Below are 56,276 nucleotides of genomic sequence, written 5' to 3' on the forward strand. Positions count from 1 at the left end.
AGACCACCGACAAAGCCGTCCTTGACCTGCAGGGCTTGCAGTACCTTCGGAGAAAACGTACCGAGCGCAAAGTACGGGATGACCTGGCACGTGTAAAAGACGCAGCCGACCAGGGTGTTCTTTCTCCAGCGGGCCGAGAACAACTCCGACCACGCACTGCGATGTCGCGGGGGTGTGGAGGTCGGTGCAGGCAGAATGGTTTCGGATCCGAATTTTGCACGGATGATTGCCAGTGCCTCGTTCTTCCTGCCGCGTTTCATCAGCCACATCGGCGACTCGGGCACGCCAAGGCGAAACGGCAGGATCAGCAGTGCCGGCAGGCCACTGGCGGCCAGCATGATCCGCCATGCGTCGGGGCCGATATCACGAATGGCAAAGCCTGCGAGGTAGGCACACACGTAACCCGCCGCCCAGGCCGCAGCGAGAACACTCAGCAAACGGCCACGATAGCGGCGAGGAGCAAACTCAGTGACGAGCGATTTGCTCACGACATAGTCAGCGCCGAGAATGAGCCCCAGCAGTATGCGCAACACCAGCAGTTGGGTTGGCGACGTCACGAAATATTGCGCCGCGGAGATCACCGCAAAGAGCAACATGTCGAAGGCGAAGATGGTGCGCCGGCCATAGCGGTCTGCCACGGGACCGGCAAACATGCTGCCGAAAAAAAGGCCGGCAAGTGACGCCGCCCCGAGCGCCCCCATCCAGACCGCATTGAGGTGCAGTGCGCCGGCAGCCATGCTCACGGCGATTCCGATAATTCCCAGCACGAAACCGTCGCTGAACTGTCCGCCTGTACCGCTGAACGCCACGCGCAAGTGGAAACCGCTCAGCGGAACATCCTCCATCAATATCTGCCTGCTCATATTCGTCTCCTGAACTCTGGTTATCGGCGAGGCACCTGCATGCGCCTTCGGAAACCAGTGTAGGGAGTCAGATTCAAGAAAACAGCATATCCAGTGGCAGTATCAATAACTCTAATAGTACGTCACACGATGCCTGAAGTAGAGCAACGCAAAGTACGCCAAACAGGTTGGATCGCGAACTGGCGACTGCTCCTGCGCAGGCGTGCTCGTCGAACGGTTCGCGAGAAATTTCGGTGGATCGGCAATGCCCTTCTTTCAGAACGGCACGCGGCGCGACGGCACTTTGTCAGCACCGTCGCGCCCGAACAAATCGTCGATCCACCGCGGCCGGCGGCAACGATTCAGAACTCGTGAAGCATCGCCTGAATAGTCGACGGATCTTTGGTTACCGTAAGCGCGAGCATCAGGAGAATACGGGCCTTCTGGGGATTTAAATCGTCACCGAGAAGACCCACGTAAGCTGGATCTTCCGTTATGAATCCACCTCCTGTACGAGAGGAGCGCACCACAATCACCCCCCTGGAAATCGCTTTCTTGATTGAGGGAAGGGTAAGAAGCGATTCGCTGCCCGCTCCAACGCCCGCGACGACAATGCCCTTTGCGCCGTGCGCAACTGCGGCGTCATACATGAATCCGCCGTCGTTCTGGTAGCCGTAGACAATATCGACTTCCGGCAATGAATCGAGTTTCGACACGTCAAATGGTGTCGCTGTGGTGTGGTGCTTCAACACGGACGTCTCGAAGTGAGGCAACTCGTCCACCAGGGTGCCCAGGTAGCCTGCGTCGTTTCCCTTGAAGGTATCCAGCGTGGTGCCATTGGTCTTCGTGGTGAAGCGTGCCGAGCCGATACGGTCATTCAGCGCGATCATCACGCCGCGGCCACGCGCCTGCGGCGAGGCGGCAACCGTGACGGCTTGCAGGAGGTTGCTCGGACCATCGGCGCCGATGGCCGTTGACGGTCGCATCGAACCCGTTACCACCACGGGTTTGTCGCTCTTGACGACAAGATCGAGAAAATACGCAGTTTCTTCGAGCGTATCAGTACCGTGGGTGACCACGATACCTGCGATATCGGGTTGAGCCAGAAGCTGATTCACGCGCCTGGCCAGTTTCAGAAGGACATCGTTCGTGATGTTCTCACTTCCGACATTCGAAATCTGTTCACCTGATACCTGTGCAATCTTGCCCAGTGACGGTACCGATTTGAGAAGGGCATCAGCCGTCAGTACGCCAGGCTTATAGCCCGTCGTTTGCGTCTCGCTCCCCGCGGTACCTGCGATCGTGCCCCCGGTTGCCAGTACCGCAACGTGAGGCAGCTCCGCGGGAGATGTGGATTGCGCCACAGCCGGCGCCGCTGCAAACAGGCAGAGCGCAAGACCGGAAAAAAGCCGATGCAAGTAGTTGCTCATATGAGCGTGGTTGTCTCTCACGGGATGTCTCCAGATTGGAAGAGTGAAACGCAGGATAGCCGTCTAGATGGGCGTATCGCTGAAGACGAGTGTAGTGACACATTCAGAAAATCAAATCAGGCTAATGGAATCATTAGACAAACTGATAGTATGGTGTACGGAAGATGAAGGTGCGTATTCGTGGCGGCTGAGAAGAGCCCAACCAACCTCGCGGTAGCGTCGTTCTATTGCGCTCTCACAAGCTGGAGAGGCAGTGGAGATTCACGAACCAGTTCTTATCGATCGGGAAGAATTTGCGCCTGATACCGCCCGTGTCCATCCCGTTCGCAAAGATGACTACGTCTGGCTTGAGGTGATCGAGCTGCACATCCAGCAGCTGTTTTGAAAGCCGCTTGATCAGTGGAAAGTATTCCGACTTGCTGGGAGACTTTCCACAAGAATCGAAGCAGAGCAGATTGGAGTAGATAAGTCCTTCGGCCGAGGGCTGCCAGCGCTTCGTCCACGATCCCGACCACGCCGCCCGACGATACGAGAATGTGGCCCTTCGATACATACTCATCGATAGTCAGCGTTGGCTGTCTCCTGCGTCCAGCATCTACGAGACAAGCGTACGTGCCTTCGCCAAGAATCTGCTGACGCAATCCCCGACTGCCAAAGACTGCCCCCGACACCGCGAGGTCCATCTCCTGGTTCGCCAACGCGTCTCCGACAATCTGGCTGTGCGTCTGCCGAAAGATGAGCCGCAGGCCGGGTGCACTCGTTGACAGGACGTCGATGAGCCGACGCCCGATGGCAATCTCGAAATCGTCCGAGAGTCCGATGGACACCGAGCGACCATGAAAGGTCATGGCGTTCGGTGAGGCGATCGCAAGACTCTGCCGGCAACGGTCAAGCGCCTCACTGACGATGGGTTTCAACTCCCTGGCCCGGGAAGTTGGAGCCAGTCCGCGTCCAGTGCGGACAAACAACGCGTCGGAGAAGACTTCTCGAAGCCGACGCAATGCGGCGCTGACCGCAGACTGGGTCATATCGAGACGGATAGCCGCCCGACTGGCGCCGCCTTCTTCGAAGAGCGCCTCAAAAACCTTGAAAAGATTCAGGTCGACGGAGCCGATATCAATCTGGTTCATATCAGAAAGTCTCGATATGTGTTTTCGAGATTTTATCGCTCAGCAAAGATACAAGGGTCAACTTCCGTTGGAGAACCTCGACATGCCCAAAACCAAAGTCGCCGCTCTGCAGATTGGCTCGTCTGCTGCTGGCAAGGCCCAGACACTTGAGCACATCCTTTCGTTCGAAGAGAAGATTCGTGCTTCCGGTGCGAAACTCATCGTCATGCCTGAAGCAGTGCTCGGTGGTTATCCGAAGGGTGAGATATTCGGCACCCGTCTCGGCTATCGCCTGCCCGAAGGCCGCGAAGCCTTCGCGCGTTACTACGGCAACGCAATTGACGTTCCGGGTGACGAAACGCAGGTGCTCGCCGAGATGTCCACGCGTTGTGACGCTTCTCTCGTCATTGGCGTCATCGAGCGCGACGGCAACACGCTTTACTGCACAGCGTTGTTCTTCAATCCCGGCGAAGGCCTGGTTGCAAAGCATCGCAAGCTGATGCCCACTGGCACCGAGCGGCTCATCTGGGGCCAAGGAGACGGTTCGACGCTTCCAACCGTCAGGACGGGCGCTGGCGTCGCTGGCGCGGCAATCTGCTGGGAGAATCACATGCCGTTGCTGCGGACTGCAATGTACGCGAAGGGCGTTCAGGTCTGGTGCGCGCCGACGGTCGATGAGCGCGACATCTGGCAATGCTCCATGCGGCACATCGCACACGAAGGGAGATGTTTCGTCATCAGCGCCTGTCAGGTCCAGCCTTCTCCCGCACAGCTCGGCCTGGACGTTCCTGGCTGGGACGAGAACCGGCCGCTCATCAATGGCGGCAGTCTTATCGTTGGACCGCTGGGAGAGATACTTGCAGGACCGCTGCACGGTGAGGCGGGCCTCGTCGTTGCAGAGATCGACACTGACGAACTTATCCGTGCCAGGTACGACTTCGACGTCGTTGGACATTACTCGCGCCCCGACGTGTTCTCGCTGTCAGTCGATGAGCGGCGCAAGCGCACGGTAGCTTTCATTGCTGATCGGACCGATGAATTGGGCTGCGAATGGAACCATCCGGCGCAGGCCTCAAAAACGCTCCGTTTCGGACCCACGTCCCCGTTATGACAATGATCGCGGATTGTCTGGGCGATCACCACACAGGCTTGTCGCAGACCGCAGGGCGACAGCCTTCCACCAACCCGTTCACCGCTGTAGGGCGGCGGCCTGAGCATGCACTCCCCGTAGCTCCCTACCTTCTCCGCACGAAGAGCTGTAAGCTTTTGGCTATGAAGGCACCGCTGCTCACTACCCTCGCACTGGCCTCCGGCAATACCGCCGCGTGGATACTCGGGCTGCGCGTCGACGCAGCAACGCACTGGCTTCCGGGATGGTATCGCATCGACCACTGGGGTGATTCGACGCTCGTGGTGCTCGCGACCTTTTCCCTCTACCTCATGAGCCGCGCACCGCTGCGCGAATACCTCGTCCACTGCTTCGCGCTCTTCATGCTTTGGGAGCTACCGACCTGCCTGGATTTCGTTGCCGATTCCATGGGTCCGCCGGTGCCAGAACAGGTGTACACGAGCTTCGCGCCGTGGCTCGGGTGCGCCATGCTGGGAGTGACGGCGGCATCGGTATTGATCGCAGCTCACCGCGTCGCCCCGGCCCGCCGACGCGCTCTGCGCTCGAGATAGCGATGCCACACTCGCCGACACGGAACGCAGCTCGAAGCAGGAGCACAAATCAGAAGCGACTCTGAAAGCAAGCGCCACAAGGCGCGGCGCATCAATCGCGGGAGGCGTACCCTTCTGGCAGTCAGGCAGCGCATGAGTAACCAGAAAGCCGGGCATGGTGAAAACGATTGCGCCTGCAACAGAGTCGTTGGGCCGAAACGATGGTCGACGCATGACAGTAAATGGCAGCGGCCACGACGTGGGCGTCGTCGGGGTCTGGCACGTCGACCGCTCGCATCAACTGCTCATAGCCCCCAACCTTCGCATCCCGGACGTGCCTGTCCATCAGGTCACGCGAACGATAGACCAACGCAGGACCAGATCGGGACGATCCTTGATCGGGTTACGCGTTCATTCATCGTGTATGGCGTCCGTCCAGCGCGCACGAAGCAGGTCGGTAAGTGCGAGATGCACCATCAGATTGCGCAACCCTGCCGGATATGGTGGGGGCTAAAACAGGAAAAGATCCATGTCCTGAACGCCGCAATACGGCCATCTGCAGTCTTTGGATCTCTCGGTTGAGCCGCCAGTCAAACGTCCGTTCGAGCCTGCAAACGGCCGTTCGCTCTCTTAGCGCGCGCCTCCTGCCCACCGTACCAGTTGTTGCGGCGGTCGACGACCATCTTGGTTGCGTTCGACGATCCGGGTGGCCCCTCTTGGCTCTCTTGATATAAGTCAAAAGCGCCAGTCTCGCGCACGGCAGGATATGCGTGGGTAGTCTTTCGGGAAAGATGTGCCGAATAGACACTTTGTCCGGTGACACGATGACGGCCTTGTTGGCCGTAGAGTGCGCAATGTCTCTCAGAATCCCCATCCTTACGCTGTTGCTCATGATGCTGGCGTCTTCGCTTCATGCCGCGAGTGAGGAGGTGCGCCCGGAGACGGCTGTCCTGCTTGAGTCGGCGCTGGAAACGGCCCCGGTCGAGATCGACGGTCAGCTCCTGTTCAGGGTTCGAGGGGTTTCGTCTTTTCCCGCCCAGCAGCGCGCCGACGCCATCAGAGAAAGAATCGAGAAGGTCGCGGCCGAGCCCTCATACCCGAGCGAAAGGTTAAGCGCTGAAGTTGTGGGGAACGTCACGATGATCATGGCCGGGCAAGCTACGCTGATGATCGTGAGCGAAGCGGATGCGCAGTTGGAACACACGAGCCGCGACCATCTTGCCGCATTGCATCTGTCGCGAATCCGCCAGGCCATCGACGAGTACCGGCGGTCGCGTACAAGTGACGCTCTGGTGAAGGCGGGGTTATATGGCGGCGGAGCCACAGTCATTCTGGCGCTGGGGATCGCAGTTCTGCTCGTCCTCAACCGGTGGTTGGACAAAGTGCTCTCCCGACTTCTGAAGAATCGTGTCCACGCAGTCGGTATCCAGTCGTTTCAGATCCTGCGTTCGGAAACTATCTTAAAGGCGTTTCATGGGCTGATGCTTTTGATCGGGGTCGCAACCATCGTTGTATCTGCGTATGCATATCTGCATTACGTGCTTGCGCTCTTTCCCTGGACTCGCTCCATCTCCAACGACCTGTTCGACCTCGCCGCTGGCGCGTTCGAACATATGGGGAAATCCGTCGGCGCGAGCATCCCGGACATTCTCGTTTTACTGATCATCTACTACGTGTGCCGGTTCGTGCTTCGCTTGACCCGGCACTTTTTCGACGCGGTGGAGCAGAAGCGCGTTACGTTCACTCAATTTGAGCCGGAATGGGCCCTACCCACGTACCGGCTCGTCCGCGTCCTGATTTTTGCCTTCGCGCTCATCGTCGCTTACCCATATATTCCCGGCTCTGAATCTGCCGCTTTCAAGGGAATTTCGATCTTCATCGGCCTGGTGTTCTCCCTCGGGTCTTCGGCCGCGATTTCCAATCTGATTGCCGGCTACCTGATGACTTATCGAAGGGTCTTCAAGGTCGGCGACCGCGTAAAGGTGGGCGACGTCACCGGTGACGTGATCGCCATCCGCTTACAAGTGACCCATCTGCGGACGATCAAGAACGAGGAGGTCACGATTCCCAATTCGCAGATACTGAATGGCAACGTAACAAACTTCAGCTCCATGGCTGTGACCCCAGGACTGATCCTCCATACCACGGTCGGAATAGGATATGAGACGCCCTGGCGGCAGGTGGAGGCCATGCTTCGCATGGCGGCAAAACGAACCATGGGGATTGTCGGAGATCCGCAGCCTTTCATCCTGCTGACCGCACTAGGCGACTTCGCCATCACTTACGAGCTGAACGGATATATCCATGACCCGCATGCGATTGCCCAAATTCATGCGGAACTGCATCGACATATCCTTGATGTCTTCAACGAGTATGGAGTCCAGATCATGACGCCCGCGTACGAGAGTGATCCGTCCGAACCGAAAGTTGTGCGACAGGAGCAGTGGTATTCGGCGCCGGCATCGTCCGGTCAACGGACAGAAGCGGAGACCGCAAACGACGGTGCATCGCCACCGGCTCTGGCCGACCAGCAGCCCGCCGGCTGGCGAGCCAGGTGACCCCTCGCAGCAGATAACCGAGAGCCGCATACGGCACAGCGAGCGCAATTGGAACTACAAGCCTGAGCCGCGCCGGGAATCGTCGAGGCCGGTTGGGTTAAGTTAATCCATGCTATGCCTGTTGCATCGCGCGGCCACCCGGAGATGTTCGTCGCGCTCTTTCGTCAGGCGCTTGCCGGCCATGACGCGTCTTTCGACTGAACCATCACTCGAACATTCAGGCGTCTGCTCGGCCTGATTAACAGTTCTTCTATTGGCGACGATGGAAGTCGCATCATCGGCCGCTATCACCGTTACCACTTCGCCGACTGCGTTCCCGCTCCAGCGAGCGGTTCGGGATGACGCGAACCGGCGCTTCGGCCAGTTTGAGATATACGCCATTACCGCGTTGCGCCGGGTGCCTCTCCGTTCGAACAGCGAGCGTCATGGGCAGCCGGCCTGTTCGCGCCCTACAATTATCTCCATGTCCGCCGGATGCACCTGACCAGGCTCGAAAGCGCACTCACGAACGCTGCCGCAAGACCGCCACGCGTGTACGAATCGGACAATCACTCCGTGCACTCGGTCCGCATTCACTGCGCGTTAAGGGGCGTTCATGAGCTATCCATCTTCTGGTCCTGCATCCGGGCAGCCAGCCAGTATTTCAGCCTGGAGCCTGATCAGACCGTACTGGGTCTCCGAGGAACGCAGAACCGCTTGGGGCCTGCTGATCACGATCATCGCCATGGACCTGGTTCTGGTCGGCATCAACGCCCGGTTGAATACGTGGAACCGCGACTTCTACAACGCCCTGGAAGGCAGGAACGTGCGCGAATTCCCACAGTTGATGCTGCTTTTTAGCGCGCTCGCGTTCTCGTTCGTCGCGATCTCCGTCTATAACCGCTATCTGCGCCAGATGCTTGGATTTCGGTGGCGCCAGTGGCTGACCTCGCGCTATCTGCAGGAATGGCTGGGCGGCAGCACCTTCTACCGTATCGAGCGCGACAGCCTCACCGACAATCCTGATCAGCGGATCGCCGTCGATCTCGATTCATTCGCCACCACCACACTTTCGCTCACACTCGACCTGCTCTCGACGCTCGAGACACTCGTCTGGTTCTCGACCGTCCTATGGAGCACGGCGGGTGCGCTGACAGTCGTGATGGGTGGCACGCCCGTCCAGATTCCTGGCTACATGCTGCTGGCAGCCATCATCTATGCGATCGCCGGCTCACTTATGACAAACAAGGTCGGCCACCCGCTGGTGTCGATCAACTACCAGTTGCAGCGCGTCGAGGCGGATTTCCGGTTCGGCCTGATCCGTCTGCGCGAGAACGCCGAGCAGATTGCTTTCTACGATGGTATGCGGGCCGAGGCGTTGACCGCCCAGGACCTGTTCGGCCGGATTCGTGACAACTGGTGGCGCGTGATGAAGTACACGCGGCGCTACAGTTTCGTGCTCAACTTCTACGGCCAGATCGCCGACATTTTTCCGATCGCCGTGGCATCACCACGTTATTTCGCTGGTTTGTTCAGTTTCGGTACTCTGATGCAAATCGCTGACGCATTCGGTTCGGTTAGCGAATCGCTTTCGTGGTTCATCAACAATTACGACACGCTGGTCCAATGGCGCGCAACGGTCAACCGTCTGCACGAGTTCAAGCGCGTCATGCAGCTACCTCATCTGAAGGAATCCGTGTCGCCCGCAACCGAGCATGGCGGCATCAACCTCCACTACGTCGACGAGAACCAGTTCACCACGCGCAAGCTCACGCTTGCTCTGCCCAACGGCGAGACGCTCGCGAACGTGCGCGACCTTGCCATCATGCCTGGTTCGCGCTGGCTCGTGCGCGGGCCGTCCGGCTCGGGCAAAAGCACGCTGTTGCGTGCGCTCGCAGGCCTCTGGCCGTTCGGAAGCGGCTCGATCAACGCACCTGTCAACGCGCGCATGATGTTCATCCCGCAGCAGAGCTACGTGCCGGTTGGCACCTTGAAGACTGTGCTTGCCTACCCCGCAGCGACCGCCAGTTTCAGCGACGAGGAATGTTGCGCGGCGCTGCGTCTGTGCCGGCTTGCAGACTACGTTGACCGATTGCACGAATCCAACCATTGGTGGCGCATTCTTTCTCCCGGCGAGCAGCAGCTGCTGGCGGCCGCACGCGTGCTGATGCACAAGCCTGACTACGTGTTCCTCGACGAAGCAACGAGTGCGCTCGACAGTGAGAACGAAGCGCATCTGTATCACCTGCTGACCGAACGACTGCCGAATGGGGCGATTGTCAGTGTCACGCACCGCAAGTCGCTCGCGAAGTTCCACCGGCAGACACTTGATATCGCGCGTGCGCGCGAGCAGACAGTGACCTATACGCGGCCGCCGTCGCCGTGACTATTTGTCCGCAGAAGTGGTGCTGCAAACTTTGGTGGACCGCTCCAGGCCGGCGAAAGCGTTCATCCCTCTAGCGCCTACAATTTGTGAAAGAACTCGCCCGCACGCCAGCGCCAGCGCCAGCGCCAGCGCCAGCGCCAGCGCCAGCGCCATCAAAGCAAAGGACACACCATGAGAAAGCTACATCCGCCAGCAATACATTCAATACTTGCGGCTTCAGTGCTTCTGCTCGCCGGTTGTGTCTACAGCGGCATGCCGCCGCCCTATACCGGCCCGCACCTTAGTCCAACGGAGTGCCGCGACCTTGCATCGCTGAAGAGCAACGCGCCGCCGACCATGGCGCAACACCAAAGCGAACTCTCCGCCCTGAGAAAAGCGGGCTACGACCCGTCACCGTGGTTTGACGACCCGTACTATCCCGATGATCTACAAGCGGCGCAGCGCCTGGTAGATTATTGGTTCCAGACAGAGTGCCCGCACATTCAACCCGGCTGAGAACCGCATTGAAAAGGGGTACCATGAGAACGTTATCGAACGCAAGGCGCATCCGTGCCTGACCAGGTAACGTCTCCCAAGCCAGGAGTCCCGCCATGATTCTGTATCACAGCACCCCAGATTCCCCGGTTGTCGAAATATCCGTCGAAGGCAAAATCACCGACCACGAATTGCGCGAAGCCATCGAGCGCATGCGTGGCGATATCGAACTGAACGGCAAGACCCGCGTGCTCGAACGCATCGAGCATTTCAGCGGCATCGAGCCGAAGGCGCTATGGACCGACATGACGCTCGGCGTGCCCCTCGCCCGCAAGATCACGCGCGCCGCCGTAGTGGCCGACGCCGGCTGGATTCATGCATCGATGCATTTGGCGCGGTTCTTTATGAAGGCTGAAATCAAGGCCTTCCACGTCAACGAACTGGAACAGGCGCGAGCCTGGATCAACGCCTGATACGGCGGTGGTCAGAACACCGCCATGTGAGTAGTTTCACGCATCGGCCTCGTAATGCAGACCGTATTCGCCCCTGGTTCGTTTTATTCGCGCGAAACCGGGCTCCCCTAAATGCATGCCAGCGATCAAAATCCCGTCCGAGCTGACACGCTCCAGAATCCGTGATCGGGTGGTGGCCGCGAGTGACGGGTCTTGATCGAATGCGATCGATACGTCTGGCCGTTTAATCTGGATGTGAGGGAAGTGAACAATATCTCCCCAAACAAGCACGCCCTGATCGCGTGATTCAAGGAGATATCCGGTGTGGCCGTCCGTGTGTCCCGGCAGCGGCACCGCTCTTATACCGGGAAGCACTTCCCCCTCATCGATAGTCCGGAGCTTGTCCCTGTAGCACTCGAACACCTGGCGCGCGATCAGGAAGTTTCCGCGTGCCCGTTCGCTGGCGCGAGCCAGATTCCCATCGTCCTGCCAAAACTTCATCTCCTGCCGATTCACCACTAGCTCCGCATTCGGAAAAGCCACCTCTCCGGCCTCATTCATCAGTCCTCCGACATGGTCGGGGTGGGCATGCGTGAGCAGGACGGTGTCGATCGTGGTGGGTTCAATGCCAGCAAGCGATAAATTGCGCTTGAGGTGGCCGCCCCACTGCTTGATGCCTCCCGCTCCACCGTCGATGAGCATGGTGCGGTCCGCTCCGCGCACGACGTAGCAGTTGATATGCACAGCAGTCGGCTCCTCCTGCCCTGCTTCACGCTGCATTCTGGAAGCCTCAACCGTATCGATATTCGAAAGAAAGTCGAGGCCGGCGTTGAGGTAGCCATCGCTGATTGCAGTAATCGTGAGATCGCCGACTCGTTGAGCCGGAAAGGCAAGAGTGGACACCATTTTTCTTCAGACCTGTTAATTGCGGGCGTGAATGCTCGACGCGGCATAACCAAAACAACGGATGCGCGCCATCAGCCCCGTGCGGCGAACGATGGCGTTCTCCAGTGCCTCCATGAACGGGTTCATGACGGCGGACGTACGAGCCGGAGCAAGGCGGTATTGGACTTCTACGAAGACGGGATGCCCATGTCCGTGCCGAACCTCCACATAGACGACGTGCACGTTTTTGAGGTCTGCTTCAAGCACATCCGTACAAAGCTCGACGCAGTCGCCGGAAAGTTCTGCAAGACGCTCATCGGACGGCATGTGCCCCGCATGAATGTAGAAAGTAACGTTTGGCATTGCAGACTTATTTGCTAGTACCGGTCGAAATGGTGCGAGTGTTTGTCAGTTGCTCCGTCATTGGCGAGTAAAAATAAAGGCCTTCAAGGCGAGCAACTCGCTGTGCGTTTCGCCGAGGCAATGTCGCGAGCCAGCGGCGTTCCGGAAACTTCTCCAGCGCCACCGCTTGCATGGCCAACGGTTCGAGGCCCATCTGGATCAGCGGTTCGGGGCCGCTCGCACAGAGCACGAGAAGTTCGTCGGCATTGACTGCCGGCGCAAGACCAATATCGCTGTAGAGATTCCGGTGCCAGTCGGTAATGTGCTGCTGCCATCGTGCGAAATTGCCGCCGCCGTTCTGGCGATATTCGTCTCCCGTCAGGACATCGAGACCGTCAATCGTGTGGACGGCAAGGTAGACGGGGCAACCGTCGGTTATCGCCCTGAAGCGCTGCGACGTATGAAAGCCGGTCACCGAGATGAGGGCGGGCAGCTTTTCGAGGCTATAAAAGTCGTTCCATTCGGCCTCGCTGTTCGGGTCGGCGAAGCTGCATTCCACGGTATAGATCATCGGTTGGTGCTTCGTGGCGCAGGGGTGTGCGCCCGCGAAGTCATCTTCATTGCGGTAATGTAATGGTAATCTCGCATCTACCGCACTCATAACGAAATGAAGTCACCTTTCAGTGATATTTACTCAAGCTGGCGTCGAGTGCATTCAAATGGCGAGATTCAAACGGCGAGATTCAAATGCGACGCAAGATTCCAAGCAATTCCGCGCTCCTGGCGTTCGAGGCTGCGGCCCGGCACGCAAGCTTCGCGCGTGCTGCCGAGGAGTTGGCGCTGACCGAAGGCGCCGTGAGTCGGCAGATCGGCCGGCTGGAGGCGTTTTTGGGTGTTGCCCTATTCGAGCGAGTTGGAAATCGGGTTCGGCTTGCAGCCAACGGCACGCGATACGCAGTGCAGGTTCGCGAGATTCTCGAACGGCTGGAACGCGACAGCCTGTATCTGATGGGGCAGCCCGTTGAAGGCGCGAGCATCGATATCGCCGCTATTCCGACCTTTGCCACCCGTTGGCTTATCCCCCGGCTCAAACGCTTTCAGGCTCAGCATCCGAACATCACCGTGCATATTGCCGAGCGCATGGAGCCGTTCATTCTTGCGGGTAGCGGTTTCGACGCGGCCATCCATTTCGAGCACCCGGCGTGGGCCGGGATGCATCGATATCGGCTGCTGGAAGAGGTGCTGGTGCCGGTCTGCAGTCCGACGCTGCTCGAAGATGCTGGTGCGAATGCATCGCTGGATGATCTGCCGCGTCTACACCGGCGACAGAATCCGGACGCGTGGCAGCTTTATGCCCAGGAGACCGGCATCACGCTGACCAACTCGGCGGTTGGCGCACGCTACGACCTCCATTCCATGCTGATAGAGGCGGCGCTAGCCGGCTTGGGCGTTGCGCTGGTGCCGCGTCTTTACGTCGGGACGGAGCTTGAACAAGGCCGGTTGGTCGCGCCCTGGCCCGACGGTAAAGGGGTTGTCAAAAACTTCTGCCTCGTTCTTCCTGAATCCATCGAATCGAGTGCGGGGCCGCTGCGCGCATTTGCGAACTGGATGCTAGACGAAGCCCGAGGCGCGGCGCCTTGAAACAACATCAATTGCCGATCAAAAACTGATCCGGCAATGTAATTTCGAGCAGTTGGAGATCATCCGAATAGTGCTCGAATGCATACCGCGCATTGCCGGGGATCGCGACACTTGCATCCGATGCGAGCGTATAACGGTCGCCGTCCACGACAACGTCGAGCCTGCCCGACAACACATAGAAAAAGCATAGTTCGGTGTTGTGCGTCTGCGTCCGGCTCCTCGCCTCACCGGCAGGCCGTACGACACGAACCCCGGCAACGCCTTCGGTAGCCGCGCCGATACCCGTATCCGCCGCCTCAAAGCCGGCAATGCGCCACGGCGCCCACTTTGCCGTGGCCGCCACGTGACGCACGAAACGCTGGCCGTTGAAATCCCGTACGGGGTGCGTCGCCGGTGTCGGCAGCACCATTTCATGGTCGACGACTGTGATGTGCTCGGCCGGGCTGCTGAGTTCGACGACTTCCGCCCCAGCCGAGCTTGCCAGCACGCGATGCCGAATGGTCGGCGGCTGCAGCACGCAATCTCCCGCGTGCATTTCAAATGGCTCGCCCTGCCCTTCGTAGACAACGCGCACCCAGCCCTTCCTGCAAAAAATCGTCTGGAATCGAACCTTGTGAAAGTGCGTGTAGTCGGGAACAGGTCCCCCGTCGAGAATACGAATATGCGATGCGATAAACGCGCCACCGTGCCTTGCCGGCAGCAGATCGCGATAGCGAAGTCCGGCCCGCCCGACATTCCAATGCGCCCCTTCATTCAGATGCGACACCGCGAGTTCCTGAATTGTCTCTGGCTGACGAAGTGGCGGATCGCTTGCTTCAAGGCGAATGCGCACCCCGTTCGGCGCAAGCAGTTCTCGCGTGCCGGACGATAGTTGGTCAGGATCGTCACACAGCACTCGCAACTCTTTGACACCATTGGCGAGGCCTACGCCAAGCCGAATTGACAGGCCATGCCCGGAGAGCATCGCGGTTGAAGGGTTATCGGCGGGAAAGATGGCGTCGATTCGCAGCCCAAGCGTGCTCTTGAGAAATTCAAGCGTTGGATTCAACTCGTCGCATGCCATCAGTACCTGGCAACGGTGAATGCCGGAAATGGGCTGCTGGGTGGCTAAAAGATCGTCAGTTTTGTTCATGACAACGCTCCGGGAAATGGAAATCAGCGCGTGAAATACTGCTTGACCGCATTAACGAACACGTCAATGTCCGCGCGTGAAACGTCCAGATGCGTGACGAAACGGGAACCATATAACACCTGGGTAAGAATGCCGCGTTCCCAGAGCCACGCTTCGAGCGGTGCGCAATGCGGCTGCGGGAACTGTGCGAAAACCATATTGGTGGCCTGCGACAAAACCTTTACCTGATCGATCTGCGCGAGCCCTTCGGCAAGCCTGGCCGCGTTGTCGTGGTCATCGGCGAGGCGTTCGAAGTGGTGTTCGAGCGCGTAAAGACATGCGGCCGCGAGCACGCCCGACTGCCGCATGCCGCCGCCCAGCATCTTGCGCCAGCGGCGCGCCGCCTCGATCACCGCCCTGCTGCCGACCAGCACCGAACCCACAGGCGCGCCGAGCCCCTTCGAAAAACACATCGACACCGAATCGAACGGGGCGCACAGCGCCTCGAGCGACAGTTTCGAAGCGACCGCCGCATTGCAGACACGCGCCCCATCGAGATGCGTCGACAATCCGCGCTCGCGCGCGAGTTGCGTGGCCTCGGCGACATAACCCGCGGGCAGCACCTTTCCCCCGGTGGTGTTTTCGAGTGCGAGCAAGCGCGTACGCGCGTAATGGATATCGACCGGCTTGATGGCGGCGGCGATCTTGTCGAGCGGCAGCGAGCCATCGGCTGCGTTTTCGATGGGCTGCGGCTGGATACTCCCCAGCACGGCCGCTCCGCCACCCTCGTCCCGGTACGCGTGCGCCGTCTGGCCGACGATGTATTCGTCGCCGCGCCCGCAATGCGCCATCAGCGCGGCCAGATTGCTCTGCGTGCCGGTCGGAAGGAACAGCCCCGCTTCCTTGCCCGTGCGCTCGGCGACAGTCGCCTGCAAACGCAGCACAGTCGGGTCGTCGCCCCAGACATCGTCGCCTACTTGCGCGGCTGCCATGGCGGTCAGCATGCCCCTGCTCGGGCGGGTCACGGTATCACTGCGCAGATCGATCATGGGTCGTCTCCCGGATCAAGCGCTGGCGCCGTTGGCGACCACCGACTGCGCGAGCCGTTTGCGGTAGACGAAGTACACGATGGAAACTGCGATCAGCCACGGCACGCCAACGATCCACGAGATGTTCCAGAACTCGGTATCCAGTCCCATCGTGATAAGAATCGCGCTCAACAAGGCAATGCCGGTGATTTGCGCGATCGGGAACAGCGGCATGCGAACCGGCAGCTTGCGGCCTTTCCATGCCCGGCGAAAGCGCAGGTGCGTAGCCAGAATCACGATCCACACGAAGATGCCGCCGAACAAGGCAATACCGAACAGATAGTTGTACGCGAGCGGGCTGAAGAACGACACCGCGGCGGCGGCCAGCACGCCGGCGCCCGAAATCAGCGTGGCGACGAGCGGCGTGCCGTTCGCGGTCAGCGCGCCGATCCAGCGTGGCGCATAACCGCCGCGAGCGAGCGAGAACAACGTGCGCGAGGACAGGTAGATGTTGGTGTTCATGCTCGAGAGCGCCGCCGTGATCACCACGAAGTTCATCAGCCCCGCGGCGTGAGCAATGCCTGCGTGCGCGAAGAGCTTCACGAACGGGCTTTGCTGCACCACCTTCGCACCGGCTTCCGTCCACGGGAGGTAAGCCACCATAATGCCGAGCGCGAGAATATAGAAGAGCGTGAGGCGCAACACCATCGAGCGCAACGCATGCGGAATGGCGCGCGTCGGATCTTTCGCTTCACCCGAGGTCACGGCCACGATTTCCACGCCGTAGAACGAGAAGATCGCCATGAGCACGCCCATCCAGACGCCGCTGAAGCCATGCGGCATGAATCCGCCCGGCAAACCGGTCAGATTGTGCAAGCCCACGCCCGGCGACCCCGTACCGATGCCGAACACATTCGCGAGGCCGACCACGATGAAGCCGAGAATCGCCACCACCTTGATCAGCGCGAACCAGTACTCGAACGAACCGAAGTTGCTCACCGAGCGGCAGTTCACGTAGATCAGCGCAATGCCGAACGCGATGGACCACATCCACACGGGAATGCCCGGAAACCAGAAGCCCATATAAAGGCCCACTGCAATGGCCTCGCCGCCGACGGCAACCACTTCGATGACCCAGTACGTGTAGCGCACGACAAACCCGGCCCAGCGGCTCAGGTACATCTCGGCGTAGGTGCCGAACGAGCCCGCGGTCGGATGCGCAACGGCCATCTCCGCGAGGCTGAACACCATGATCACGGCGATCAGCGCGGCAATCGCGTAGCTGATCAGCACGCCAGGGCCCGCGTAGCCGATTGCAATGCCGCTGCCCATGAAGAGGCCCGTGCCAATGGCCCCGCCAATGCCGATCATCGAAATTTGCCGCTGCGTCAGGGCTTTGTGCAAGCCCTTTTCACGCGCGGTAATGTTTGTCTCTTCCATGTCGTTATTTCCTTGTCGAATGTATTTCGCAGGCAGATCAGGCTTCCGGGAGCAACGCCGACAATGTGTCGATCACCGCATGCGTCGTTAGCATGCCCGGCGACATGCGCACGGTGCTGCCGCGCGTATCCACAAGCACGCCGTGCTTCGCCAGCTTCGTCTCCAGTTCGTGCGGATCGACGTGAGCGGGCAGATCGGCCATCACGCTGCCGCCGCGCTGCGCATCGACGCGTGGCGATCGCACGGCATAACCTTTGGCGTCGGCCAGCGCAATCAATCGATGCGACAGCGCAAGGTTGTGCTCACGCATGCCAATCGCGTCGGGCGAGAGCCGCCACGCGAGGCCAGGCCCCGACGCGACAAACGGCAGAAACGATGGCGTGCCGCCATCGAAACGCCGTGCATCGGGCGCCAGCGAAAAGCGCGAGAGATCCCAGTTGAAGGGATCGGGCTGGCTGAACCAGCCTTGCACGAGCGGCGCCATATCGCTGTCGATCAGCTTCGGATCGAGGTACGCGAGCCCGGTGCCCGGTGCGCCGCACAGCCATTTGAGCGTGGTCGTCGCGACAAAATCGACGGCCGGTTGCATGACATCGAAATCGAGAATGCCCGCGCCCTGCGTGATGTCGACCGCAATCAGGCTGCCCTGCGCGCGACCGTGGGCGGCCAGGCGCTTGACGTCCGCACGCTTCGAAGCCGTAGACGTGACCCAGGTGATGACCGCCAGCGCCACATCTTCCTGCCAATGGGCGATGAATTCGTCGTCGGTCATGTAGGCCGCGTCTGGCGCGAGCGGCACCGTATCGAGCGTGAAGCCAAGCACGGGCTCGAGCCCGCGCAGCATGTAGTGCAGGCTCGGGAAGCAATCCGCGGCGATCAGCACGCGGCGTCCAGCCAGACGTTTGCGACCGAGCGCGCCGACGAAGCGCGCAAACGCATCGGTGACGTTCTCCGACGCAAAAACGGCGTGGGCCGGCGCATTGACCAGCGTGGCCCATTGATCGAGCACCTGCCGCCGGGCGGCAAGACCGTAGTCCCAGCGCTGCAGGTCCGGGCGGCACCAGCTCGATGCAAACGTGTCGAGCGCGGCGCGCACCGCGTCCTCCTGGCCGGGAAACATGCCGACCGAGTGATACAGCAGCCACCCAGAGCGATCGGTATCGGCGGGATGATTCATGGATTGGGTTCCTTTCAGTGTGACCAGCGGCGTGATGTGCTGCGCGCGTCAGAACAGATGGCGGATGCCCACCGCGACGCCAGTCTGGTTGTTCTTGCCCGGCAGCTCCGTGTACGCGCCGCCCGAGACGTGGTTGTAGTCGACCGTGCCGTACACCTGCGTGGCCTTCGACAGCGAATACTCGGCCAGCAGCACGCCGGCATAACGCTCGCCGTTGTTGGCGGCGTAGCCGTTGAGGTTGTGCATGTCGTCATAGTAGAACGCGCCCGTGAGCGCCAGCGCCGTTGTGGCCTGATATGTCACGCCCGTATAGAACGTCATGTCGCGACGCTGATTGGCCGACGGCGAGCCGGTGACAACGGTGCGGCTCGGGTCGTTGAGCGCCTCGTCGACCGTGCCCGTGCCGTCCTGCCCGCCCAGGTACCCGGCGAACAGCGTCGCCGGACCGGCGGCATACTTCACGCCCAGACCCCACATGCGCTGAATGTTGTTGCTGAGATCGCGCGTTTCCTGATACGTGCCGCCAAAGCTCGCCGGGCCGAGGTCATATGAGGCACGCACGCTCCACGACGAATTCCTGCTCAGGCTGCCGGGCTGCTGGCCAAACCCATAGGTTGCGCCGAGATGGAGGCCGCCGAACTGCCCAGCGTAGGTGGCGGCGCTGTCGATGCGGCCTACCGTCATGAAGAACGGCCATGAGTTCGCCGTATAGTTGCCGACGGTCAGCGGGTCGAAGTCGCCGAAGAAGTTGAAGGCCTCCGTTCCCTGGCGGCCGAGCGTGAGGGTGCCGTACTGGCTCTCCAGACCCACGTAAGCGTAGCGGCCAAAGAGACGCCCGCCCTGATTGAGCTTGCCGGTCTGCGGATCGAAGCCGCTTTCGAGTCGGAACACCGCTTTCAAGCCTCCGCCCAGGTCCTCGTCCCCTTTCAAGCCCCAGCGGCTATTCGTGATCGCGCCGTTAGTCAGTTGTACCTGGTTGTCGTTTGCCGCATTCGAATTGTTGGTGAAGCGAATGCTCTGATCGACAATGCCGTACAGGGTGACCGAGCTTTGCGCGAAAGCGCTGCCCGTCAATCCGATTCCCAGCATGGCTACCGCGGCGTGAAGTTTGCGTTGCATGATTTTGCTTTGTCTCCTCATGGGATGAATAATGGCTCTCCGGTTAGCCTCCGGAGTGGGCACTTCAAAATCCAGGCCGAACAGTCCGCGCAGGGCTGCTCAGGGTCGCTCAGGGTCGCTCAGGGTCGTTTGTGCAACAGTGTTTCGAGCCGGTCCATCGCTTCGATCAGGCTGGCGTCGCTGCGCGCGTAGCACAGGCGAATCTGATGCGCCGATTCCTCGCCGAACGCGATGCCTGGCGCGAGTCCCACGCCTGCCTCGTGCACGGCGCGTTTGCAGAATTCGAGCGTGTCGGTAACGCCGTCGATACTGAACATCAGATAGAACGATGCGTTGGCGGGAACCACATGCAGACGGTCGATCGCGCGCAGCCGATCGAGCGCGATTTGCCGGCCGCCGCGGCAGCGCGCCACGAACGCTTCGACCTCCGCCTCGCCTTCATTGAGGGCCGCTGCCGCGCCTGCCTGCAGGAATGCCTGGCCGCCGCTGGTGTTGAACTGGACGAGTTTCTCGAACGTGCCGAGCATCGAACGCGGATATACGAGCCAGCCCATTCGCCAGCCGGTCATGAGCCACGCCTTGGAAAAGCTGTTGATCACGAAGACCGGGTCATCCGGCGAGGCGATCTCCAGCAGCGAAGGCGCGTAGGGACGGTCGTAAACGATGCGCTGGTACACCTCGTCGGCGAGTATCGCGATGCCGCGCGAACGCGCGAATTCGAGCAATTGCCGCTGCTGCGCGGTTTCCATCGTCCAGCCAGTCGGATTGCCTGGCGAGGCGTAGTAAATGGCCTTCGTGCGCGCGTCGCAAGCGTCGAAGAGTTGCTGCAGGTCGAGATGCCATCCGTCCTCGCCGTAACCGAGCGGCACGCTGCGCACTTCGCCGCCAGCAATCGTGACGGCGCGCAGAATGTTGGGCCACGACGGCGTAACGCACACGACGTTGTCGCCCGGCTCGATGATCGCTTGCGCCACCAGCGTGACCGCATTCATGCCGCCGCAGGTGACGGAAATGCGCTCGTCTTCGATAGAGATGCCGCACAGCCGCGCGTAGTACGCGCGAATCGCATCGCGCAACGCGGCAATGCCGCGATTGGGCGAGTAGAACGTGTGCCCCGCCGCCAGTGCACGACTGGCCGCATCGCAAAACGCTTGCGGCGTCGGCAGATCGCTCTCTCCCGCCCATAGGCCTATGACGTCATTGCGTCCGATCCCCAGACGCCAGACATCGATGATCGGCGAATCCGGCATCGCTGCGATTGCTCGTCTCGTGATATCCATCGCGTCCTCGCATTCCTTTGGAGTCCGATCAAAATGAAAAGGGCGTGGCGTGCGTCGAACCGCGCGCATCTTCTTTCGCTTCTTCCCGCACCGTGAGAAAGCCTTCCTTCACCACGTCGATGTCGTTGGCGCTCACGGCCATGCGGCATCCGCGTTCGAACGCCTGACGTACGGCGCGCGCGTTGCCCGTGAAGATGCCGCACGGCAAACCGTTTTCCGTAGCGGCGCGCACAACGCGCTCGCAGTCGCGGTCGATCACCTGGCGATCGACGGTGCCGCGCGACATGGCAAGGTCGCCGGTGCCGATGAACAGATAGTCGACGCCCGGCGTCGCGGCGATCGCCTCGACGTTTTCCACGCCCTCGACCGTTTCAATCATCAGACCAATCGCCACCTCGCGATCGGCGGCCAGCATTGCATCGAGCCCGGCACTCAGTGGCCGCACGCCGCCGGCCGAGCGCTTCCCCACTGGCGGGTACCGTCCTGCCGATATCGCCCTGCGCGCGTCGTCCGCCGTTTCAATGAGCGGCACCAGCACCGAAGCCGCGCCAGCGTCGAGCGCTTGCGAGATGGCGCTGTGCGAGTTCTCCGCGCAACGGGCAATCACCGGCACCCGCCTACCCACTGCGCCGATGGCTGCTTCAAGCGTAGCGCGCTCCCACAAGCCGTGCTGGAGATCGATGACGAGCGCATCTGGATTTGCCTGAGCAGCAAACTCCACCACCGGCGCGCTGCCCAGCGCCAGCCATATCAGACGAATGGGGCGTTCATCGGCCAGCAGTGGCTTCAGCGAGCGAAAAAGCATGGACTTGCGCCTCGTTCCTGGTGTGTACGGCCGAGCCCGAAAAGGCCGGCTCAACAAAAACTGAATTCAGTTTTTTGGATAGCAGGAACATTACTGTGGATATATTTTGATGTCAACGAACTGACTTCAAATTTTCTTGCGGGCTCGCGACAAAGCCTTGTTTGTGAGGAATTCGGGGGCTCTTCGAGGCGGGTTTTCACCGATAGGACGACAGGACTGGCGGCCCTGTGGCCGCCTTGACAATTCGCGCCACAGAAGACGAGAATGCATGGAAAATTCAGAATTCAGTTTACGGAACGGCCGCCATGACCCGAGGGGTAGCAAAGATTCCCAAAGCGCCGGTCAGAACCGCGCTCACGCAAACGACACTGACCGAGACCATCTATCAGGAAGTCCGCGCCCGGATGCAGCGCGGCGACATTGGGCCGAACGATCGCATTCTCGACTACGAAATCGCCAACGAATTTGGCTGCACGCGCATGCCGGTTCGTCAGGCGCTCGTGCGCCTCGTCAACGAGGGTTTTCTGGTCGGCACCACGCGCGGGTTCATCATCCCCAGGCTGACGAACAACGACGTCCATGAGATTTTTGAAGTCCGCAGGCTGCTCGAACCGAGCGCCGCAGCAGGTGCAACCGCGGTGCTGACGGACGTACAGGATGCTGCGTTAAAGCGCGCCTGGCAGAAAGCCGTTCGAAGCTGCGAAAAGCAGGACGGCGCTGCGTTGATGGCGGCCAATGTGGAGTTTCGCGATGTCTGGCTCTCGGCGGTGCAGAACAGTCGGCTACAAGACACGATCCGGCGGTTTACCGACCACGCGCAGCAGGTCAGGTCGCTCACGCTGACCGACCCGTCGACCCAGAAGATTGCACTGGCAGGCATGCGCGAACTGCTGGAAGGCTTCCTCGAACGCGATTCGAAGCGTGTGAGGGCGGCCATGCTCGAATTCATCCTGAATGCCGAGCAGCGTTATTTCGTGTCGGTGGACGGACAGAACCCGTGATCGAAACGTGGTGCGCGCACGCATTGGCCGACCCCACGGACCTGTCATTGCCGGGCGGAGGGCCCGGACCTAGCGCCCCATGCGCCGATCGTAACTACGGTTAATCCGCCCAAGCAGCGTTGGATCTTGTGCAGTGCCGGAATTGAATTGCACCATCACGCTGCCATCGGCTTGCTGGCGCACGTTCGCAGTGACCGTGCCGCCGGCGGCGGTTCCAGCTATTGCGCCGGTGCCGGGATCCTGAACCGTGATCGCGACGCCCTCGTCGCTCATCGCGCCTGCCGCAGCGGCGAAGGACCGGTCGAAACTCGCAGGCTGCATGACCACCGTGCCGGGAGGCGGCGCGTAGTAATACGGACATCCGGCGAGAGGCAGCAGGCCAGCGCATACAGCAGCGAGCATGAGGCGTCTCGCGGCGGCACCCTTCGTTCCGCGCGATTTCCGGCTACTCCGTAAGCTCATCATGGTGGGCGTCCGTGTGTCAGTTTCCTGGCGGGAGGTTTCAGCCTACCCGTCGTCCGGTTCGTTGAGTATCGGACCTTGGTCCGATACCGGCGCCGCCCACCGGGGTCGCCGCTACCGGCAATCCGTTTGGATCCATTGATCGACCAGGCGCTGCGCCGCGTGCAGATCGTCCGGGTAGTTCGGATCATCGTTCCATGGCGACGGGTCGTAGCCCGCTTTCCTCAGCGCCGAAAGCTCGGCCTGGCGTTGCTCCTTGGTAGGCGACGGATTGCTTTTTAGCGCGGCCAGATTGCTACACTCCGTTGGGCTCAGATGGGGTCCGCTTTGCGGCATGCCGCCGGCCGCACATCCGGTCAGCAGGAACGCCAGCGCAACAAGCGTCGAGCGGTTTCTCAGCAGGTTTTCCATGGAGCGTCTCCACACGTCTGATTGGCGCAACGTAAGCGCGGGCGATGCCACTGCCCGTGCTGTTCACACTCTAGTGCTTCTTTCGCGCTGTCCAAAGATATGATGCTTGTTATTACACGAGGAGTCGGCCAAGGCAGACGTACCGCTCTTTTCACTGGCAACGGCACATCGACATCAATGAAGCGCCAGATACGCGCTATCGAATCTGTTTTTATTCGCCTCTCAGGAAGCGCTAATTCCCTGTTGCCATGAAAACGCCACGCGTTTATCCGGAGCCCGCAAGTCAATGAGTACTTCCCTCTTCGCTCCACCCTCCGGAACCAAAGCGGACTACGACGCGTTCATTGGCGAGGCGCCATTATTTCGTCAGCTGGTCAGAATGATCGACCGTGTCGCTCCCACCGATCACGCGTTGCTCATCATCGGCCCCACCGGGTCGGGCAAGGAGTTGGTGGCGCGCCGCGTACACACGCGCAGCCTGCGCCACGATCAACCGTTCGTCGACGTGAATTGCGGTGCAATACCCGAACACCTCGTGGAAGCGGAATTATTCGGGCACGTCAAAGGCGCCTTCACCGGGGCCGGCGAGAGTCGTCAGGGGCTCTTGCAACAGGTCGGCAAGGGCACGCTGCTGCTCGATGAAATCGGCGAATTGCCCCTCGCGCTGCAACCCAAACTGCTGCGCGCACTCGAAACGCGGATGTTTCGCCCGGTTGGCGCTTCGTCGAACGTGCGCTTCGAGGGCCGCGTGGTCGCTTCGACTCACCGTGATCTGCGCGAACTGGCGCGCCAGGGCCTGTTTCGCGAGGACCTGTTTTACCGGCTCGCGGTGTTCGTGCTGGCCGTGCCCGGACTCGACCAGCGCATTGAAGACATCCCGGCGCTCGCCGCTCATTTCGCCTCGCGGCAGGAGCGCCGCATCGAGTTTTCGCCGGCCGCCATTCGGCGGCTCGGCCGGCATACCTGGCCGGGCCATATCCGCCAATTGCGCAACCTGATCAGCCAGTTGAGCGTGCTCGCCGAAAAGCCGCTGATCGATGAACACACACTCGAACCGTTTCTGCCCAGCGAAACGGCCGGGGCGGTTTCGCGCTCAGCGCTCGCGGATATGCTGCTGCAACTCGAGGGGAGCGACAAACTCGCCGCCGCCGAAGATCTGCTCATCGATCGCGCACTGGAACGCACTGCGGGCAACAAGAGCGCCGCGGCCAGTTTGCTCGGCGTAGGGCGCAAGACCGTCGAACGCCGCCTGAAGTCGCGCGAGGAGCACCATCGCGAAGCCCAGAAGGGTCTTGAACATGCGAGCGCACTCATCGAAGCGTCGCGCTTTGCCGAGGCCATTCCTCATTTGCGGCGTTGCCTCGACGTGCTGCAGACCAGCCGCGACGAGGTCACCGCGCGCCGCGCACAGTTCGACGCCTACCGGCTGCTCGGTATGAGCCTGCGCAGCGTGCACGGCTGGCTGTACGCGGAAGCCACGGCCTGTTATGCGGCAGCGCTAGAAGTCGGAACCGGGATTTGCGAGCCTCGCGAGATCGCGGCGATCCAGTTCGGCGTCTGGACCACCCAGTTGACGACGCTTCAGCTCAAGCAGGCGCGTGCGAGCGCACAGGAGATGCTGCAACGCGCTCAGAACAGCGGGGACCGCGTGTCGCTCGACGAAGCGCACGTCGCCATGGCCAACACCCTCTACTGGCTCGGCGACAGCGAAGAAGCGCTCGCCTGCCTCGCGCGGGGCAATCTGATCGGCGTGACGAAAGACGATGTGCGCACGGGTTCGCAGGGAATCGACCTTGCGAGCCTCGCGTTGACATTCGAGGGCCTTGCCGCCTATCAGATCGGCGAATTCGGGCAGGCCCGGCGCGCGATGGAAATGCTGATCCTGCGCGCCGGCGAATCGGGTACGCACGCCTTGGCGCATGCCGTCAATCTGCAGGGCGCCGCGTGGCTGGCCTGCGTTTTCGACGACCCGCGGCGCGGGCCGCTCGCGAGCGAACTCGAATCGGTATCGATCGCCAACGGCTTCCCGTTCTATCGCGGCATGGGTCAGATTTTCCGCAGCGTCCATCTCAGCGCGCAAGGCCTGAACGCGGAAGCCGAAGCCGTCATGCTCGACGGTTACGACAATCACCTCGTCTGCAACGGCGGCGCGCTATTCCACTCCTTCAAGATGTGGCAGCACGGCGAACTGCTGCTGCGATGCGGCCGCGCGGAGCAATGCGAAGCGATGCTTGCCGCCGCAGTCGACGAAACCCTTGCTCGCCAGGAGCGCGCCCATCTTGGCGAATTGCAGGTCACCCGCGCGCGGGCGCAGTGGGCACTCGGAGATTTGACCTCTGCCGAGCAGGGATTACGCACCGCCCTTTCCACGGCGCTCGCGTTCGGTTCGGTGCCCGCGCGCGTAGATGCCGCGCGCTATCTCGCCGACCTCTTGCGCTCCACCGGCCGCCGCGCCGAAGCGATCGACACGCTTGCTCGCGGCTTGCGGGAGCAAGCGGCCGAGTCGACCAGCCGGATTGCGGACGCGATAACGTTGCTGGCCGAACTTCGCCTCGAAGAGACCTGACGCGGGCCCGCTCAGGTAGAACGCTAAGGTAGAACGCTCGGGCAGACCGCTAAGGCACGCCGTATCGATCAATTCAGCCGGAATGGACGAAATCGTCCATTTCGCGTCATTTTCGCGGACGGAATCGTCCTGCACCGTCCCCTCACGCACCGGCTCATTCCACGGACACTGGGTCGTCGAATGCTGGCGCGATCGTTGCTTACTCTCTGTCAATGCGGGATCGGGAAGACGCCCGATACGCCCGCGCCAAAACGATTCCGGGGTCGCAGTGCAATGCGCGGTTCGCATGCGCGGCGGATGTACGCAAATGCAAGGCCAAAAATAATGACAAGCACAATTGAACAAGCGGCAGTTCGGGATACGAAGCGCGCCAATAAAGATTTGAAGCGTGTGATCACACACCAGGATGTGAAAACCGGGGCACCAGGAGAAAGCCCTTACACGGCGAAAAACCTCGATAGCGCCATCGCGCATCTCGAGATCGTCGTTGCCGTGGATGACAACATTGCCGTCTTCGGTCGGCGCTATTGGCGCGATCGCGTAGAACGCATTGCCTCCACGCCGCAAATCGTTCCCGCGCAAGCGCAACGACTTCGGCTTTTGCTCGATCAACTCGGGGATGTTTGAGCGTCTGGCGCGTTGTGACGAACGGTGAAGGGGAACCCGTCCGTGTTAGGCCCGTGCGATGATGTATCGCGACCAACATGGGATACGGGATGACAACGACATTCGACGAGGCAACAACGGCGGCGATCGCCGCGTTTGCTCAATTGGACATATACACGGCTGTGCAGGCGATGCGCGCCGAGGCCGACTACGACCGCGAACGGGACCAGTGGATCTCGCGCTACATCGACGAGCACGGCGGCGGCGCGGACGATGCGGAATACGACGCCTTGCACGCGCAGGCCCAGGCAACTCCGGAATACGCGCAGTTCGTCGATGCCGTCCGCAAGGAAATCCGGGAATACTTCGGCGTGACCGACGATCAACTGGACTGGGTGGTCCTGCTACGCGACGACGACAGCGATGCGCTTTGGGCGGAAGTCAACCGGCAGCGTAACGCGCTGGGTACTGGTGAAGTGCGCGGGGATCTTGATTAGCGTTTTTCCAGGAGGTTTTAAATCGTGCTGGGGCGGAGCTGATTGAAGGACTGATGGCGGTCGCCCAGTCGCTACTGCGCGAAGGCCATCGGAAGGTGCGGGCGCGCTCCATCCACGAATTGCTGGACAAGCCGCGCGGCCGTCGCCTTCATCGAATGCCTGCTTCAGGTCATACGCCGACATGCGCGCTCGGCGAAAAAGGAAGACCTCGCCTTGTTCGACACGTTGGAGCTATTGATCTAGCGCCAGAGCGCGCGCGTCGATCGCGAAAAACTCGCGCGCGACGACGTGATCTACCAGCTGCGCCTCGATGCGCCGCTTTTGCCCCGAGACTGCTTTAATCCTGTCGTCCATGCGCTCGCGCGCGGCACTTGCCCCGGCGGCTCACCATCTAAATCAAGGGTAGATACCGACCGCTCACGCTGTCGTCGCGGCTTGATGGGATCAGATTGCCTGAGCGGGACGCACCAGACGCTCCCGGACTATCGCAAATGCTCGCTCAGCAGCCGGTATGAGGGTTCTGCCTTTCAGGCGGACGATGCCAAGTGTGAGTTTCATGTCGAGCTGAGGTACAACGTCGATCGGCTCGATACTCCCGGCCGCTATGCCGGCAAACATCGCGAAGTCGGTGTACGAGACGATGGCATCGGTCGAAGTCAAAAGATCCTGCACTGTCGGCACATCGTTGACGACCACGGCGAAGTGATCGACGAACGGCTCAGCGAGCCCGTAAAGCTCAAGGAAGCGGCGTGCAAGCGACTCCTCCAGATAGCCGGTCGCGATCAGAGGAAACTGCTTCACCTGCGCTATCGAGACTGCCGCTTGCTTAGAAAGCGGATGGCCGATCCGCCCATACCAACCGAAGCTGCTTTGATAGACCGGCTCCACGGCCACATCGGCAAGGCCGGCAGCAACCCGGATATCGCCGACGAAGAAGTCCAGCTTCTCTTCAAGCAAGAGCTGCATCAGCCGGTCCGACGAATCGATGACGGAGCGCTGCTTCAGACGCGGCGTGCTTGCGAGCAACTGAAGCATCATCGGCTTGAGCAGTGCGCTCGCGAGCGATGAACCCATCCCAAAGGAAAGTGTGCCCGCATCGCCGGTGCGCATGAGTTCCAGCGCCCGCATGCCTTCTTTCTCTTCAAAGACAATGCGACGCGCGCGCTCGGCGAACGAGTCGGCGTACACGGTAGGCCGAAGCCTGCGCTCGCTGCGATCGAAGAGCGGCACACCCAGCGATTCTTCCAGCGAGCGGATGCTGCGGGACAACGCTGGCTGGCTGAGATGCACCACGGTTGCGGCGGCACTCAGCGATCCCTCATTTAGCAGGGCCAGAAAGTGAAGAAGCTGACGGCTGTTCATGGATGGGCGACCCACTTGCAAAGATTGCATGATAACTCAATAAATTATGCAATTTACATCATCAAAACAGCTATCTAGACTCGCTCCCAACAACCTTTCCTGAAGTCGACATGAACTGCCCCATTTCCCGCCAGCCCGTCGTCGCCATCGTGGCCGACCGCATTGAGCGCCAGAAGCACATGGCCCACGCCGTCCTCGAGGGATACGTGCATGCACTTGCACGGGTCGCCGGAGTGCTTCCAGTCATCGTTCCGGCCCACGCTGACGGCATCGATCCGGCCACGCTGATCGCCTCGATCGACGGCTTGCTTCTGACCGGCAGCCCGTCCAATGTCGCGGCGGAGCGTTACGGCGCGGCGCCGCTGCCTGCCTGCACGCTCGTCGATCCGGATCGCGACGCCGTGTCGCTCCCGCTCCTGCCGAAGATGCTGGAGGCCGGCGTACCGTTCCTTGGCATCTGTCGCGGATTCCAGGAACTCAATGTCGCGTTTGGCGGCACGCTGGAGCGCGCTGTCCATGACCAACCCGGGCGCCTCGACCACCGTGAGGGCGACCATGATCGGCCGGTGGAGCACTGGTACGAAGACCGCCACGCAATCGATATCGTCCCGGGAGGACAACTCGCGCAGTTCGCGGGCGTCGCGACGGCGTTGGTCAACTCACTGCATCACCAGGGAGTCGATCGGCTGGGCGACGGACTGCGCGTCGAGGCGACTGCGCCCGACGGCCTGATCGAGGCCATTTCCGTGGACTCGGCCAGACAGTTCACGCTCGGCGTGCAATGGCATCCCGAGATGCGCGTCGATGACAGTCCGCTTGCGCGTGCGATTTTTACTGCATTTGGCGACGCCTGCCGGATCCGGCAGCAGGAACGCCTGCAATCCCCGATTCCCGCTTGAATTGCGCTTCAACGATCGTGACACCACAAGCTATCAATCAACTGTTCAGCCGCAACTACGCCGAAGCTCGCGAGAAATTTCTTGGTGCTGCTGCGCGAAGGGGACTCACCGTCGACTCCCATGAATTGCCGCTACGCGGAGCGGATGGCGAGACGCTCGCGACGGACGTCGTGCTGGACGGTCCGCAAGACGCGTCCAACCTGCTGCTCGTTATCAGCGGATGTCATGGCGTGGAAGGCTATTGCGGCTCCGCGATACAAACCGGGCTTCTCGAACTGGAGCCCGCCCCCAGGTGCAAAGCCAATGCCACGGACACCGCCGTGCTTTACGTACACGCCGTCAATCCCTATGGCTTCTCCCACACTCGCCGGGTGACTCAGGAAAACGTCGACCTGAATCGAAATTTTGTTGACTTCTCAACCACCCTCCCCGACAACGCGGGCTACGGCGAAATCCACGATCTGCTTCTTCCTCCCGAGTGGCCTCCGCGCGCAGCAAACGAAAGCCGTCTGAATGCGTTCCGCGAGCGCGTCGGTGCGCGCGGCTTCCAGCGCGCGGTTTCGCTGGGCCAGTACGCATTCGACGACGGACTGCACTTTGGCGGCGTCGCGCCCACGTGGAGCAACGAGACATTCCGGAAAATTCTGCGCCAATATGGCGCGAAGCGCCGGCATATCGCATCGATCGACATTCACACAGGTCTCGGCCCCTATGGCGTGGGCGAGCGAATCTTCGCGGCACCCGACAACGCCGTTACGCTGGCGCGCTCGCGGCGATGGTGGGGTGACAACCTCACCTCCGTTGCCACGGGAACATCGTCAAGCATTCCGCTGACGGGGCCAATCCAGGCATCGCTCGCGCAAGAGTGCCCTCATGCGGTTCAGACAAATGTGTGCCTCGAGTTCGGCACCTACCCTATGGGAGAGGTCATGCTCGCCATGCGCGCGGAGCATTGGCTGCATCGCTACGGATGCGCCGATACGGCGAAACGGGACGCGATCAAGGCCACACTCAAACGAGCCTTCTATCCCCAACGCGAAGACTGGAACCTCGCAATCTGGGTGCAAGGACGAGAGGTGTACCTGCAGTCGCTCAACGGCCTGCGCAGATGCACAGACGAGTGAGCTCGAACGCCGGACTCAACGCCTGACCGGCAGTCCGGCGCGTTACAACAGTTGGAGACAGATGAAATGACCAGCCCCAGTACGATTGAAGCGGGTCCGCAAGAGGAACTCGGAATCCGCCACGCACATTCCGGAATCAGCCGGACCGCAGTTGCAGGGGCGGTGGCCGGCAACGCGCTCGAGTTCTACGACTTCGTTATCTACGCTTTTTTTGCAGTCTATATCGGCCGCGCCTTCTTTCCGGTTGGCGGTGAATTCGGCAGCCTGCTGGCGTCCATGGCGACCTTTGGCGTTGGCTTCCTGATGCGCCCGCTGGGTGCGATCATGATCGGTAGATTGGCCGACAGGGCCGGACGCAAGCCGGCAATGATCCTGACGGTCGCGCTGATTACGATCGGCACATTGGGCCTCGCCGCAACGCCGGCTTACTCGGCTATCGGCGTCGCCGCGCCCATCATTCTGGTGATCTGTCGGCTGGTGCAGGGATTTGCACTGGGCGGTGAAGTCGGTCCCGCGACCGCCCTGCTAATCGAAGCCGCACCCGCCCGCGCACGAGGTCTATACACGAGCTGGCAACTCGCGAGCCAGGGCCTCGCCGTCTGCGTCGGCGGCGTGATCGGAGTGGCCGTCTCGCTGCTGCTCACGCCGCCGCAGCTCGCCAGTTGGGGCTGGCGCATTCCCTTCCTGGTCAGCCTCCTGCTGGTTCCGGTGGCGATGTACATCCGCCGAAACATGCCGGAAACGCTTGAACACACCGCCAGCAAAGCGCAGCCAATGCAACGCGATGAGAGCCGCCTGACCGGCAATCTGCGGTATCTCGTCCTCGGCACGCTCGTCCTGATGGCGGGCGCAGTTTCCACGCAGATTGGCAACTATATGACTACCTATGCCATCCAGGTGCTGAAACTGCCTGCCGTCCTGGCTCAGATGAGCGTGCTCGTGGGCGGCGCCCTGACGTTCGTCTTCGCGCTGGTCGGCGGCGTCGTTTGCGATATCTGGGGACGCAAGGCGGCGATCATCGTGCCGCGGGTCGCCCTCACCGTCCTGATCGTGCCGATGTTTTGGTGTCTCAGCGCCGCCCCGAGCGCGTCGACGCTGCTCGCTGCGACCGCCGTGCTGGCATCGCTGACGGCGGCAAGCGCCACCGGCGGCCTGGTCGCGATTCCGGAATTGATGCCGGCGCGCTTTCGCAGCACCGGTATCGCGATTACCTATGGCGTGGGTACAGCCATCTTCGGCGGTACGACCCAGTTCGCCGTCACCTGGATCATCGCTCTGACCCATAGTGCGCTGGCCCCCGCTTACTACGTCGTAATCACGAGCGTGATCAGTCTTTTCGCGACCTTCCTGCTGCCCGAAACCCGCAGCACGCGCGTCGGAAGCTGACCCGCGCACAGCAAAAAAACCCTTGTAGTGAAGCAGTAATGAGGCGTGCATGGCGCCGGCCTCGTTGCGCCCGCTTTTTCTGGAATCAACGGACTTTCACGAGAAAATAAATGAAGAGACACCACATTGCTGCACTGCTGACGCTCCAGTCGCTGGGCGCAGGCGCTTTCGCCCAGTCATCGGTAACGATCTATGGCAGTGTCGATAATGGCATTAGCTACATCAACAATATCGGCGGCAAGTCCGTGGTGAAAATGGCGGACGGCATCAACAAGTCGAACGCGCTTGGCTTCCTCGGAACCGAGGACCTCGGTGGCGGCCTGCACGCGGTGTTCAAACTTGAAAACGGCTTTTCCCTGAACACTGGCGCGCTCGGCCAGGGCCTGATTTTTGGCAAGCAGGCGTATGTCGGTCTCGGAAAAACGGGCGTTGGCGATGTGCTTCTCGGCCGCCAGTACGACTACACGCTGCAGCTCGAAAAATACATGGTGCCGTACCTGAACACTGGGATCATGCTTTTCCAGAATGCAGACCTTGATCGTGCATCCGGTGAGCGGCTCAACAATGCGGTGCAGTTCAACAGCGCAAGCTTCGGAGGCCTGATCTTCGGCGCCATGTATTCATTCGGACAGAATGCCGGAACGTCCTCGACGAACATCGGGCGCGCCTATAGCGCAAATGTTCAGTATAGCTACGGCCCATTTCAGGCTGGCCTGGTCGTCACCGACATCAACAAGGTTCCGGTTCTGGCCGGATCGACGGGCGCGCCGACGTTGCTTGGGCTGCGGATGACGCCGTCGACCGTACTGCTGGTCGACAACCAGCGCATTCTCGGCGCGGCGGGCATGTACACGTTTGGCAACTGGCGCGCCTCGGCAATCTACACGAACACGAAGCTTCAGCTCAACGGACATTCCACGACTGACCAGGTCGTGCATCTGGGCGGCGACTATCATCCGCTGCCGGCTGTCGACCTCTCTGCCAAGGTGTCTTACGACAAACTTGACGAGTCCCACTGGTATTCGGTCAACCTTGCTGCCACCTACCTCCTGTCGAAGCGCACCGATATCTACCTCGAACTCGCGGGGCAAAAGGCAGGCGGCGCGACCGGCACGGTTGCTTCGATCGCCGCGATGGGTGCATCGTCGACAGACAAGCAATTCGTGTCCCGCGTTGGCCTGCGTCACTTCTTCTAAATTCTTGCGACCGGTATGCGGAACGCCATGCGGACTCTCAAGGCATGAACGTCCAAAAGACCCTGGACGCTGCCGTTCGAGATCACGCGCCTCCGGCCGTAATGGCCATTCAAGCGGCCGCACCATTCAAAGAACGGACCTTCGCGCCGTCTTGCCCTTCAACTCCAGTCGTCCATATCGTGCTTGATGGTATGCCGGTTTGCGATAAGCGTTTCGACGCTCGGCTCGTTGTTCATCGCGCGTTGAATGGCGAGTTTGGTCGCCTCATAGTTCGTTCGATACATGTCTTTCTTGTCGAGGTTCGTCTCCGTGGCACAGCGCGGATCGATCCATACGAGACTGACGATACATAGGTCGTTGGCCTGGTCTTTTGGCAAGATGCCCTCGATCAGGCAATCGACTACCGCATCCGCCGTAGCCGATTGCACGACGCCACCGAATAGTTCGATGGTCGCCATGTCCCTGAGCGTCACCTTGGGAACGACAATCGTAGCCGGGCGCACCATCTGATTGCAGGCGCGGATCGCAAACATGGCTGTGTGTCCCTTGCTCTGAGCCATCATGTTGGCGAAGGCATGACCGACGGGGCCGTCGACACGCCCGATCAGAATTTCGGGCATGGCGTCAGTCACCTGGCCTGGCGCTGCGAAGACAGTGGCTTCACCAGCACGGAACGTCAAATCGAGACTCGTCATCAATTTTCCCTACAGTTGGACATAGTGAATTTTCAGCATGCAAGGACGATGCCACTCGATTCGATGCGGTTGAGCGTGCATAGCGATGCGCAATATGTATCGTCTTCGTGACAAAGTGACAAACATGGATCCACAACCAGCGCTCGATCCTACCGTTTGCTACCAGGCGATTAAGATTGCGTTTTGGATTTGCCGCCGGCAACAACAATGCACGGAGGACACATGTTGAAAAGCGTGTTGTTTGCAGTTGTGCTGCTAACGCTTGGCGTGATCGGGCGTTGTGCGGCTGCGCAGCCCATGATCGAACTGACAATAGGCGGCAAGACCCAGTCGTTTAGCCAAGGAGCGTTGCTGGCGCGTCCGGATGCTGCCGAGATTCACGTTCCGCGAGATGTCGCCTACGGTACTTCGATGACTTACCACGCGGTGCCGCTGGCCGACCTGCTCGACAGTACGGCGTTACCTGCGAACAGTGTGCTCGAGGCACGCGCGACCGACGGCTTCGCTGCGCAACTGCCGATGGACCTCGTGCGCAGCCGTGATCCTGCGACAGCCGTCGCATGGCTCGCGGTCGAGGACCCGGCGCAGCCATGGCCGAAGTTGCCGGGCAAGCCGGTCAGCGCGGGACCGTTCTATCTGGTCTGGGTCGGCAGGGAAGCGGCATCCGTGCGCAGCGAACAGTGGCCTTACCAGATCGCGCAACTTGCCACGCAACCCTCTCCATCCGCGCGCTGGCCGATGCTCGCCGTCGACCCGGCATTGCCGGCGACCGATCCGATCCGCGCCGGCCAAAGCCTGTTCATCACTCAGTGTCTCGCGTGTCATCGGCTCAACCACGCGGGCAGCGCAGACACCGGCCCCGACCTGAACGTGCCGATGAATCCGGTCGAGTACTTCCAGCCAGCTGCATTGCGCCGCTACATTCGCAATCCAGCATCGGTTCGAAACTGGCCCGGCCGGACCATGCCCGCTTTCTCGCAGGACCAGTTGAGCGATCGCGAGATCGATCTGATCGTCGCTTATCTTGCATACATGGCGCACCGGAAGGCTGAACGGTAAGGCATAGCTTCCATTGCAATCCAACGCCATCTTCCGAAGCGATTGCAGTGCTGGAGACAAACTGTGTCAAACGCAAGTACCAGCAACGTGCGGCGCAGTGGTTTGGTGTCTCTGTCAGCCCAGATGGCCAAGTCCAGTTCGGCGTCTGGACCTCCCATGGGAAACCTCTGATGAAATGGAGCGGCTCACAGCTGATATGAAGCCGGCATCTAAAGTGCGCGATGCTTTGGCGCAATATTCACGTAAAGTCAGTCGTCAGAAATTCGGTCGGAACGACCCGTGCCACTGCGGCAGTGGGCGCAAGTACAAGAAGTGCTGCTTGAGCTAGCCCGGAGCGTCGGGTTATGCGCCGTTGCCTATCTCAGCCCATCAACGTAGTTCTCGACGAGGGGGAAGTCACGACTTGGAGGATGACAACAAGCTGGCCCGCACGGTGAATAGCATCGCGCCTTAAAGGGAGGCTTGCAAAGCAGACGTTGCTCAACGAAACGGAATGACCGCATCGGTTCGGTTTATATCTTTCGCGTATGTGCGGCGTCGCACACTGTGTCCAGCAAGTTTCGGCCGTGATCCATTGAGTTAGCCTAGTATTGGGGTCTCGTGGCTTAGCCCGACGGCATTGACGATGCGAAGAATCCATGCCGGCAAATGGGCGACGACCTGCCGCGGTGTCGGGGCTCCCACCTCGCAGAGATGGCGTGCCACGAGTCGGCATCGCCAACCTCGAAGGGACATTCGCCATGAAATTTATTATTCAATGGAGCGGTGAGCCGGCAATGCAGCAGGCTGCGATTGAGCGCTTCATGAAAACAGGTGGTCGGCCACCTGACAACATCACGATGTTGGGACGCTGGCATGCAGGGGGCGAGTTTAGGGGCGTTGCAATCGTTGAAGCGCCGGACGCCAGCGCGGTCGCGGCGATGGTGATGGAATGGAGTGACATTTTCACTTTCAGAATAGCGCCCGCACTAACTGACGAAGAGCTCGGCGCTGTTATTGGTGCTCGACAGGGGGCGGCAAACTAAAAATCCGCAAGTGTCGGATGGCTGGACCTGAAGCGCGTCGGGGGGCGCGCTCAGGATATGTTCATGTCATGCCTTGCCGTCGATCGGATGTATCGGTGCCTGGAGGTCATCCATGGAAACCCGTAAAGCGACGGCATACCCGGCGATGTTTGCAAGGCAGTCGGGCGCTTACGACTGGTAGATTTCCAACATCTGATCTCACTTGTGGCATCGCGCCAGCTGTGGCTCGACGACGTCGAACTGATGTCGTGCCCGTGCCGCGCGGCCGACTTAAGCCATGAGCCGCATTCGGACTCGATGCATGTATGGGTTGAGTCAGCCGATTTAGATGGGGCGGAGCCGTGACTACCCACAAGCTGAGGGTTCGCACACTCGCGTTCTGCGTGGCCCTCGCGTTACTGGGCTGCGGCGCGGCATTGGCAGACGAAGTCAAGGTCATGATGTCGGGTTGGTTTACGCCTGCGTATCGCGAACTGGGCACGCAATTCGAAGAGGCGACCGGCCGTACACTTGTTACCGTCTGGGGGCCGGCCGTGGGCACCGCTGTTAATGCCATTCCCGTGCGGCTCGCGCGTGGCGAGTGGGCAGACGTCCTGATCGTGGTCAGCTATGCGCTCGACGATCAGATTAAAGCCGGCACGGTGGTGCCTGGCAGCAAGGTGGACTTCGCACGCGCACCAATCGGCGTGGCGGTTCGCGAGGGTGCGCCGATACCAGATATCAGCTCTGCCGACGCATTGCGCCGCACACTGCTTGCAGCGAAGTCGATCGTCTATCCGGACAGCGCGACTGGAGTTTATATCGGCAGCGAACTGTTCTCGCGTCTCGGCATTGAGGGGCGTCTGAAGAGCAAGAGCCGCATGGTTCCGGACGAGCGGGTCGCCGCTGCCGTCGCGAACGGCGAAGCCGAACTCGGGCTCCAGCAGGTCGTGGCACTGTTGCCGGTGAAGGGGGTGACGGTGGTCGGCAGTTTGCCCGCGGAAGTACAAAGCTACACGGTGTTCTCCGGGGGCATCGCCACCGCTGCGAAAAATCCAGTCGGCGCGGAGGCGCTGATCCGTTTTCTGTCGTCGCCGGAGGCAGCGCCGGCGATTGCGAGGAGCGGGCTCGAACCGCTCAAAGCGGCGCCCGCGAACTGAGCCAGGCAGTAGCGCTGCCGACAAGCCTGCACCGAAGGGGCTGACATCATACGATGGTCATCCTCGCAACGCTTCTCGAGAGTCCCCATATGAAACGTAGGTAAGCGTACGGCGATCGCCTACACTTGCTTAGGACCTTCGAGTCCCAGCGTCGTACACCGTTACGCAATGCCAAGGAAACGGGATCCCCTGCTGGCACTCGATTCGCGCTCGCCCCGCGCACCGCTACCCCCAACGGTGAAACTGCGCGTGGTGCGCCCACTCAGGTCGCGCTAACGAAAAGATCAGCGAGGCAATCGATGAGAGTGAACCAGCCAGCGCGCATGGAGTTGCCCGGGCAAGTCGTACTCGTCTTTCAGGGTGGTGGCGCGTTGGGCGCGTATCAGCTTGGTGTCTACCAGGCGATGGACGAAGCGGGCATACAGCCGGACTGGGTAATCGGCACCTCCATTGGCGCGATCAACGCGGCCTTGATCGCGGGGAATCCACCGGAGCGCCGTTATCGACGGCTGGCGGAATTCTGGAACCAGGTGACCGACCAAACCCGCCTGGACGTGCCTGCCGCCTGGCCTGGCTGGGACAAAATCTTTTCAAAGTGGATGATCATCGGCGGTGGCATCGAGGGATTCTTCCAGCCCAATCCGGCATCCTGGCTCGGGCCGCTCGCCAGGCTCGGCGTGGATCGAGCGTCGTATTACCTGATTGCGCCGTTGCGCGATACGCTTTGTTCGCTGGTCGACTTCGATCTGCTGAACGCCGGTAATCCGCGACTGACCGTGGGAGCAGTTCACGCCTGCACGGGCGCGATGCGCTACTTCGACTCGCGCGACCAACGGCTGAATGCCTCGCACATCATGAGCTCGGGCGCGCTGCCGCCCGCGTTCCCGGCCGTGCGGATAGACGGAGAACCGTATTGGGACGGCGGCGTCTATTCCAACACCCCGGTCGAGGTGGTGCTGGATGACAAGCCCCGCAAGAGTTCGGTCATCTTCTCGGTACAGGTGTGGAACCCGATCGGCCCTGAGCCGGAAAGCATATGGCAGATCTCGGAGCGGCAAAAGGACATCCAGTACGCCAGTCGCACCGACAGTCACATCGCGCGTCAGCAGCAGATACACCGTCTGCGCCATGTGATCCGAGAACTGGTTAATCGCTTGCCGGAAGCCGAGCGCACTTCATCTGAAGTCCAGGCGCTTGCCGCCTGGGGGTGCCAGACCACCATGCGCATGATCAAGCTTGCTGCGCCCCGCCTGGAAGGGGACGACCAGTTGAAGGATATCGATTTCACCCCAGCCGGCATTGCTTCCCGACAGCGCGCGGGCTATGAAGCAGCAATGCGGGCCATTGCCGCGCGCCCGTGGGAGGCACCGATGGACCCAGTAGAAGGACTGACCGTCTACAACGCGGACGAATACATAACGGGTGAAAGACGCGTTTGACGCCTGCTTCAGCAGGCTGCTGAGACTCTTCAGGGAAATACCCGTTGCCAGCCATGACGAATGACCGCTTGCCCGTGCAAGGAGCTGTCGACCTGTCGGTATGTCGACCATAAGCAGGGTATTGAAGCTGGCGAAGACCGCAGCCCCGGTCACCACCTTGCCCTGGATTCCGGAGAATCCGGAGCTCAGCGACGAAACCCGGACAATTGGGATTGCCTGTTTCGCAGGCCGCCTAACGAACGATCAGGAGCGTTGATCGATTTCTGCTCATGTTTAACCCGGAGGTGGTGCCACTCAACTCGTTCTGATCACCCGCCCGACCAACCCGATGAGCCAGTCAAGGCCAGCGTCGCCTTGTTGCGCGGTATTCCACAAAGCGCTGACCTGATGCATAGGGGTGCTGAACGGCAACGGACTGACGCGTAGTCCCAAACTGCGGCTCCATGTGCTGGCGATGTAGTCGGGGACCGTAGCCAGGACGGGATTGTCGCGCGCAATGAAAGGTTGCGCGGCGAAGTACGGGTTGGAGAACGCCACGCGCCGTTGCTTGCCCTGCGTCTCCAGCCACTCGTCGATGAATCCTCGAGGCTCTCCGTTGAACGACGTGAGCAAATGCGGATACGCTAGAAACTCGCGCATGCTAAGCGCCTTGTCACGCGTCCGTACCAGCTTTGGGTTGTAGATGCAGACCATGCGCCAGTCCAACAGAGTGCGCTGTTGTTGCCATTGAGCACGATGATTGAAAACGCCTAGTGCGACCTCGATTTCATTGCGCTCAAACATGCCGGAGACACGGTGGCAGTCCGTATCGAGGGTGATGAGCTTGACGCCCGGTGCCTCAACGGCAAGCGTCTTCAACAAAGATGGAAATAACGTTATCGAAATCGACTCAGAAACACCTACCCGGAACGTCCGCGTCGCGTGTTGCGGATCAAACGGTTGTTGAGCCCGCATAGCCTGATGCAGGCCATGAAGCAGCATTTCTATCTGCTGCGACAACTCCAGAGCACGCGGCGTCGGCTCCATGCCCACGCGGCTACGCACGAATAATTCGTCGCCGAAAGCGGCGCGCAGTCGCTTCAGCGCACCGCTCACTGCGGGCTGCCCAAGAAACAAACGTTCCGCAGCACGTGTGACGTGGCGTTCCTGCATGAGGGCACGGAAAACCAGCAGCAGATTGAGATCGAAGCGGCGAAGATCATGCTCGATGATGGAGGCCATTACGATAAACGATTGGAGTGATAGTTGAGTTCGCATGCACGATAGCACCCCTGACCGCATCGACGGCGCGAATCTGCTAAAGCGCAATGAGCAGCACGAGCGTAGAACGGTCGTGATACCTGGTGGCTCTTCCGGCACCGCATTGTTAGCCGTCGGGCGCCTGGCCTGAGCCTGCTCCAAGTGCCAAAGTGCGGTCGGTGTCCGGCTACGCAGACAGTACGAGGACGCCTCATTGAGGCGCCGCTCTTCCTGTTTCCACTCCTCAGTCAAGTGCCGCGGCAATCCCGCAGCGGCTTCCATCGAAAGGTAAATAATGAGCAAGCAGATCTTCATCAACCTGCCCGTGACGGACCTGGAGCGATCAATCGCGTTCTATGAAGCTGTTGGCGCGACCAGGAATTCCGCATTCAGTGACGCTACCGCAGCGTGCATGGTGTTTTCCGATACGATTTACGTGATGCTTCTCACACACGACAAGTGGCGCCAATTCACGAACAAGCGGATAGTCGACGCGCACGTCGACGCGCAGGTGCTGCTGTGTCTTTCTGCGAGTGGCCGCGAAGAGGTGTCAAGCCTGGTCGACAAGGCGACTGATGCCGGCGGTAAGGGAGACCCGACGCCGGTTCAGGACTTCGGCTTCATGTATGGCCGCAGCTTCGAAGATCCGGACGGTCATATTTGGGAAGTGATATGGATGGACATGAGCGCCGCCCCTCCGCACGGCTAAATATTCCTCCCATGCAACAGGCACGGAGACGCCCCCTTCAGAGTAAAGGCTGTCTCCGTGGATCTCCAGGCGGAAGCGGATGCCGCAATGCGACGCGTCGACTGGCCGCTCAGGCAGGGTACGGACGTTCGAGATTGAAGTGCTGGAAGCGGCGGCAAACGCAACTTAGCACCTACGGTTGGGGGAGCGAGACTGATCTGGGACCGTGTGCCGCTTCGAACGTCCTATGACGGCTCGATAGCTGCCGGTCATGGCGGCAAGGCGCTTGACGGAATTGGGTCGGCATGACCCATTCACGATCCTGAACACCGCCACCCGCCGCCCAGATGTCAGGCGAAAACGAAGTACTTGCGCACCGTCTCCACCACCTCCCAAGTCCCCTTCATGCCGGGTTCAATCACGAACACATCACCCGCCTTCAGATGCACCGGCTCCTCGCCTTCCGGCGTGATGATGCAGTAGCCGTCGAGAAAGTGGCAGAACTCCCATTTCTCGTAGTTCACCTCGAACTTGCCCGGTGTGCAGATCCAGGTGCCCATGATCTTGCTGCCGTCCTTGGAAAGGTAAGCGTTGAGGTTCACCGTGTGCGGGTCGCCGCCGATGCGCTTCCACTTGGTGGCGTCAACGACCGGAGTCGGGCAGGTTTCGCGCAAAACGGTAATGAAATCGGACATGTCAGCTCCAAATGATCGGATAAGAGGTCCATCACCTTAGTTCAAAAGCGTCATTGGGGCTTGTACGCTTCCGACACCGACTCATCTATTTTCGACACCGACTCCCTTGCCAACCTGAGCAACGGGCGCGAGTTCGACCGGTTTCTCGCGCGCTCACCTGAGACCGCCACCATCGAGGACCTACGGCGCTATCTTCCGTTACGCGTTCACGCCTTCTTTCTCTGCCAGCAGTTTCTTCAGGCCATTGACGAACGACTCGCAATCGACCGTCTCATTCCAGGCTTCCCATTTGTCCTTGGTGGCAAACTCCGCGTCGCGGTCGAGCTTGGCGCGCTTCTCCTCCGACCAGAAGATCCCATCATAGCCATAGTCCGCCGCCTTTTTCATGGCTGCGATTTCGTCGTCCTAACGCCTTTCATAGGTGCGTCGCGCGCTCGACGGCCGGGATTCGAGCGTAGAAAGATCGTCCTTCGTCAGCGACTGGAACAGCTTCTCCCGGACCGACGATGCGACCGATGGGTTCTGCGATAGCAATACGCGCGCTTCGATGCTCCCGTTCGCGCGCAGCTCATGCTGCCCTACAACGGCTAGCGAAGGATTGGATGCAAGCGCTCGCAAAACGACCTCTTCTTTCGTGGCGAGAAGTCGAGCCTGAGTTTTTTCGCTGATGACCGGGTTGGACGCAAGCGACGTGCGCACCTTGCTCGTGCTCACCCCAAAATGAAGGTCACCCGTGAACAGTTCCCGTAACGCTGGGCTTAACGACACATTCGACGCGAGCGCGACGACATGCGCGCTACCCACGCTTGCGCAGCGGATCGAGCAAGCTCCTCAGGCCGTTATGGTCCAACTCCTGCATCAGCGCGAGCAGCCGGCCGATTTCGCCCGGCGGAAACCCTTCGCGAGCGAACCAATTGAGGTAATGCCCGGGCAGATCGGCGATGAGCCGTCCTTTGTATTTGCCAAAGGGCATGGCCAGGGTGACGAGACGTTCAAGGTCTAGAGCTTGCATGATGATCATATTGTGCACGGCTTTTTGTTGCCGCATGCGGCGACTAACCTGTGCGCAATTATCGGCTTATCCAGCCGTTGCCTGGCGCTGGCGAGGCTCAAGCCGCGCCGCCTCCACCCGTTCGCGCAGCACAGGCATCGCGAAATCCAGAAACGCGCGCAGCTTGAGTGGCAGCGGCGCTTGCCCACCGTGCACGAGACTGACGGGCCACGGCGGCGGCTCGAACGCTTCGAGCACCACGGCAAGCCGCTTCTCGCGCACCGCCTGCGCGACCTGATACGAAAGCACGCGCGTGAGTCCCACACCTTGCAGCGCGGCGTCGATCGCGGCCTCGGCGGTGTTCACCGCGAGCCGCGCGCGCACCGGCTGCACGACATCGCCCTTGCCTGCGCGGAACGTCCACGTGCGGCCTTCGACACCCTCGAACGTCACGCAGTGGTGCCGCGCCAATTCGCCTGGCGCAGCCGGCACACCGTGCTCGGCCAGATACGCGGGGCTCGCGCACACGACGCGGCGAATGGTGCCTACGCCCACCGCCACGAGTGCGCTATCGGGCAGCGCGCCGATTCGCACGGTGGCGTCCACGTGCTCTTCCATCAAATTGACCACGCGGTCCGCCAGCATGAGGCGCACGTCGATCTCGGGATACTGCGCGAGGAACGCATTGACGACGGGCAGCACGTGCAGCCGCCCGAACACCACAGGCGCCGAGAGCGCAAGCGTGCCTCTGGCCGTGATGTATTCGCCGGTTGCCGCGCGTTCGGCCTCGCCCACCTCTTCCAGGATGCGCCGGCAGGCCGCCACGTAAGACGCCCCGGCCTCGGTCAAGGTGAGCTGCCGCGTCGTGCGTTTGAGCAACCGCGTCTTGAGATGCGCTTCGAGGTCGTTGACCTTGCGGCTGACCGTGGCCAGCGGCATGTTCAAACGCCGCGCCGCTGCGGAAAGGCTGCCGGCCTCGACCACGGCGACGAGCACGGACATCGCATCGAGCCGGTCCATGACGTTCTCGCTATTCGGGAGGATAAACATGAATATTGCCGGATCCTCTCCGAACGTGCGAATTGGGGGACGCGATTTTGGGGACGCGATTTTTGGTTCGTATAACAAGAAAGCCGGCAAACCAGGTTTGCCGGCTTTCGAGGCCAGAGACCTGTGGCGAGAGCTTAGCTTGCCGATGCTGCTGCAGCTTGCGGCGTGATCACGAGGTTCAGGCCGTTTTGCTTCGTAATCGTCAGGGTGACTGCCGACGGGGTCTTGTTGGCGCCAGCGCCAGCCGTAACGACCTGCAGATTCGACAGCTGTTCACGTTGAATCAGTTGCATGAGCAACCTCCATGAGTTTGTGCGTGTGTTGAGAGAACGCTCCCCACTTAGGGATGGAGCGGCGAAAAGCTTACGGCCAATCCGTCGCCGGACGAGCTGTCTCGATTTGAAGTTTCGTGAAGAGGCTTGAGCCCTTGATCTGCGTCACCCGACAAGCGGGCCATTACACGGCGGCGCCATACAGAAGCTGGAGAAATTACCAATAGTACGATCGTTCTATTTTGGTTAAGCTACGACTTTCCTTGTTCGCCGGGCTATTTGCCATGTCGCTGATCTTCTCTCGCCGTGACCTGAATTTCCTGCTCTACGAATGGCTCGACGTCGAGCGCCTCACGCGCATTGCGCGCTACGCCGACCATTCGCGCGAAACCTTCGATGCGGCGCTCGAGACTTGCGAGAAGATTGCCACCGACCTGTTCGCGCCTCACAACAAGAAGAACGATCAGCACGAGCCGCACTTCGACGGCGAAACCGTCACCATCATCTCCGAGGTAAAAACCGCGCTGAAAGCGTTCAGCGCAGCGGGCCTGATGGCCGCGGGCCAGGACTACGAAAACGGCGGCATGCAATTGCCGCTGGTGGTCGAGAAAGCGGGATTCGCGTGGTTCAAAGCCGCAAACGTGGGCACGAGCGCGTATCCGTTCCTCACCATCGGCAACGCCAATCTGCTGCTCGCGCACGGCAGCGCAAAGCAGATCGAGACCTTCGTGAAGCCCGAACTCGAAGGCCGCTACTTCGGCACCATGTGCCTTTCCGAACCGCAGGCGGGCTCGTCGCTTTCCGATGTGGCCACGCGCGCCGACTTCGAATGCGACTCGCCGCTGGGCGCCCAATATCGGCTGCGCGGCAACAAGATGTGGATTTCGGGCGGCGAGCACGAGCTCTCCGAGAACATCGTCCACCTCGTGCTCGCGAAGATTCCGGGCCCGGACGGCAAGCTCATTGCCGGCGTGAAAGGTCTCTCGCTCTTCATCGTGCCGAAATATCTCGTGAACGAAGACGGTTCGCGCGGCGAACACAACGATGTCGTGCTCGCGGGCCTCAATCACAAGATGGGTTATCGCGGCACGACCAACTGCCTGCTCAATTTCGGCGAGGGCACGAAATACGCGCCGGGCGGGCGCGCGGGCGCCATCGGCTATCTCGTGGGCGAGCCGCACCAGGGCCTCGCGTATATGTTCCATATGATGAACGAGGCGCGCATTGGCGTGGGTCTCGGGGCAACCATGCTCGGCTACACCGGCTATCTGCATGCGCTCGACTACGCCCGCAATCGTCCGCAGGGGCGCAGCGTGGGCGCGGCGGGCAAGGACCCGGCGTCGCCACAAATCAGGCTGATCGAGCACGCCGACGTGCGCCGCATGCTGCTCGCGCAAAAGAGCTATGTGGAAGGCGCGCTCGCGCTCAATCTCTGGTGCGCGCAACTCGTGGACGAAGCGCGCGCCGCTAACGACGCCGAGCGCGAACCGCTCACGCTGCTGCTCGACCTGCTCACGCCGATTGCGAAGAGCTGGCCCTCGCAGTGGTGTCTCGCCGCCAATGATCTCGCGATCCAGGTGCACGGCGGTTATGGCTACACGCGCGAATACAACGTCGAGCAGTTCTACCGCGACAACCGCCTCAATCCGATACACGAAGGCACACACGGCATTCAGGGCCTCGACCTGCTGGGCCGCAAGGTCACGATCAAGAACGGCGCGGCGTTGAAGCTATTCATGCAACGTGTGCAGGCGACGACGGACCGCGCACTGTCGAACGGCGACAAGCAGGATGCCGCGCATGCGCGCTCGCTTGAAGCGGCGCTGAAGCGCCTTGTCGACGTCACGCAAACGCTCTGGTCGGCGGGCGACCCGAGCGTCACGCTCGCCAATGCGTCGGTGTATCTGGAAGCGTTCGGGCATGTGGTGGTGGCGTGGATCTGGCTCGAGCAGGCGCTCGCCGCGCGCACGGCCTTGGCGCGCACAAGCGGCACAAGCGGCACAAGCGGCACAAGCGGCACAAGCGGCACAAGCGACGATGAGGCCAGCTTCTATCGCGGCAAGCTCGCCGCCGCTGAATACTTCTTCGCATGGGAGCTGCCAAAGACGGGCGCGCAGTTCGACTTGCTCGCCTCGCTCGACCGCACGACGCTCGACATGCAGGATGCGTGGTTCTAACAGAGACAGCCCCTGCTCACGCCGCGCCATCGTGGCAGCAAACGCAGAGCTTATTGCCCTCGGGGTCGCGGAAATACGCGCCGTAATAGTTTGGGTGATAGTGAGGACGAAGCCCCGGCGCGCCTTCGTCGGTACCGCCATGCGCGAGCGCCAGGGCATGAACCGCGTCGACGACATCGCGCGAGGCGGCAAGCAGCGCCGTCATGTTGCCGTTGCCGCATTGCGCGGGCTTGCCGTCGAACGTGCCGCCAACGATGAAAAGCGGCCGCGCCACGCCCGGAGTCATCCAGCCCGCCCACGGGTGCTCGCGCTCGCAAAACTTCAGCGCGTGCCCGAGCGCCGCCATGATCGGCGAATAAAAGGCGAAGGCGCGTTCGAAGTCGTTCACGCCAATATAGATATGCGAAATCATCGTGGGCTCTCCCATTGCGGTATGCGTGTGACTTCGAGCAAGGCGGCCATCGATCGGCTGACGCCAGCCCGATGCCCATTATGCCCGCGCAGCAAAAGACCCCGCGCCGCTGCGCCTGCCGCGCCACGACCGCGCATTCGTCGGCTATAATGCGCGGGTCTTAGGGGAGTAGTCTGCGTCACGCGCAATGCGTGTCGCGCCGCCGTCAACATAATTGGCACGCTGTGCCATGGCGCCGGCAGCCGTTCTTCGGCCTGACGAGACCTATGACGTCATCCCTCACACCCGGGCTGGGCGGGGGGATTGCGTCATTGGTCCGTCCGTCCAGCCCGAGGAATGCCGTTTCCCATGCACCGCTTTTCACGCAGCCACGCGCGCCTGAACACAAGCAATCGCACACACACTCGCACGACGGAGCGTTCGTCATGATCTGGACGTTCGCCCTGCTCATTGCCGCCGCCGGCATTATCTATCTATCCTGCGAAACCTTCGTCAATGCCGTCGAGTGGCTCGGTCAGAAGCTCAAGGTTACACAGACGGCCACGGGCACGATCCTCGCCGCGTTCGGCACGGCGCTGCCCGAAAGCGTGGTCACGCTCGTGGCCGTTGCGTTCGGCACCGATGCGGCCCACAAGGAAATCGGCATTGGCGCGGCCATTGGCGGACCGCTCGCGCTCAGCACTGTCGCCTATGCGGTGGTGGGCGTCGCGTTGCTGGCGACGGTCGCGCGCGCGGGCCGCGCACGCGCCGGCACCGTTGACGCCGATACGCGCCGTCTGCGCCGCGACCAGCTCTGGTTCCTCGCGATCTTCGTGGTGAAAATCGGGCTCGGGCTCGTGGTGTTCAGCTTCAAGCCCATCCTCGGCATTGCATTTCTGGCGGCCTACGCGCTCTATTGCTGGAAGGAGCTGAGCGACGATAGCGACGCGATCGAAGACGTGGGGCTCGAGCCGCTCAAGCTGCGCCCGCGCGATGCGGACCCGTCGCTGTTCTGGGTCCTGCTCCAGACCCTGGGCGCGCTGGTCGTGATCTTCTTCGCCTCGCACCTGTTCGTGCAGCAGATTGGCAAAGTGGGACCCTGGCTCGGACTGAGCCCGCAATTGACGGCGCTGCTCTTCAGCCCGATCGCCACCGAGCTGCCGGAAATCATGAACGCGATCATCTGGGTGCGCCAGGGCAAGGAGAGGCTCGCGCTTGCGAACATCAGCGGCGCGATGATGATTCAGGCCACTATTCCCACCGCCTTCGGCTTGTTCTTCACGCCTTGGCACCTTGGTGCGCCGTCGATTCTTGCCGCGGTCACGACGATGCTCGCCATCCTGTTCCTGCAGTGGGCGTTCCGCGCGCCGCAAGTGCATAGCCGCCAGCTTACGCATGTGGGCTGGCTCTATGCGGTGTTCGCGGCCATGCTGTGGGTGATTCCGACGTAATTGGCTTGCGGCGGTTGCGCAATTCGTTGTGAAACCGCCGCCCCGCGACCTTCAATGCGTCGCGTGCAAATACAAATACAGCGACGAAGCCGCCACGCCGCCCAATAGCGGCCCGAGCACGGGAATCCACGCATAGCGCCAGTCGCTGTCACGCTTGCCCGGAATCGGCAGCAGCGCATGCATGATGCGCGGCGAGAGATCGCGCGCCGGGCTCATGGCGTAGCCCGTGGGACCGCCCAGCGAAATGCCGATACCGAGCACGAGCAAGCCGACCGGCAACGCATCGAGCGCGCCCAGGCCCACCTGCGGCGAGGCCAGATACAGCACACCGAGGATCAGCACGAAGGTACAGATGGCTTCGGTCATCACGTTGTGCCGCACGCTGCGGATCGCAGGCGCGGTGCAGAATACGGCGAGCTTGAGATCGGCGTCGGCTTCGTTCGCGAAGTGCTGGCGATAGGCGAGCCACACGAGGAACGCGCCCGCCATGCCGCCGAGCATCTGGGCGACGATATAGCCGCCCACCTTCGACCATGCGAACTTGCCCGCGACCGCGAGGCTGATCGTCACGATCGGGTTCAGATGCGCGCCGCTGTACGATGCGGTCACATAAACGGCCACAAATACGGCCATCGCCCAGCCAATCACGATGACGATGAGGTCGGCGCCCTTGCCCTTGGTCTTCGCGAGCAGCACGTTGGCAACCGCGCCGTTGCCCAGCAGCACGAGAATCGCCGTGCCAATGAATTCAGCAATGTAGGGTGACATTCTGATTTTTTCTTCAGGATTCCGAAGCGGGCACACGAGACCAGCGCAATGCTGGCTGCGCGGCCCGTCGGTGAATGGTTGCGTTGACTCGTCCGAGTTCTTTTGCTGACGTCGTCGCGGTGTTACTGCGAGTCGTCGGCCCATGCCTTGGCGGCGCGCACCGCGCGCTGCCAGCCCGCGCGACAGGCGTCCACCTGCGATGCCGGCATGGCTGGCGAGAATCGCTTGTCCACGTGCCACTGGCTCTGCAGCTCGCTCACGCTTTTCCAATAGCCGATGGCCAGGCCCGCGAGATACGCGGCGCCCAGCGCCGTGGTTTCGGTAATCCGCGGACGCACCGCGTCCACGCCCAGCAGGTCCGCCTGGAACTGCATGAGCAGGTTGTTCGCGCTCGCGCCGCCGTCCACGCGCAGCTCACCCACGCTGATGCCCGAATCGGCCTCCATGGCGGCGAGCACATCGAGCGATTGATACGCGATCGAATCGAGCGCGGCGCGCGCGACGTGCGCCGAGGTCGTGCCGCGCGTCACGCCGAAGAGCGAGCCGCGCGCTCGCGCGTTCCAGTGCGGCGCGCCCAGGCCGGCGAAGGCGGGCACGAGATACACGCCGTCCGTGTGCGGCACGCTCGCGGCAAGCGCCTCGACTTCCGCCGCGCTCTTGATGACGCCCATGCCATCGCGCAGCCATTGCACCACCGCACCCGCGATGAAGATGCTGCCTTCGAGCGCGTAGTTCACCTCGTCGCCAATCTGCCAGGCAATGGTCGTCACGAGATTGTTCTTCGACTCGATGGGCTTCGCGCCCGTGTTCATCATGAGGAAGCAGCCCGTGCCGTAGGTGTTCTTCACCATGCCCGAGGCCGTGCACATCTGGCCGAACAACGCTGCCTGCTGGTCGCCCGCAATGCCCGCGAGCGGAATCTTCGACGCGAACACCGTGGTTTTGGTCGGACCATATATTTCGGATGACGAACGAACTTCAGGAAGCATGCTGCGCGGAATATCGAGCGCGTCGAGCAGCTCGTCGTCCCATTTGCGCGTGTGGATGTTGAAAAGCATCGTGCGCGAGGCATTGGTCACGTCGGTCACGTGCAGCTCGTGCTTCGTGAAGTTCCAGACGAGCCAGCTGTCGACGGTGCCAAACGCGAGCTTGCCCTGCCGTGCCTTTTCGCGCGCGCCTTCCACGTTGTCGAGAATCCAGCGGATCTTGGTGGCCGAGAAGTACGCGTCGATCGGCAAACCGGTTTTCGCGCGCACCATGGATTCGAGGCCGCGTGCCTTGAGCTGGTCGCAAAATTCGGCCGTGCGGCGGTCCTGCCAGACGATCGCGTTATAGACGGGATGACCGGTCTCGCGGTCCCAGACGATGGTGGTTTCACGCTGGTTCGTGATGCCGATGGCGTTGATATTGGTGCCGTTCAGGCCCACGCGCGTGACCGCTTCGGCGGCCACGCCCGCCTGCGTCGACCAGATTTCCTGCGGATCGTGCTCGACCCAGCCCGGACGCGGATAAATCTGCTCGAACTCCTTCTGGGCCATCGAGACGATATGGCCCTGCCGGTCGAACAGCATCGCACGCGAACTCGTGGTGCCCTGGTCGAGCGCAAGAATGTACTGTTGGTCCTGCATGTCTCTTATCTCCATCCGTGAGTAGTTGTGATTCAGGCCGCGATGTGTGGCGCGCGGCTCGCGGCAAACCATGCTTCAAGCGCCGCCGTGACCGCCTCCAGCGTGCCCGGCGCCACGTGCAAGCCAAGTTTCGAGCGACGCCACAGTACGTCGTCGGCGCAGGTCGCCCACTCGGTATCGCGCAGATAGCGCAATTCGGCCTCGTAGATGCCGGGGGCAATTTGCGGCCCCAGCTCTGCAAGCGACGCAGCCGTGCCGATCAGGCGCTCGGCACGCGTGCCATAAGCGCGCGCATAGCGCAGCGCGAGCGGGGCGGGCAGCCACGCATGGCGGCGCGCGAAAGCCTCGGCGAACGGCGCGAAACGCGCGTTCGCGATGTCGCCGCCCGGCAGCGCCTCGCCCGCGGTCCAGCCAGGCGCATCGCTGCCGAGCACGCGGCACAGCATATCGCCGGCCTCTTCGGCGAGCTTGCGAAACGTGGTGATCTTGCCGCCGAACACGGAGAGCAGCGGCGCGCCTTCGGCGTCGTCCATCTCCAGACGATAGTCGCGCGTAACCGCCGACGCATTCTTCGCGCCCTCCTCCTCGAGCAGCGGCCGCACGCCCGAGTAAGTCCAGTGCACGTCGGCAGGCGAGATCTTGCGCTTGAAATAGCGGTTGATGGACTCGCACAGATAGCGCGTTTCGTCGCCGTCGATCGAAACCCTGGCGGGATCGCTGCGATATTCCACGTCGGTCGTGCCGATCAGCGTGAAGTCGTGTTCATAGGGAATCGCGAAGATGATGCGCTTGTCCGGATTCTGGAAAATATAGGCGTGGTCGTGATCGAACAGGCGCTTCGTCACGATATGACTGCCCTTCACGAGGCGCACGCTGTGTTGCGCACCGCGCCCGAGCGCGCCGCGCAGCACCTCGCCCACCCACGGACCCGCCGCGTTGGCCACCGCACGCGCGCGCACGTCGAAGGTGCTGCCATCGGGGCGGCGCAAGGTCGCGAGCCATTCTCCATTCACGCGCTGCGCAGAAACGAGCTTGGTGCGCGTGAGAATCCGCGCGCCGCGCTCCTGGGCGTCGAGCGCGTTGAGCACGACCAGACGCGCATCGTCCACCCAGCCGTCCGAGTAGACGAAGCCGCGCCGGATGGTGTCGATGAGCGGCGAGCCCGCCGCGTGGCGGCGCATGTCGATTCCGCGCGAGCCTGGCAGCAGCTCACGTTTGGCGAGGTGATCGTAGAGAAAGAGCCCGATGCGGATGAGCCATGCGGGGCGCAGGTTGGGCATGTGCGGCATCACGAAGCGCAACGGCCACATGATGTGCGGCGCCGAGCGCAACAGCGTCTCGCGCTCCTGCAACGCCTTGCGCACGAGGCCGAACTCGCGGTACTCGAGGTAGCGCAGTCCACCGTGGATCAGCTTTGTGCTTGCTGACGAGGTGTGCGAGGCCAGGTCGTCCTGCTCGCAAAGGAGCACGGACAGCCCGCGTCCGGCCGCGTCGCGCGCGATGCCCGCGCCATTGATCCCGCCACCCACGACGAGCAGATCGTAGCGATTCTGTTGACTCACCTGCGTTTCCTGATAGTTCCGGCAAACCCGGCGGTTCTGATTCTGGTTGGTGCCCCAAAAGCGCCTTTCAGAAGCGAACCCAAAATGTTCGAATTCGAAATTTAACGAACAAAATCGAAAAAGTAAAGTTCGCTTTTGGCGAGCCATGAGCGAGCTTCGGAAATGAGGCGAGCAAAGGACAATCCCGGAGAAATCCCGGGAGAAATAGCCACATTTCGGGCACAGGAAAGCGCCGGATCAGGTATCTGGGGGCAAGTTTGACCAAGCGCGAAAATTTTCGAACGATGTTCGTATTGTTTTCGTTTCGGCGCGTGCTGGCGCCGCGCCGCGGCCTACGCCTGGTCAGCGACGTACACGGCCGTTCCCGCCTGGGCCACGGTCTCGTTCATTTCGGCGGGCAGCGGCTTGTCGGTGAAAAGCGCGTGAATCTGGCTTAGATGCCCCTGGCGCACGAGCGCGGGCCGGCCGACTTTCGAATGATCCGTCACCAGATAAACGGTGCGCGCGTGCTCGATGATCGCTTCGGCCACGCGCACCTCGCGCGTGTCGAAGTCGCGCAGCGTGCCGTCGGTCTCGATCGCCGAGGTGCCGATAATCGCGTAATCGACCTTGAACTGGCGAATGAAGTCGATGGTCAGCTCGCCCACGATGCCCTTGTCCCACGGCCGCACGATGCCGCCCGTAATGAGCACTTCGCATTCCGGATAGCCGCTCATCATGCTCGCCACGTTCAGATTGTTCGTGATGACGCGCAAGCCGCGATGGCGGTTGAGCGCACGCGCGACCTCCTCGGTCGTGGTGCCGAGGTTGATGAAGAGCGAGGCCTGGTCGGGGATGTGCGAGGCCGCGAGTGCGCCGATGCGCCGCTTCTCCTCGTGGAACATCTGTTGCCGCGCGCCGTAGGAGACGTTTTCCGCGCTCGTGGGCAAGCTCGCGCCGCCGTGGTAGCGGCGCAGGAGGTTCATGTCGGCGAGCCAGTTGATGTCGCGGCGGATGGTCTGCGGCGTGACGCCGAAGTGCGCGGCGAAATCGTCGACGGTCACGAAGCCGTCGCGCTGCACCCATTCGAGCAACTCCTGCTGACGCGCGTTCAGGGTGAGGCGGGGGTCTCGTGTCATGGTCTCGTGATGGATGCGAATGGGGACCGGCAGTATTGTAAGGGAGTCGGGCCAGGCATTCTGCGGGTCAGCAGGTGTGTGTCAACATCCGCTCCCGGGTAAATACGGGGTAAATACCGAGAAAATCGCTTTCAGCCAGAAAGCAATCAGAAGGCCACGCTTTCTTATACTTCCACCCATTCCGGCAAGCCGCCGGTCACGAGGAGTCACGCAGTCATGCTTTCCGGCGCCCAGCATCTCGGCCGCGCTCTGTTGCTTTGCATCGCGCTCGGCGCCGCCCCGGTGGCGCATGGCGAGCCGATCCGGCTGATGATGGGTGGCATGACCAAGATCGTCTATCTGCCGGCGGTGCTCGCCTCGCAGCTGGGCTACTTCAAGGACGAAGGGATCGACGTCCAGGTGGTCTCGGGTCCGGCGGGCATCGACACCTCCACGGAGCTGATCGCCGGCGCGATCGAAGGCGCGGTGGGCTTCTACGACCACACGCTCGACCTGCAAAGCCGCGGCCAGGATGTGCTCTCGGTGGTGGTGCTGCAGCGCGCGGCGGGGCTCGCCGAGCTCGCATCGGTGCGTACGGCAGGCGGCCGGGAACTGGCTGGCGCAGCCGTCATGAAAACGACGGCATCGAACACAACGACGAACGCCACGGCAAACACGGCGACGATGAAAGTGGCGCGCGGCAAGCGCCTCGGCGTAACCGGATTCGGCGCCTCCACGTGGATGCTCACGCGTTTCCTGCTCGCCCGTGCGGGCGTGGCAGCCGGCGATTACACCGTCGTGCCGCTCGCGTCCGACACGCGCTTTGTCGAAGCCTTCGAGCAAGGCACGATCGACGCGGGCATGGTTGAGGAACCTGCGGCCACGCGCCTCCTGACGAGTGGCGCGGCCTCGGTGGTGGTCGACATGCGCAGCGTCGAGGACACGCAGCGCTGGCTCGGCGGCCCGTATGCGGGCGCGTGCCTCTATCTGCGGCGCAGCTGGATGCTCGCGCACCGGAAAGAGACCGGGAAGATGGCGCAAGCGCTCACGCGTGCGCTGCGCTTCATCGGCACGCATTCGGCTGAGCAGATCGCCGCCGTGCTGCCGCCCGAGATCATCGGCAACGATCGCGCGGGTTATGTGCGCGCGCTTGCCTCGGCCCAGGGCGCGTTTTCGAAGGATGGCCTGATGCCCGACGGCGCTCCGCAAACCGTGCTGAAGGTGCTGATGACGGCAGGTACGGGATTGACGGCCCGGCATGTCGATCTGTCGAAGACCTATACGAACGAGTTCGTAAAAGGCATGCCGTAATCGGGCGCTGCCGTTCGCCAACAACAATCGCTTTATTTTCAACCGCGTTTTCAACCCCGAATTACGCCACACGGCGAGCAGCACGACGGCCCACGCGGCCGCCGGGTGATGCGCTCGTCCAACCTGCAAGGATGTCCAACATGTCTTCAGCCATTAACGCCGCGCCGGGAGAGTCGAAAGCCCGCACCGTGTTTCGCGCGGTCAGCGGCAACTTTCTGGAAATGTACGACTTCATGGTGTACGGCTATTACGCCGCCGCCATCGCCAGCACGTTCTTTCCCGCCGGCAACGAATTCGCATCGCTGATGCTCGCGCTCTCCGTGTTCGGCGCGGGCTTCCTGATGCGCCCGCTCGGCGCCATCGTGCTCGGCGCGTACATGGACCGCCATGGCCGCCGCAAGGGCCTGATTCTCTCGCTCTGGCTGATGGCCGTGGGCACCATGTGCGTGGCCTTCGTGCCCGGCTACGCCACCATCGGCCTGGCCGCGCCGGTCATCATCCTGATCGGGCGTTTGCTGCAAGGCTTCTCGGCCGGTGCGGAACTTGGCGGCGTGTCCGTCTACCTCGCGGAAATCTCCACCAAGGGCAACCGCGGCTTCTACTGCTCGTGGCAGTCGGGCAGCCAGCAGGTGGCGGTGGTGTTCGCCGCCGCGCTCGGCGTGGCGCTGAACGCCATGCTGCCCGCGCCCGAAATGAAGGAGTGGGGCTGGCGCGTGCCGTTCGTGGTCGGCTGCATGATCGTGCCGTTCCTGTTCTATATCCGCCGCACGCTGCGCGAATCCGATGAATTCACCGCGCGCCGTCATCACCCGAGCCTCGGCGAGATCACGCGCGCCATCGCCAGCAACTGGGGCATCGTGCTCGCGGGCATGGGCCTCGTGATCATGACGACGACCTCGTTCTACCTGATCACCGCCTATACGCCCACCTTCGGCAAGGTCGAGTTGCACCTCTCGTCGTACGACGCGCTGCTCGTGACCGTGTGCGTGGGCGTCTCGAACTTCATCTGGCTGCCGATCTCCGGCGCCGTGTCCGACCGCATCGGCCGCGCGCCCGTGCTGATCGCCTGCACCGTGCTCGCCGTGCTCAGCGCGTACCCGGTCATGCGCTGGCTCGTGGCCGCGCCCTCCTTCTCGACGCTGCTGATCGTGGAACTGTGGCTTTCGACGCTCTATGCGTGGTACAACGGTGCCATGGTCGTCGCGCTGACCGAGCTGATGCCGGTGCATGTGCGCACCACGGGTTTCTCGATGGCGTATAGCCTCGCAACGCTCGTGGGCGGCTTCACGCCGGCGATCGCCACGTGGCTCATTCACGTCACCGGCGACAAGGCCGCGCCGGGCGCATGGCTGAGCATCGCCGCCGTCTGCGGCCTGGTGGCGACCCTGTACCTGTACCGCACGCGCATCGCTCGCGAACAGTACAAGACCGCCTGATCAATAGCGCATCGCGCAGGGCCGGCCGACTGGACTGGAAAACGGCATGAAACTGCTGCTCGTCGAAGACAACGAACAACTCGCGCATTGGCTCATCCGCACCTTGACCGATGACGGTTTCGTGCTCGACCACGTAGGCGACGGCGACGCGGCCGAAGACGCGCTGCGCGCCTCGCCCTACGACGTGGTGCTGCTCGATCTCAATCTGCCGCGCATGTCGGGCAAGACGTTGTTGCGCCGCATGCGCTCGCGCGGCGACGCCACGCCCGTGCTGATTCTCACGGCCACGGGCGCCATCGACGAAAAAGTCGTGTGTCTCGGCGCTGGTGCCGACGACTACATTGTCAAGCCCTTCGACGCGCGCGAACTCGTGGCCCGCGTGAAAGTGCTCGCGCGCCGCCAGGCGCCCTCGCGCACGAACCGCGTGCGCTGCGGCAACCTGCTCTATGACATGGACACGCTGCGCTTTTACGTGGACGACGAGTCGCTCACGCTCACGCCGCGCGAGCATACCGTGCTGGAAACGCTGATCCTGCGCGCGAAAAAAACCGTGTCGAAGGCCGCGCTCGCGGAATCCGTGAGCGATGCCGACGTCCCCACCAGCGAAGACGCCATCGAGATCTATGTCTCGCGGCTGCGCAAGAAACTTGAAAAGAGCACGGCGACCATCATCACGCTGCGAGGGCTGGGCTACCTGCTCGAAGATGCCGAAGCCGAAGAATAAGGCGACCAACAGCCTGCGCGTACGCCTGCTGCTCTGGCTCGTGCTGCCGATGACAGTATTCATCGCGGCGGCCGGGCTGATCACCCGAGGCAACGCGTGGCACACGGCAAACCTGCTTCAGGACGATGCGCTGCTCTCGGCTGCGCGCGTGATGGCCGGCGACGTTGGTTGGCAAGGCAACGACCTGATTGCCTCGATCTCGCCGAGCGCCA

56 protein-coding genes and 1 riboswitch (2 of these 57 only partly in view) are annotated in these 56,276 nt (G+C 61.5%); of the genes, 27 read left to right on the forward strand and 29 right to left on the reverse strand.

What is annotated here, in order from left to right; translation table 11 throughout:
• The 3 genes from NH14_RS21915 to NH14_RS21925 form a co-directional block, all read right to left on the reverse strand.
• Positions 1–863: the 5' portion of an MFS transporter gene (locus NH14_RS21915; protein ID WP_084225583.1), read on the reverse strand. It extends 532 nt beyond the left edge of the window; the window shows 863 of its 1,395 coding nt (coding positions 1–863); it begins with the start codon at positions 861–863; its stop codon lies beyond the left edge, outside the window.
• 341 nt (positions 864–1,204) lie between these two features.
• On the reverse strand, positions 1,205–2,293 hold the full coding sequence (locus tag NH14_RS21920; RefSeq protein ID WP_244143472.1) for an asparaginase: 1,089 nt from the start codon (positions 2,291–2,293) through the stop codon (positions 1,205–1,207).
• 254 nt (positions 2,294–2,547) lie between these two features.
• Positions 2,548–3,402 carry a LysR family transcriptional regulator gene (locus NH14_RS21925; protein WP_084225579.1) on the reverse strand — a complete coding sequence of 285 codons (855 nt, stop codon included), beginning with the start codon at positions 3,400–3,402 and terminating at the stop codon, positions 2,548–2,550.
• A gap of 82 nt (positions 3,403–3,484) precedes the next feature.
• Between NH14_RS21925 and NH14_RS21930 the strand changes: the two genes are divergently transcribed.
• The 6 genes from NH14_RS21930 (at position 3,485) to NH14_RS21955 (ending at position 10,910) form a co-directional block, all read left to right on the forward strand.
• Positions 3,485–4,492 carry a carbon-nitrogen hydrolase family protein gene (locus tag NH14_RS21930; RefSeq protein ID WP_237179723.1) on the forward strand — a complete coding sequence of 336 codons (1,008 nt, stop codon included), beginning with the start codon at positions 3,485–3,487 and terminating at the stop codon, positions 4,490–4,492.
• 161 nt (positions 4,493–4,653) lie between these two features.
• Positions 4,654–5,061 carry a hypothetical protein gene (locus tag NH14_RS21935; protein WP_035528480.1) on the forward strand — a complete coding sequence of 136 codons (408 nt, stop codon included), beginning with the start codon at positions 4,654–4,656 and terminating at the stop codon, positions 5,059–5,061.
• Between the two features lie 833 nt (positions 5,062–5,894).
• Complete coding sequence (locus NH14_RS21940; RefSeq protein ID WP_035528744.1) at positions 5,895–7,598, forward strand: mechanosensitive ion channel family protein; 1,704 nt, start codon at positions 5,895–5,897, stop codon at positions 7,596–7,598.
• Positions 7,599–8,193: 595 nt separating this feature from the next.
• Positions 8,194–9,963 (forward strand): ABC transporter ATP-binding protein/permease, encoded by a 1,770-nt coding sequence (locus NH14_RS21945; protein ID WP_052148140.1) that lies wholly within the window; start codon positions 8,194–8,196, stop codon positions 9,961–9,963.
• 171 nt (positions 9,964–10,134) lie between these two features.
• Positions 10,135–10,458: a DUF4148 domain-containing protein gene (locus NH14_RS21950; RefSeq protein WP_084225577.1), complete on the forward strand. Its 324-nt coding sequence runs from the start codon at positions 10,135–10,137 to the stop codon at positions 10,456–10,458.
• Positions 10,459–10,553: 95 nt separating this feature from the next.
• Positions 10,554–10,910: a SpoIIAA family protein gene (locus NH14_RS21955; RefSeq protein WP_035528475.1), complete on the forward strand. Its 357-nt coding sequence runs from the start codon at positions 10,554–10,556 to the stop codon at positions 10,908–10,910.
• 36 nt (positions 10,911–10,946) lie between these two features.
• Here the strand turns inward: NH14_RS21955 and NH14_RS21960 are convergent, their stop codons facing one another.
• Genes NH14_RS21960 through NH14_RS21970 form a run of 3 tightly spaced genes read right to left on the reverse strand, consistent with a single transcriptional unit; the run spans position 10,947 to position 12,687 of the window.
• On the reverse strand, positions 10,947–11,795 hold the full coding sequence (locus tag NH14_RS21960; protein ID WP_202031735.1) for an MBL fold metallo-hydrolase: 849 nt from the start codon (positions 11,793–11,795) through the stop codon (positions 10,947–10,949).
• A 15-nt stretch (positions 11,796–11,810) separates the two neighbouring features.
• Positions 11,811–12,137 carry a hypothetical protein gene (locus NH14_RS21965; RefSeq protein ID WP_035528473.1) on the reverse strand — a complete coding sequence of 109 codons (327 nt, stop codon included), beginning with the start codon at positions 12,135–12,137 and terminating at the stop codon, positions 11,811–11,813.
• Between the two features lie 7 nt (positions 12,138–12,144).
• Complete coding sequence (locus NH14_RS21970) at positions 12,145–12,687, reverse strand: hypothetical protein (protein WP_035528472.1); 543 nt, start codon at positions 12,685–12,687, stop codon at positions 12,145–12,147.
• 176 nt (positions 12,688–12,863) lie between these two features.
• On the opposite strand from NH14_RS21970, the gene NH14_RS21975 reads away from it, so the two are divergent.
• On the forward strand, positions 12,864–13,757 hold the full coding sequence (locus NH14_RS21975; RefSeq protein ID WP_035528470.1) for a LysR substrate-binding domain-containing protein: 894 nt from the start codon (positions 12,864–12,866) through the stop codon (positions 13,755–13,757).
• Between the two features lie 7 nt (positions 13,758–13,764).
• On the opposite strand, the gene NH14_RS21980 is transcribed toward NH14_RS21975, so the two are convergent.
• The 7 genes from NH14_RS21980 to NH14_RS22010 form a co-directional block, all read right to left on the reverse strand.
• Positions 13,765–14,889 (reverse strand): cupin domain-containing protein, encoded by a 1,125-nt coding sequence (locus NH14_RS21980; RefSeq protein WP_035528468.1) that lies wholly within the window; start codon positions 14,887–14,889, stop codon positions 13,765–13,767.
• A 23-nt stretch (positions 14,890–14,912) separates the two neighbouring features.
• The gene (ltaE, locus tag NH14_RS21985; protein ID WP_035528466.1) at positions 14,913–15,917 is read right to left on the reverse strand and encodes a low-specificity L-threonine aldolase; all 1,005 of its coding nucleotides are present in this window, start codon (positions 15,915–15,917) and stop codon (positions 14,913–14,915) included.
• A gap of 15 nt (positions 15,918–15,932) precedes the next feature.
• On the reverse strand, positions 15,933–17,336 hold the full coding sequence (locus NH14_RS21990) for an amino acid permease (protein WP_035528464.1): 1,404 nt from the start codon (positions 17,334–17,336) through the stop codon (positions 15,933–15,935).
• Between the two features lie 37 nt (positions 17,337–17,373).
• Positions 17,374–18,513 carry an aminotransferase class V-fold PLP-dependent enzyme gene (locus NH14_RS21995; RefSeq protein ID WP_035528462.1) on the reverse strand — a complete coding sequence of 380 codons (1,140 nt, stop codon included), beginning with the start codon at positions 18,511–18,513 and terminating at the stop codon, positions 17,374–17,376.
• A 48-nt stretch (positions 18,514–18,561) separates the two neighbouring features.
• Positions 18,562–19,632 carry a porin gene (locus NH14_RS22000; protein ID WP_237179725.1) on the reverse strand — a complete coding sequence of 357 codons (1,071 nt, stop codon included), beginning with the start codon at positions 19,630–19,632 and terminating at the stop codon, positions 18,562–18,564.
• A gap of 119 nt (positions 19,633–19,751) precedes the next feature.
• Positions 19,752–20,981, reverse strand: coding sequence for a pyridoxal phosphate-dependent aminotransferase (locus NH14_RS22005; RefSeq protein WP_084225575.1), 1,230 nt, complete (start codon positions 20,979–20,981; stop codon positions 19,752–19,754).
• Positions 20,941–21,717: an HpcH/HpaI aldolase family protein gene (locus NH14_RS22010; RefSeq protein ID WP_052148139.1), complete on the reverse strand. Its 777-nt coding sequence runs from the start codon at positions 21,715–21,717 to the stop codon at positions 20,941–20,943. Before NH14_RS22010 ends, NH14_RS22005 begins: the two co-directional genes overlap by 41 nt.
• Positions 21,718–21,944: 227 nt before the next feature.
• Here NH14_RS22010 and NH14_RS22015 point away from each other — a divergent pair, with 227 nt between their 5' ends.
• Entirely contained in the window at positions 21,945–22,718 is a 774-nt protein-coding gene (locus tag NH14_RS22015; protein ID WP_152617176.1) for a GntR family transcriptional regulator, read from the forward strand.
• A gap of 69 nt (positions 22,719–22,787) precedes the next feature.
• Here NH14_RS22015 and NH14_RS22020 read toward each other — a convergent pair whose 3' ends face one another.
• Positions 22,788–23,120, reverse strand: coding sequence for a hypothetical protein (locus tag NH14_RS22020; protein ID WP_035528458.1), 333 nt, complete (start codon positions 23,118–23,120; stop codon positions 22,788–22,790).
• 174 nt (positions 23,121–23,294) lie between these two features.
• Positions 23,295–23,591, reverse strand: a complete 297-nt coding sequence (locus tag NH14_RS22025; RefSeq protein WP_035528456.1) for a DUF4148 domain-containing protein — start codon at positions 23,589–23,591, stop codon at positions 23,295–23,297.
• Positions 23,592–23,877: 286 nt separating this feature from the next.
• Between NH14_RS22025 and NH14_RS22030 the strand changes: the two genes are divergently transcribed.
• From NH14_RS22030 to NH14_RS22040, 3 genes are all read left to right on the forward strand, one after another.
• The gene (locus NH14_RS22030; protein WP_035528453.1) at positions 23,878–26,157 is read left to right on the forward strand and encodes a sigma-54-dependent transcriptional regulator; all 2,280 of its coding nucleotides are present in this window, start codon (positions 23,878–23,880) and stop codon (positions 26,155–26,157) included.
• A gap of 324 nt (positions 26,158–26,481) precedes the next feature.
• The gene (locus tag NH14_RS22035; RefSeq protein ID WP_152617175.1) at positions 26,482–26,784 is read left to right on the forward strand and encodes a hypothetical protein; all 303 of its coding nucleotides are present in this window, start codon (positions 26,482–26,484) and stop codon (positions 26,782–26,784) included.
• 89 nt (positions 26,785–26,873) lie between these two features.
• A complete protein-coding gene (locus tag NH14_RS22040; RefSeq protein ID WP_035528450.1) occupies positions 26,874–27,260 on the forward strand; it encodes a hypothetical protein in 387 nt (128 codons plus the stop codon).
• Positions 27,261–27,704: 444 nt separating this feature from the next.
• Here the strand turns inward: NH14_RS22040 and NH14_RS22050 are convergent, their stop codons facing one another.
• Positions 27,705–28,622 (reverse strand): LysR family transcriptional regulator, encoded by a 918-nt coding sequence (locus NH14_RS22050; protein WP_035528448.1) that lies wholly within the window; start codon positions 28,620–28,622, stop codon positions 27,705–27,707.
• Between the two features lie 110 nt (positions 28,623–28,732).
• Here NH14_RS22050 and NH14_RS22055 point away from each other — a divergent pair, with 110 nt between their 5' ends.
• From NH14_RS22055 to NH14_RS22070, 4 genes are all read left to right on the forward strand, one after another.
• Positions 28,733–29,521 (forward strand): gamma-glutamyl-gamma-aminobutyrate hydrolase family protein, encoded by a 789-nt coding sequence (locus tag NH14_RS22055; RefSeq protein ID WP_035528446.1) that lies wholly within the window; start codon positions 28,733–28,735, stop codon positions 29,519–29,521.
• Positions 29,522–29,538: 17 nt separating this feature from the next.
• Positions 29,539–30,645, forward strand: coding sequence for a M14 family metallopeptidase (locus NH14_RS22060; RefSeq protein WP_035528727.1), 1,107 nt, complete (start codon positions 29,539–29,541; stop codon positions 30,643–30,645).
• Positions 30,646–30,711: 66 nt separating this feature from the next.
• Positions 30,712–32,031: an MFS transporter gene (locus NH14_RS22065; protein WP_035528443.1), complete on the forward strand. Its 1,320-nt coding sequence runs from the start codon at positions 30,712–30,714 to the stop codon at positions 32,029–32,031.
• A gap of 110 nt (positions 32,032–32,141) precedes the next feature.
• Complete coding sequence (locus NH14_RS22070) at positions 32,142–33,227, forward strand: porin (protein WP_052148135.1); 1,086 nt, start codon at positions 32,142–32,144, stop codon at positions 33,225–33,227.
• Between the two features lie 158 nt (positions 33,228–33,385).
• Here NH14_RS22070 and fae read toward each other — a convergent pair whose 3' ends face one another.
• Complete coding sequence (fae, locus tag NH14_RS22075; RefSeq protein WP_035528440.1) at positions 33,386–33,922, reverse strand: formaldehyde-activating enzyme; 537 nt, start codon at positions 33,920–33,922, stop codon at positions 33,386–33,388.
• A gap of 222 nt (positions 33,923–34,144) precedes the next feature.
• Between fae and NH14_RS22080 the strand changes: the two genes are divergently transcribed.
• The 5 genes from NH14_RS22080 (at position 34,145) to NH14_RS22100 (ending at position 38,584) form a co-directional block, all read left to right on the forward strand.
• Positions 34,145–34,981: a cytochrome c gene (locus NH14_RS22080; RefSeq protein WP_035528438.1), complete on the forward strand. Its 837-nt coding sequence runs from the start codon at positions 34,145–34,147 to the stop codon at positions 34,979–34,981.
• A gap of 196 nt (positions 34,982–35,177) precedes the next feature.
• The gene (locus NH14_RS34145) at positions 35,178–35,309 is read left to right on the forward strand and encodes an SEC-C metal-binding domain-containing protein (protein ID WP_407947174.1); all 132 of its coding nucleotides are present in this window, start codon (positions 35,178–35,180) and stop codon (positions 35,307–35,309) included.
• A gap of 412 nt (positions 35,310–35,721) precedes the next feature.
• Positions 35,722–36,006, forward strand: a complete 285-nt coding sequence (locus tag NH14_RS22090; protein WP_035528435.1) for a DUF3303 domain-containing protein — start codon at positions 35,722–35,724, stop codon at positions 36,004–36,006.
• 341 nt (positions 36,007–36,347) lie between these two features.
• A complete protein-coding gene (locus NH14_RS22095) occupies positions 36,348–37,145 on the forward strand; it encodes a molybdate ABC transporter substrate-binding protein (protein WP_152617174.1) in 798 nt (265 codons plus the stop codon).
• 299 nt (positions 37,146–37,444) lie between these two features.
• Positions 37,445–38,584: a patatin-like phospholipase family protein gene (locus NH14_RS22100; RefSeq protein ID WP_035528432.1), complete on the forward strand. Its 1,140-nt coding sequence runs from the start codon at positions 37,445–37,447 to the stop codon at positions 38,582–38,584.
• 294 nt (positions 38,585–38,878) lie between these two features.
• Here NH14_RS22100 and NH14_RS22105 read toward each other — a convergent pair whose 3' ends face one another.
• Positions 38,879–39,805, reverse strand: a complete 927-nt coding sequence (locus tag NH14_RS22105; RefSeq protein ID WP_035528430.1) for a LysR family transcriptional regulator — start codon at positions 39,803–39,805, stop codon at positions 38,879–38,881.
• 313 nt (positions 39,806–40,118) lie between these two features.
• Between NH14_RS22105 and NH14_RS22110 the strand changes: the two genes are divergently transcribed.
• A complete protein-coding gene (locus tag NH14_RS22110) occupies positions 40,119–40,532 on the forward strand; it encodes a VOC family protein (RefSeq protein ID WP_035528427.1) in 414 nt (137 codons plus the stop codon).
• A gap of 329 nt (positions 40,533–40,861) precedes the next feature.
• On the opposite strand, the gene NH14_RS22115 is transcribed toward NH14_RS22110, so the two are convergent.
• The 6 genes from NH14_RS22115 to NH14_RS22140 form a co-directional block, all read right to left on the reverse strand.
• A complete protein-coding gene (locus NH14_RS22115; RefSeq protein ID WP_035528424.1) occupies positions 40,862–41,206 on the reverse strand; it encodes a cupin domain-containing protein in 345 nt (114 codons plus the stop codon).
• Positions 41,207–41,404: 198 nt separating this feature from the next.
• Entirely contained in the window at positions 41,405–41,593 is a 189-nt protein-coding gene (locus tag NH14_RS22120) for a hypothetical protein (RefSeq protein ID WP_035528423.1), read from the reverse strand.
• A gap of 18 nt (positions 41,594–41,611) precedes the next feature.
• Positions 41,612–41,920 (reverse strand): hypothetical protein, encoded by a 309-nt coding sequence (locus NH14_RS22125; RefSeq protein WP_152617173.1) that lies wholly within the window; start codon positions 41,918–41,920, stop codon positions 41,612–41,614.
• 82 nt (positions 41,921–42,002) lie between these two features.
• The gene (locus tag NH14_RS22130; protein ID WP_035528722.1) at positions 42,003–42,218 is read right to left on the reverse strand and encodes a DUF3820 family protein; all 216 of its coding nucleotides are present in this window, start codon (positions 42,216–42,218) and stop codon (positions 42,003–42,005) included.
• Between the two features lie 66 nt (positions 42,219–42,284).
• Positions 42,285–43,217 (reverse strand): LysR family transcriptional regulator, encoded by a 933-nt coding sequence (locus tag NH14_RS22135; RefSeq protein ID WP_035528719.1) that lies wholly within the window; start codon positions 43,215–43,217, stop codon positions 42,285–42,287.
• Positions 43,218–43,381: 164 nt separating this feature from the next.
• Positions 43,382–43,540 (reverse strand): hypothetical protein, encoded by a 159-nt coding sequence (locus NH14_RS22140; RefSeq protein ID WP_161790852.1) that lies wholly within the window; start codon positions 43,538–43,540, stop codon positions 43,382–43,384.
• Positions 43,541–43,803: 263 nt separating this feature from the next.
• Here NH14_RS22140 and NH14_RS22145 point away from each other — a divergent pair, with 263 nt between their 5' ends.
• Positions 43,804–45,696, forward strand: coding sequence for an acyl-CoA dehydrogenase (locus NH14_RS22145; RefSeq protein ID WP_035528420.1), 1,893 nt, complete (start codon positions 43,804–43,806; stop codon positions 45,694–45,696).
• Between the two features lie 16 nt (positions 45,697–45,712).
• Here NH14_RS22145 and NH14_RS22150 read toward each other — a convergent pair whose 3' ends face one another.
• Positions 45,713–46,108 (reverse strand): VOC family protein, encoded by a 396-nt coding sequence (locus tag NH14_RS22150; RefSeq protein ID WP_035528718.1) that lies wholly within the window; start codon positions 46,106–46,108, stop codon positions 45,713–45,715.
• 144 nt (positions 46,109–46,252) lie between these two features.
• A riboswitch (yybP-ykoY riboswitch) is annotated at positions 46,253–46,437 on the forward strand.
• Positions 46,438–46,533: 96 nt separating this feature from the next.
• Here NH14_RS22150 and NH14_RS22155 point away from each other — a divergent pair.
• Positions 46,534–47,538: a sodium:calcium antiporter gene (locus NH14_RS22155; RefSeq protein ID WP_035528418.1), complete on the forward strand. Its 1,005-nt coding sequence runs from the start codon at positions 46,534–46,536 to the stop codon at positions 47,536–47,538.
• Positions 47,539–47,589: 51 nt separating this feature from the next.
• Here the strand turns inward: NH14_RS22155 and NH14_RS22160 are convergent, their stop codons facing one another.
• The 4 genes from NH14_RS22160 to NH14_RS22175 form a co-directional block, all read right to left on the reverse strand.
• Positions 47,590–48,306 carry an MIP/aquaporin family protein gene (locus tag NH14_RS22160; RefSeq protein ID WP_035528416.1) on the reverse strand — a complete coding sequence of 239 codons (717 nt, stop codon included), beginning with the start codon at positions 48,304–48,306 and terminating at the stop codon, positions 47,590–47,592.
• Between the two features lie 122 nt (positions 48,307–48,428).
• Positions 48,429–49,934 carry a glycerol kinase GlpK gene (gene glpK, locus NH14_RS22165; protein WP_035528414.1) on the reverse strand — a complete coding sequence of 502 codons (1,506 nt, stop codon included), beginning with the start codon at positions 49,932–49,934 and terminating at the stop codon, positions 48,429–48,431.
• Positions 49,935–49,966: 32 nt separating this feature from the next.
• Entirely contained in the window at positions 49,967–51,496 is a 1,530-nt protein-coding gene (gene glpD, locus NH14_RS22170; protein WP_035528412.1) for a glycerol-3-phosphate dehydrogenase, read from the reverse strand.
• Positions 51,497–51,828: 332 nt separating this feature from the next.
• Complete coding sequence (locus NH14_RS22175) at positions 51,829–52,614, reverse strand: DeoR/GlpR family DNA-binding transcription regulator (protein WP_035528410.1); 786 nt, start codon at positions 52,612–52,614, stop codon at positions 51,829–51,831.
• Positions 52,615–52,830: 216 nt separating this feature from the next.
• Here NH14_RS22175 and NH14_RS22180 point away from each other — a divergent pair, with 216 nt between their 5' ends.
• From NH14_RS22180 to NH14_RS22195, 4 genes are all read left to right on the forward strand, one after another.
• On the forward strand, positions 52,831–53,904 hold the full coding sequence (locus tag NH14_RS22180) for an ABC transporter substrate-binding protein (protein ID WP_035528405.1): 1,074 nt from the start codon (positions 52,831–52,833) through the stop codon (positions 53,902–53,904).
• A gap of 140 nt (positions 53,905–54,044) precedes the next feature.
• Complete coding sequence (locus NH14_RS22185) at positions 54,045–55,340, forward strand: MFS transporter (protein WP_035528401.1); 1,296 nt, start codon at positions 54,045–54,047, stop codon at positions 55,338–55,340.
• A 46-nt stretch (positions 55,341–55,386) separates the two neighbouring features.
• Positions 55,387–56,064, forward strand: a complete 678-nt coding sequence (locus NH14_RS22190) for a response regulator transcription factor (RefSeq protein ID WP_035528398.1) — start codon at positions 55,387–55,389, stop codon at positions 56,062–56,064.
• Positions 56,045–56,276, forward strand: partial view of a sensor histidine kinase gene (locus NH14_RS22195; protein WP_035528395.1) — the beginning only. 1,148 nt of this gene lie beyond the right edge of the window; the window shows 232 of its 1,380 coding nt (coding positions 1–232); the start codon lies at positions 56,045–56,047; its stop codon lies off the right edge, out of view. Before NH14_RS22190 ends, NH14_RS22195 begins: the two co-directional genes overlap by 20 nt.

Origin of the sequence: Paraburkholderia sacchari, from assembly GCF_000785435.2 — a bacterium.
Classification (GTDB): Bacteria; Pseudomonadota; Gammaproteobacteria; order Burkholderiales; family Burkholderiaceae; genus Paraburkholderia; species Paraburkholderia sacchari.

What these genes read in the sequence shown, in the direction of transcription:
- NH14_RS22155 (WP_035528418.1), top strand. Translation starts at nt 46,534, where the DNA reads ATGATCTGGACGTTCGCCCTGCTCATTGCCGCCGCCGGCATTATCTAT.
- NH14_RS22070 (WP_052148135.1), top strand. Translation starts at nt 32,142, where the DNA reads ATGAAGAGACACCACATTGCTGCACTGCTGACGCTCCAGTCGCTGGGC.
- ltaE (WP_035528466.1), bottom strand. Translation starts at nt 15,917, where the DNA reads ATGATCGATCTGCGCAGTGATACCGTGACCCGCCCGAGCAGGGGCATG.
- NH14_RS22105 (WP_035528430.1), bottom strand. Translation starts at nt 39,805, where the DNA reads ATGGCCTCCATCATCGAGCATGATCTTCGCCGCTTCGATCTCAATCTG.
- NH14_RS21980 (WP_035528468.1), bottom strand. Translation starts at nt 14,889, where the DNA reads ATGAACAAAACTGACGATCTTTTAGCCACCCAGCAGCCCATTTCCGGC.
- NH14_RS21950 (WP_084225577.1), top strand. Translation starts at nt 10,135, where the DNA reads ATGAGAAAGCTACATCCGCCAGCAATACATTCAATACTTGCGGCTTCA.
- NH14_RS22100 (WP_035528432.1), top strand. Translation starts at nt 37,445, where the DNA reads ATGAGAGTGAACCAGCCAGCGCGCATGGAGTTGCCCGGGCAAGTCGTA.
- NH14_RS22175 (WP_035528410.1), bottom strand. Translation starts at nt 52,614, where the DNA reads ATGACACGAGACCCCCGCCTCACCCTGAACGCGCGTCAGCAGGAGTTG.
- NH14_RS21935 (WP_035528480.1), top strand. Translation starts at nt 4,654, where the DNA reads ATGAAGGCACCGCTGCTCACTACCCTCGCACTGGCCTCCGGCAATACC.
- NH14_RS22110 (WP_035528427.1), top strand. Translation starts at nt 40,119, where the DNA reads ATGAGCAAGCAGATCTTCATCAACCTGCCCGTGACGGACCTGGAGCGA.
- NH14_RS22140 (WP_161790852.1), bottom strand. Translation starts at nt 43,540, where the DNA reads ATGCAACTGATTCAACGTGAACAGCTGTCGAATCTGCAGGTCGTTACG.
- NH14_RS22130 (WP_035528722.1), bottom strand. Translation starts at nt 42,218, where the DNA reads ATGCAAGCTCTAGACCTTGAACGTCTCGTCACCCTGGCCATGCCCTTT.
- NH14_RS21940 (WP_035528744.1), top strand. Translation starts at nt 5,895, where the DNA reads ATGTCTCTCAGAATCCCCATCCTTACGCTGTTGCTCATGATGCTGGCG.
- NH14_RS22185 (WP_035528401.1), top strand. Translation starts at nt 54,045, where the DNA reads ATGTCTTCAGCCATTAACGCCGCGCCGGGAGAGTCGAAAGCCCGCACC.
- NH14_RS22005 (WP_084225575.1), bottom strand. Translation starts at nt 20,981, where the DNA reads ATGCGCGCGGTTCGACGCACGCCACGCCCTTTTCATTTTGATCGGACT.
- NH14_RS21965 (WP_035528473.1), bottom strand. Translation starts at nt 12,137, where the DNA reads ATGCCAAACGTTACTTTCTACATTCATGCGGGGCACATGCCGTCCGAT.
- fae (WP_035528440.1), bottom strand. Translation starts at nt 33,922, where the DNA reads ATGACGAGTCTCGATTTGACGTTCCGTGCTGGTGAAGCCACTGTCTTC.
- NH14_RS22180 (WP_035528405.1), top strand. Translation starts at nt 52,831, where the DNA reads ATGCTTTCCGGCGCCCAGCATCTCGGCCGCGCTCTGTTGCTTTGCATC.
- NH14_RS22115 (WP_035528424.1), bottom strand. Translation starts at nt 41,206, where the DNA reads ATGTCCGATTTCATTACCGTTTTGCGCGAAACCTGCCCGACTCCGGTC.
- NH14_RS22120 (WP_035528423.1), bottom strand. Translation starts at nt 41,593, where the DNA reads ATGAAAAAGGCGGCGGACTATGGCTATGATGGGATCTTCTGGTCGGAG.
- NH14_RS22190 (WP_035528398.1), top strand. Translation starts at nt 55,387, where the DNA reads ATGAAACTGCTGCTCGTCGAAGACAACGAACAACTCGCGCATTGGCTC.
- NH14_RS22025 (WP_035528456.1), bottom strand. Translation starts at nt 23,591, where the DNA reads ATGGAAAACCTGCTGAGAAACCGCTCGACGCTTGTTGCGCTGGCGTTC.
- NH14_RS22000 (WP_237179725.1), bottom strand. Translation starts at nt 19,632, where the DNA reads ATGCAACGCAAACTTCACGCCGCGGTAGCCATGCTGGGAATCGGATTG.
- NH14_RS22040 (WP_035528450.1), top strand. Translation starts at nt 26,874, where the DNA reads ATGACAACGACATTCGACGAGGCAACAACGGCGGCGATCGCCGCGTTT.
- NH14_RS22160 (WP_035528416.1), bottom strand. Translation starts at nt 48,306, where the DNA reads ATGTCACCCTACATTGCTGAATTCATTGGCACGGCGATTCTCGTGCTG.
- NH14_RS22055 (WP_035528446.1), top strand. Translation starts at nt 28,733, where the DNA reads ATGAACTGCCCCATTTCCCGCCAGCCCGTCGTCGCCATCGTGGCCGAC.
- NH14_RS22010 (WP_052148139.1), bottom strand. Translation starts at nt 21,717, where the DNA reads ATGCTTTTTCGCTCGCTGAAGCCACTGCTGGCCGATGAACGCCCCATT.
- NH14_RS22150 (WP_035528718.1), bottom strand. Translation starts at nt 46,108, where the DNA reads ATGATTTCGCATATCTATATTGGCGTGAACGACTTCGAACGCGCCTTC.
- NH14_RS22090 (WP_035528435.1), top strand. Translation starts at nt 35,722, where the DNA reads ATGAAATTTATTATTCAATGGAGCGGTGAGCCGGCAATGCAGCAGGCT.
- NH14_RS21975 (WP_035528470.1), top strand. Translation starts at nt 12,864, where the DNA reads ATGCGACGCAAGATTCCAAGCAATTCCGCGCTCCTGGCGTTCGAGGCT.
- NH14_RS21960 (WP_202031735.1), bottom strand. Translation starts at nt 11,795, where the DNA reads ATGGTGTCCACTCTTGCCTTTCCGGCTCAACGAGTCGGCGATCTCACG.
- NH14_RS21970 (WP_035528472.1), bottom strand. Translation starts at nt 12,687, where the DNA reads ATGATCTATACCGTGGAATGCAGCTTCGCCGACCCGAACAGCGAGGCC.
- NH14_RS21945 (WP_052148140.1), top strand. Translation starts at nt 8,194, where the DNA reads ATGAGCTATCCATCTTCTGGTCCTGCATCCGGGCAGCCAGCCAGTATT.
- NH14_RS22035 (WP_152617175.1), top strand. Translation starts at nt 26,482, where the DNA reads ATGACAAGCACAATTGAACAAGCGGCAGTTCGGGATACGAAGCGCGCC.
- NH14_RS21955 (WP_035528475.1), top strand. Translation starts at nt 10,554, where the DNA reads ATGATTCTGTATCACAGCACCCCAGATTCCCCGGTTGTCGAAATATCC.
- NH14_RS22030 (WP_035528453.1), top strand. Translation starts at nt 23,878, where the DNA reads ATGAGTACTTCCCTCTTCGCTCCACCCTCCGGAACCAAAGCGGACTAC.
- NH14_RS21925 (WP_084225579.1), bottom strand. Translation starts at nt 3,402, where the DNA reads ATGAACCAGATTGATATCGGCTCCGTCGACCTGAATCTTTTCAAGGTT.
- glpK (WP_035528414.1), bottom strand. Translation starts at nt 49,934, where the DNA reads ATGCAGGACCAACAGTACATTCTTGCGCTCGACCAGGGCACCACGAGT.
- NH14_RS22135 (WP_035528719.1), bottom strand. Translation starts at nt 43,217, where the DNA reads ATGGACCGGCTCGATGCGATGTCCGTGCTCGTCGCCGTGGTCGAGGCC.
- NH14_RS21990 (WP_035528464.1), bottom strand. Translation starts at nt 17,336, where the DNA reads ATGGAAGAGACAAACATTACCGCGCGTGAAAAGGGCTTGCACAAAGCC.
- NH14_RS22065 (WP_035528443.1), top strand. Translation starts at nt 30,712, where the DNA reads ATGACCAGCCCCAGTACGATTGAAGCGGGTCCGCAAGAGGAACTCGGA.
- NH14_RS22145 (WP_035528420.1), top strand. Translation starts at nt 43,804, where the DNA reads ATGTCGCTGATCTTCTCTCGCCGTGACCTGAATTTCCTGCTCTACGAA.
- NH14_RS21930 (WP_237179723.1), top strand. Translation starts at nt 3,485, where the DNA reads ATGCCCAAAACCAAAGTCGCCGCTCTGCAGATTGGCTCGTCTGCTGCT.
- NH14_RS22050 (WP_035528448.1), bottom strand. Translation starts at nt 28,622, where the DNA reads ATGAACAGCCGTCAGCTTCTTCACTTTCTGGCCCTGCTAAATGAGGGA.
- NH14_RS22080 (WP_035528438.1), top strand. Translation starts at nt 34,145, where the DNA reads ATGTTGAAAAGCGTGTTGTTTGCAGTTGTGCTGCTAACGCTTGGCGTG.
- NH14_RS22020 (WP_035528458.1), bottom strand. Translation starts at nt 23,120, where the DNA reads ATGCTCGCTGCTGTATGCGCTGGCCTGCTGCCTCTCGCCGGATGTCCG.
- NH14_RS21995 (WP_035528462.1), bottom strand. Translation starts at nt 18,513, where the DNA reads ATGAATCATCCCGCCGATACCGATCGCTCTGGGTGGCTGCTGTATCAC.
- NH14_RS34145 (WP_407947174.1), top strand. Translation starts at nt 35,178, where the DNA reads ATGAAGCCGGCATCTAAAGTGCGCGATGCTTTGGCGCAATATTCACGT.